The organism is Mesorhizobium waimense (genome assembly GCF_003601975.1).
Taxonomy (GTDB): domain Bacteria; phylum Pseudomonadota; class Alphaproteobacteria; order Rhizobiales; family Rhizobiaceae; genus Mesorhizobium; species Mesorhizobium waimense.
Genome location: NZ_QZWZ01000012.1, coordinates 55,002 through 110,110, shown reverse-complemented (window position 1 = coordinate 110,110; position 55,109 = coordinate 55,002). Strand labels below are relative to the sequence as shown.

At 62.6% G+C, this 55,109-nt stretch carries 63 protein-coding genes and 3 tRNA genes (2 of these 66 cut by a window edge); 7 read left to right on the top strand and 59 right to left on the bottom strand.

All coding sequences use genetic code 11. From position 1 onward, the window contains the following. The 39 genes from D3227_RS17085 to rpsL form a co-directional block, all read right to left on the bottom strand. Window positions 1-1,179 carry the 5' portion of an MFS transporter gene (locus D3227_RS17085; RefSeq protein WP_120015245.1) on the bottom strand. The gene continues 711 nt to the left of window position 1, outside the view, so 1,179 of the gene's 1,890 nt are visible here — the first part of the coding sequence; it begins with the start codon at window positions 1,177-1,179; the stop codon falls past the left edge of the window. 194 nt (window positions 1,180-1,373) lie between these two features. Continuing rightward, window positions 1,374-2,165, bottom strand: coding sequence for an ATP12 family chaperone protein (locus D3227_RS17080; RefSeq protein WP_120015244.1), 792 nt, complete (start codon window positions 2,163-2,165; stop codon window positions 1,374-1,376). 11 nt (window positions 2,166-2,176) lie between these two features. Beyond that, entirely contained in the window at window positions 2,177-3,034 is an 858-nt protein-coding gene (locus D3227_RS17075) for a DMT family transporter (protein WP_245451786.1), read from the bottom strand. Window positions 3,035-3,096: 62 nt separating this feature from the next. Beyond that, window positions 3,097-4,077: an RluA family pseudouridine synthase gene (locus D3227_RS17070; RefSeq protein ID WP_120015242.1), complete on the bottom strand. Its 981-nt coding sequence runs from the start codon at window positions 4,075-4,077 to the stop codon at window positions 3,097-3,099. A gap of 39 nt (window positions 4,078-4,116) precedes the next feature. Continuing rightward, window positions 4,117-4,491 (bottom strand): fluoride efflux transporter CrcB, encoded by a 375-nt coding sequence (gene crcB / locus D3227_RS17065; protein WP_120015241.1) that lies wholly within the window; start codon window positions 4,489-4,491, stop codon window positions 4,117-4,119. Window positions 4,492-4,519: 28 nt separating this feature from the next. Beyond that, entirely contained in the window at window positions 4,520-5,350 is an 831-nt protein-coding gene (locus tag D3227_RS17060) for an aspartyl/asparaginyl beta-hydroxylase domain-containing protein (RefSeq protein ID WP_120015240.1), read from the bottom strand. Window positions 5,351-5,564: 214 nt separating this feature from the next. Then, window positions 5,565-6,875 carry a replication-associated recombination protein A gene (locus D3227_RS17055; protein ID WP_120015239.1) on the bottom strand — a complete coding sequence of 437 codons (1,311 nt, stop codon included), beginning with the start codon at window positions 6,873-6,875 and terminating at the stop codon, window positions 5,565-5,567. A 43-nt stretch (window positions 6,876-6,918) separates the two neighbouring features. Next, on the bottom strand, window positions 6,919-8,412 hold the full coding sequence (locus tag D3227_RS17050; protein WP_120015238.1) for a DegQ family serine endoprotease: 1,494 nt from the start codon (window positions 8,410-8,412) through the stop codon (window positions 6,919-6,921). A gap of 183 nt (window positions 8,413-8,595) precedes the next feature. Beyond that, a complete protein-coding gene (gene rplQ / locus D3227_RS17045; protein WP_023682598.1) occupies window positions 8,596-9,027 on the bottom strand; it encodes a 50S ribosomal protein L17 in 432 nt (143 codons plus the stop codon). 43 nt (window positions 9,028-9,070) lie between these two features. Beyond that, window positions 9,071-10,081, bottom strand: coding sequence for a DNA-directed RNA polymerase subunit alpha (locus D3227_RS17040; protein ID WP_120015349.1), 1,011 nt, complete (start codon window positions 10,079-10,081; stop codon window positions 9,071-9,073). 99 nt (window positions 10,082-10,180) lie between these two features. Beyond that, complete coding sequence (gene rpsK / locus D3227_RS17035; RefSeq protein ID WP_006205444.1) at window positions 10,181-10,570, bottom strand: 30S ribosomal protein S11; 390 nt, start codon at window positions 10,568-10,570, stop codon at window positions 10,181-10,183. 128 nt (window positions 10,571-10,698) lie between these two features. Beyond that, entirely contained in the window at window positions 10,699-11,067 is a 369-nt protein-coding gene (gene rpsM / locus D3227_RS17030; protein WP_006205445.1) for a 30S ribosomal protein S13, read from the bottom strand. A 196-nt stretch (window positions 11,068-11,263) separates the two neighbouring features. Then, the gene (locus D3227_RS17025; protein WP_120015237.1) at window positions 11,264-11,863 is read right to left on the bottom strand and encodes an adenylate kinase; all 600 of its coding nucleotides are present in this window, start codon (window positions 11,861-11,863) and stop codon (window positions 11,264-11,266) included. Further along, a complete protein-coding gene (gene secY, locus D3227_RS17020; protein WP_120015236.1) occupies window positions 11,860-13,200 on the bottom strand; it encodes a preprotein translocase subunit SecY in 1,341 nt (446 codons plus the stop codon). Before secY ends, D3227_RS17025 begins: the two co-directional genes overlap by 4 nt. A 192-nt stretch (window positions 13,201-13,392) precedes the next feature. Beyond that, window positions 13,393-13,866 carry a 50S ribosomal protein L15 gene (gene rplO / locus D3227_RS17015; RefSeq protein ID WP_120015235.1) on the bottom strand — a complete coding sequence of 158 codons (474 nt, stop codon included), beginning with the start codon at window positions 13,864-13,866 and terminating at the stop codon, window positions 13,393-13,395. A gap of 22 nt (window positions 13,867-13,888) precedes the next feature. Then, window positions 13,889-14,086, bottom strand: coding sequence for a 50S ribosomal protein L30 (rpmD, locus tag D3227_RS17010; RefSeq protein WP_006205449.1), 198 nt, complete (start codon window positions 14,084-14,086; stop codon window positions 13,889-13,891). A 25-nt stretch (window positions 14,087-14,111) separates the two neighbouring features. After that, window positions 14,112-14,675 (bottom strand): 30S ribosomal protein S5, encoded by a 564-nt coding sequence (gene rpsE / locus D3227_RS17005; RefSeq protein ID WP_006205450.1) that lies wholly within the window; start codon window positions 14,673-14,675, stop codon window positions 14,112-14,114. 78 nt (window positions 14,676-14,753) lie between these two features. Beyond that, window positions 14,754-15,113, bottom strand: a complete 360-nt coding sequence (rplR, locus tag D3227_RS17000; protein ID WP_006205451.1) for a 50S ribosomal protein L18 — start codon at window positions 15,111-15,113, stop codon at window positions 14,754-14,756. Between the two features lie 88 nt (window positions 15,114-15,201). Then, complete coding sequence (rplF, locus tag D3227_RS16995) at window positions 15,202-15,735, bottom strand: 50S ribosomal protein L6 (RefSeq protein WP_006205452.1); 534 nt, start codon at window positions 15,733-15,735, stop codon at window positions 15,202-15,204. A gap of 89 nt (window positions 15,736-15,824) precedes the next feature. Continuing rightward, a complete protein-coding gene (gene rpsH, locus D3227_RS16990; protein WP_006205453.1) occupies window positions 15,825-16,223 on the bottom strand; it encodes a 30S ribosomal protein S8 in 399 nt (132 codons plus the stop codon). Between the two features lie 12 nt (window positions 16,224-16,235). Continuing rightward, window positions 16,236-16,541, bottom strand: a complete 306-nt coding sequence (gene rpsN / locus D3227_RS16985; protein ID WP_006205454.1) for a 30S ribosomal protein S14 — start codon at window positions 16,539-16,541, stop codon at window positions 16,236-16,238. Between the two features lie 26 nt (window positions 16,542-16,567). Further along, window positions 16,568-17,146 carry a 50S ribosomal protein L5 gene (gene rplE / locus D3227_RS16980; protein WP_120015234.1) on the bottom strand — a complete coding sequence of 193 codons (579 nt, stop codon included), beginning with the start codon at window positions 17,144-17,146 and terminating at the stop codon, window positions 16,568-16,570. Next, entirely contained in the window at window positions 17,139-17,453 is a 315-nt protein-coding gene (gene rplX / locus D3227_RS16975) for a 50S ribosomal protein L24 (protein WP_006205456.1), read from the bottom strand. Before rplX ends, rplE begins: the two co-directional genes overlap by 8 nt. 12 nt (window positions 17,454-17,465) lie before the next feature. Further along, window positions 17,466-17,834 (bottom strand): 50S ribosomal protein L14, encoded by a 369-nt coding sequence (rplN, locus tag D3227_RS16970; RefSeq protein ID WP_006205457.1) that lies wholly within the window; start codon window positions 17,832-17,834, stop codon window positions 17,466-17,468. Window positions 17,835-17,906: 72 nt separating this feature from the next. After that, entirely contained in the window at window positions 17,907-18,146 is a 240-nt protein-coding gene (gene rpsQ, locus D3227_RS16965; RefSeq protein ID WP_010909280.1) for a 30S ribosomal protein S17, read from the bottom strand. 11 nt (window positions 18,147-18,157) lie between these two features. Further along, a complete protein-coding gene (rpmC, locus tag D3227_RS16960; protein ID WP_006205459.1) occupies window positions 18,158-18,358 on the bottom strand; it encodes a 50S ribosomal protein L29 in 201 nt (66 codons plus the stop codon). Window positions 18,359-18,371: 13 nt separating this feature from the next. Next, window positions 18,372-18,785 carry a 50S ribosomal protein L16 gene (gene rplP, locus D3227_RS16955; RefSeq protein WP_006205460.1) on the bottom strand — a complete coding sequence of 138 codons (414 nt, stop codon included), beginning with the start codon at window positions 18,783-18,785 and terminating at the stop codon, window positions 18,372-18,374. 27 nt (window positions 18,786-18,812) lie between these two features. After that, window positions 18,813-19,541, bottom strand: coding sequence for a 30S ribosomal protein S3 (gene rpsC / locus D3227_RS16950; protein ID WP_006205461.1), 729 nt, complete (start codon window positions 19,539-19,541; stop codon window positions 18,813-18,815). Continuing rightward, entirely contained in the window at window positions 19,541-19,930 is a 390-nt protein-coding gene (rplV, locus tag D3227_RS16945) for a 50S ribosomal protein L22 (RefSeq protein ID WP_006205462.1), read from the bottom strand. Before rplV ends, rpsC begins: the two co-directional genes overlap by 1 nt. Before the next feature lie 2 nt (window positions 19,931-19,932). Further along, a complete protein-coding gene (rpsS, locus tag D3227_RS16940; protein WP_006205463.1) occupies window positions 19,933-20,211 on the bottom strand; it encodes a 30S ribosomal protein S19 in 279 nt (92 codons plus the stop codon). 16 nt (window positions 20,212-20,227) lie between these two features. Next, window positions 20,228-21,061: a 50S ribosomal protein L2 gene (gene rplB, locus D3227_RS16935; RefSeq protein WP_120015233.1), complete on the bottom strand. Its 834-nt coding sequence runs from the start codon at window positions 21,059-21,061 to the stop codon at window positions 20,228-20,230. Window positions 21,062-21,083: 22 nt separating this feature from the next. Continuing rightward, window positions 21,084-21,377: a 50S ribosomal protein L23 gene (locus D3227_RS16930; RefSeq protein ID WP_120015232.1), complete on the bottom strand. Its 294-nt coding sequence runs from the start codon at window positions 21,375-21,377 to the stop codon at window positions 21,084-21,086. Then, window positions 21,374-21,994 carry a 50S ribosomal protein L4 gene (gene rplD / locus D3227_RS16925; protein WP_120015231.1) on the bottom strand — a complete coding sequence of 207 codons (621 nt, stop codon included), beginning with the start codon at window positions 21,992-21,994 and terminating at the stop codon, window positions 21,374-21,376. The genes D3227_RS16930 and rplD overlap by 4 nt, the downstream gene beginning before the upstream one ends. Next, the gene (rplC, locus tag D3227_RS16920) at window positions 21,994-22,722 is read right to left on the bottom strand and encodes a 50S ribosomal protein L3 (protein ID WP_120015230.1); all 729 of its coding nucleotides are present in this window, start codon (window positions 22,720-22,722) and stop codon (window positions 21,994-21,996) included. Before rplC ends, rplD begins: the two co-directional genes overlap by 1 nt. Before the next feature lie 61 nt (window positions 22,723-22,783). Further along, entirely contained in the window at window positions 22,784-23,092 is a 309-nt protein-coding gene (gene rpsJ / locus D3227_RS16915) for a 30S ribosomal protein S10 (protein ID WP_006205468.1), read from the bottom strand. Window positions 23,093-23,161: 69 nt separating this feature from the next. Continuing rightward, entirely contained in the window at window positions 23,162-24,337 is a 1,176-nt protein-coding gene (gene tuf / locus D3227_RS16910; RefSeq protein WP_120015218.1) for an elongation factor Tu, read from the bottom strand. 100 nt (window positions 24,338-24,437) lie between these two features. Beyond that, window positions 24,438-26,528, bottom strand: a complete 2,091-nt coding sequence (fusA, locus tag D3227_RS16905) for an elongation factor G (protein WP_120015229.1) — start codon at window positions 26,526-26,528, stop codon at window positions 24,438-24,440. Between the two features lie 29 nt (window positions 26,529-26,557). After that, window positions 26,558-27,028, bottom strand: a complete 471-nt coding sequence (gene rpsG, locus D3227_RS16900; protein WP_006202127.1) for a 30S ribosomal protein S7 — start codon at window positions 27,026-27,028, stop codon at window positions 26,558-26,560. Window positions 27,029-27,090: 62 nt separating this feature from the next. Further along, the gene (gene rpsL / locus D3227_RS16895; RefSeq protein WP_006202128.1) at window positions 27,091-27,462 is read right to left on the bottom strand and encodes a 30S ribosomal protein S12; all 372 of its coding nucleotides are present in this window, start codon (window positions 27,460-27,462) and stop codon (window positions 27,091-27,093) included. Between the two features lie 138 nt (window positions 27,463-27,600). Between rpsL and D3227_RS41135 the strand changes: the two genes are divergently transcribed. The 3 genes from D3227_RS41135 (at window position 27,601) to D3227_RS16885 (ending at window position 29,263) form a co-directional block, all read left to right on the top strand. Further along, on the top strand, window positions 27,601-27,939 hold the full coding sequence (locus D3227_RS41135) for a hypothetical protein (protein WP_147377616.1): 339 nt from the start codon (window positions 27,601-27,603) through the stop codon (window positions 27,937-27,939). Beyond that, the gene (locus D3227_RS16890) at window positions 27,936-28,217 is read left to right on the top strand and encodes a transcriptional regulator (protein WP_120015228.1); all 282 of its coding nucleotides are present in this window, start codon (window positions 27,936-27,938) and stop codon (window positions 28,215-28,217) included. The genes D3227_RS41135 and D3227_RS16890 overlap by 4 nt, the downstream gene beginning before the upstream one ends. A 110-nt stretch (window positions 28,218-28,327) precedes the next feature. Continuing rightward, window positions 28,328-29,263: a Gfo/Idh/MocA family protein gene (locus tag D3227_RS16885; RefSeq protein WP_120015227.1), complete on the top strand. Its 936-nt coding sequence runs from the start codon at window positions 28,328-28,330 to the stop codon at window positions 29,261-29,263. 37 nt (window positions 29,264-29,300) lie between these two features. On the opposite strand, the gene D3227_RS16880 is transcribed toward D3227_RS16885, so the two are convergent. The 14 genes from D3227_RS16880 to tuf (D3227_RS16815) all read right to left on the bottom strand — a co-directional run bounded on the left by D3227_RS16880 (window position 29,301) and on the right by tuf (D3227_RS16815) (window position 46,869). After that, on the bottom strand, window positions 29,301-29,969 hold the full coding sequence (locus tag D3227_RS16880) for an O-methyltransferase (RefSeq protein WP_120015226.1): 669 nt from the start codon (window positions 29,967-29,969) through the stop codon (window positions 29,301-29,303). A gap of 86 nt (window positions 29,970-30,055) precedes the next feature. Next, a complete protein-coding gene (gene rpoC / locus D3227_RS16875) occupies window positions 30,056-34,252 on the bottom strand; it encodes a DNA-directed RNA polymerase subunit beta' (protein WP_120015348.1) in 4,197 nt (1,398 codons plus the stop codon). Window positions 34,253-34,382: 130 nt separating this feature from the next. Then, window positions 34,383-38,519: a DNA-directed RNA polymerase subunit beta gene (rpoB, locus tag D3227_RS16870; protein ID WP_120015225.1), complete on the bottom strand. Its 4,137-nt coding sequence runs from the start codon at window positions 38,517-38,519 to the stop codon at window positions 34,383-34,385. Window positions 38,520-38,771: 252 nt separating this feature from the next. Beyond that, window positions 38,772-39,149 (bottom strand): 50S ribosomal protein L7/L12, encoded by a 378-nt coding sequence (rplL, locus tag D3227_RS16865; RefSeq protein ID WP_015317993.1) that lies wholly within the window; start codon window positions 39,147-39,149, stop codon window positions 38,772-38,774. Window positions 39,150-39,203: 54 nt separating this feature from the next. Continuing rightward, complete coding sequence (rplJ, locus tag D3227_RS16860) at window positions 39,204-39,722, bottom strand: 50S ribosomal protein L10 (protein WP_120015224.1); 519 nt, start codon at window positions 39,720-39,722, stop codon at window positions 39,204-39,206. Between the two features lie 394 nt (window positions 39,723-40,116). Next, a complete protein-coding gene (gene rplA / locus D3227_RS16855; RefSeq protein ID WP_120015223.1) occupies window positions 40,117-40,815 on the bottom strand; it encodes a 50S ribosomal protein L1 in 699 nt (232 codons plus the stop codon). Between the two features lie 4 nt (window positions 40,816-40,819). Then, on the bottom strand, window positions 40,820-41,248 hold the full coding sequence (gene rplK / locus D3227_RS16850; RefSeq protein WP_006202140.1) for a 50S ribosomal protein L11: 429 nt from the start codon (window positions 41,246-41,248) through the stop codon (window positions 40,820-40,822). Between the two features lie 171 nt (window positions 41,249-41,419). Continuing rightward, entirely contained in the window at window positions 41,420-41,947 is a 528-nt protein-coding gene (gene nusG, locus D3227_RS16845; RefSeq protein ID WP_006333333.1) for a transcription termination/antitermination protein NusG, read from the bottom strand. A 27-nt stretch (window positions 41,948-41,974) separates the two neighbouring features. Then, a complete protein-coding gene (gene secE, locus D3227_RS16840) occupies window positions 41,975-42,178 on the bottom strand; it encodes a preprotein translocase subunit SecE (protein ID WP_120015222.1) in 204 nt (67 codons plus the stop codon). Window positions 42,179-42,553: 375 nt separating this feature from the next. Then, window positions 42,554-42,629 (bottom strand) — tRNA-Trp (locus D3227_RS16835). A 35-nt stretch (window positions 42,630-42,664) separates the two neighbouring features. Then, the gene (locus D3227_RS16830; protein WP_342634001.1) at window positions 42,665-43,180 is read right to left on the bottom strand and encodes a metal-dependent hydrolase; all 516 of its coding nucleotides are present in this window, start codon (window positions 43,178-43,180) and stop codon (window positions 42,665-42,667) included. Between the two features lie 98 nt (window positions 43,181-43,278). Beyond that, on the bottom strand, window positions 43,279-43,761 hold the full coding sequence (locus D3227_RS16825) for a group II truncated hemoglobin (protein WP_120015220.1): 483 nt from the start codon (window positions 43,759-43,761) through the stop codon (window positions 43,279-43,281). A gap of 93 nt (window positions 43,762-43,854) precedes the next feature. Further along, the gene (locus D3227_RS16820; RefSeq protein WP_245451780.1) at window positions 43,855-45,396 is read right to left on the bottom strand and encodes a COG3904 family protein; all 1,542 of its coding nucleotides are present in this window, start codon (window positions 45,394-45,396) and stop codon (window positions 43,855-43,857) included. 297 nt (window positions 45,397-45,693) lie between these two features. Further along, window positions 45,694-46,869: an elongation factor Tu gene (tuf, locus tag D3227_RS16815; protein WP_120015218.1), complete on the bottom strand. Its 1,176-nt coding sequence runs from the start codon at window positions 46,867-46,869 to the stop codon at window positions 45,694-45,696. 284 nt (window positions 46,870-47,153) lie between these two features. Here tuf (D3227_RS16815) and D3227_RS16810 point away from each other — a divergent pair, with 284 nt between their 5' ends. Then, a complete protein-coding gene (locus D3227_RS16810) occupies window positions 47,154-48,041 on the top strand; it encodes a DMT family transporter (RefSeq protein ID WP_120015217.1) in 888 nt (295 codons plus the stop codon). A 48-nt stretch (window positions 48,042-48,089) separates the two neighbouring features. On the opposite strand, the gene D3227_RS16805 is transcribed toward D3227_RS16810, so the two are convergent. From D3227_RS16805 to D3227_RS16795, 3 genes are all read right to left on the bottom strand, one after another. Continuing rightward, entirely contained in the window at window positions 48,090-48,914 is an 825-nt protein-coding gene (locus D3227_RS16805) for a sulfotransferase family 2 domain-containing protein (protein WP_167480730.1), read from the bottom strand. Window positions 48,915-49,019: 105 nt separating this feature from the next. Further along, window positions 49,020-49,093 (bottom strand) — tRNA-Gly (locus tag D3227_RS16800). A 27-nt stretch (window positions 49,094-49,120) separates the two neighbouring features. After that, window positions 49,121-49,205 (bottom strand) — tRNA-Tyr (locus D3227_RS16795). 211 nt (window positions 49,206-49,416) lie between these two features. On the opposite strand from D3227_RS16795, the gene D3227_RS16790 reads away from it, so the two are divergent. Further along, window positions 49,417-50,274 carry a TrmH family RNA methyltransferase gene (locus tag D3227_RS16790; protein ID WP_120015215.1) on the top strand — a complete coding sequence of 286 codons (858 nt, stop codon included), beginning with the start codon at window positions 49,417-49,419 and terminating at the stop codon, window positions 50,272-50,274. Further along, complete coding sequence (locus D3227_RS16785; protein WP_147377615.1) at window positions 50,240-50,596, top strand: hypothetical protein; 357 nt, start codon at window positions 50,240-50,242, stop codon at window positions 50,594-50,596. The genes D3227_RS16790 and D3227_RS16785 overlap by 35 nt, the downstream gene beginning before the upstream one ends. A gap of 6 nt (window positions 50,597-50,602) precedes the next feature. Here D3227_RS16785 and D3227_RS16780 read toward each other — a convergent pair whose 3' ends face one another. The 3 genes from D3227_RS16780 to gcl are packed head-to-tail and all read right to left on the bottom strand — an operon-like array spanning window position 50,603 to window position 54,122. Further along, window positions 50,603-51,487 (bottom strand): 2-hydroxy-3-oxopropionate reductase, encoded by an 885-nt coding sequence (locus D3227_RS16780; protein WP_120015213.1) that lies wholly within the window; start codon window positions 51,485-51,487, stop codon window positions 50,603-50,605. 29 nt (window positions 51,488-51,516) lie between these two features. Then, entirely contained in the window at window positions 51,517-52,314 is a 798-nt protein-coding gene (gene hyi, locus D3227_RS16775) for a hydroxypyruvate isomerase (protein WP_120015212.1), read from the bottom strand. Between the two features lie 26 nt (window positions 52,315-52,340). Next, window positions 52,341-54,122 carry a glyoxylate carboligase gene (gene gcl / locus D3227_RS16770; RefSeq protein ID WP_120015211.1) on the bottom strand — a complete coding sequence of 594 codons (1,782 nt, stop codon included), beginning with the start codon at window positions 54,120-54,122 and terminating at the stop codon, window positions 52,341-52,343. 202 nt (window positions 54,123-54,324) lie between these two features. Here gcl and bhcR point away from each other — a divergent pair, with 202 nt between their 5' ends. Next, window positions 54,325-55,109, top strand: the 5' portion of a protein-coding gene (bhcR, locus tag D3227_RS16765) for an HTH-type transcriptional regulator BhcR (protein ID WP_120015346.1). It continues 100 nt past the right edge of the window; 785 of the gene's 885 nt are visible here — the first part of the coding sequence; the start codon lies at window positions 54,325-54,327; its stop codon lies beyond the right edge, outside the window.

Here is a 55,109-nt window from a genome sequence, read left to right as displayed (position 1 = left end):
GTCATAAGGAACCGAGTTCTTGGTCAGGAACGACGTGGCGATATCGCAGGATGTCGTGAACTTCGCCGTGCCGACCGGATTGAACTGGAACCTGCAGTCGCCCGGTGCGGCGGTCACGGTTGCACGCGTGTTCTGCTGCGCGGTGGCGAGCGCCGGGTTGGCCGCCCAGGTCAGCGCCTTGAACAGCGGGAAGGTGCAGACGATGGCCAAAGCGAGACCCGCCATGATGATCGGCTTGCGGCCGATCTTGTCCGACAGCCATCCGAATACGACGAAGAAGATCGAACCCACCGCCAGCGCGATGGCGATCATGATATTGACCGACTGCGCATCGACCTTGAGCACGTTGGTCAGGAAGAACAGCGCGTAGAACTGGCCGTTGTACCAGACCACGGCCTGGCCGGCGGTGAGGCCGAGCAGCGCCAGCAGCGCGATCTTGGCATTCTTCCATTGACCGAAGGCTTCCGTCAGCGGCGCCTTCGAGCCCTTGCCCTCGTCCTTCATGCGCTGGAAGGTCGGCGATTCAGACAATGAAAGCCGGATCCAGATCGAGATGCCGAGCAGCACGAAGGAGACGATGAATGGAATACGCCAGCCCCAGGCAGCATAGTTTTCCTTGGTCAATGAAGCCTGCACGATCAGGATCACGACCAACGACAGGAACAGGCCGAGCGTGGCCGTCGTCTGGATCCACGATGTATAGTAGCCGCGCCGGTCGTCTGGCGCGTGCTCGGCGACATAGGTGGCCGCACCGCCATACTCGCCGCCCAGCGCCAGGCCCTGCAGCATACGCAAGATGATCAGGATCACGGGAGCCGCGATGCCCAAAGTTGCATATCCAGGCAGCAAGCCGACCAGGAAGGTCGACAGACCCATGATCGTCATGGTGACAAGGAAAGTATATTTGCGGCCGACAAGGTCACCTATGCGGCCGAACAGCAGCGCGCCGAACGGGCGCACCAGGAAACCGGCGGCGAAAGCAAGCAGTGCGAAGATATTGCGCGTCGCTTCCGGAATGGTTGGGCTGAAGAAAGTCGAACCAATGAACACTGCCAGCGAACCGTAGAGATAGAAATCGTACCATTCGAAAACGGTGCCGAGCGAGGAAGCGAAGATGACCTTCTTCTCCTCTCGCGTCATGCCGCGGCTGGTTTCGCCGGCGGTCGATGCCATTGCCATTGATATGTCCTCCCGTGAGATCCCGTCTGTCCTCGATGGTGCGGGGGTAATTGTCCGCGTTCTCCTCGAAAACGCGGACTCAGTGCAGCCATCGGCGCAAAAAATGACAGAAAGCACCGCCCAGAGGCAGACCAACCTTGGGATTATGACTTTGGTCTAATGTGCAGTGCAAAAAGGAAGCCGGGAAACGATCGTCAGCCGTTGAGCGCGTCGAGAAGACTGATCGCTGCCAGCATGTCACGCTTGCGGGCCGACCGGCGCGCGACGGCCTCGGCATCCTGGCCCCAATGCTCGACCTGCCAGTCCTCATCGACATGGCCGGCAGCCCAGGCCGCCTCGCCGTCGAGCTCGCCGAAATCGACCGCCAGCGCCAGCAGCGCCGAACCGGTCAGCGACGTCATGACATGGATAGCGGCCAGCCGCACCGGCTCCTTGCGCTGGGCAAGGTGGACGCCCAGCACCGCGATGGTCTCGCGCGGCTGCTCGACATGGATGATGCCTTCGGCAAGGTTGAAGCGAGCGCCAAGCGCGGTCCGCGCCCAGTCGATGACCGGATCCCAACGCTCGTTCTGGCGATCGACCAGCCCTTGCGGCGCGTCGGCGCGATAGCAGAGGAGATCGGACGAGGCGAAGCGCAATATGTCCTCCAGCACCGCCTGCGGGTCGCTGGCGACGCCGTCGATGGCCGTGTTGACGAGACGCATCACCGGCATCGAAACCGGATCGATGGTCTCGCCCTGCGCGTCGAACTCTCCGGCGACCAGCGCCGCCGCCTTCTCGGTCGGCAGCGCGAGCAGCGCCTTGCCGGGCGTGCGCACCGGCCTGCCGTCGAGATGAACGGCAAATCCGTCATCGGCCGGCGCGACCGAGACGTCCTTGTAGAAGCGCTTCGGCAGCGGCGTCTTCATCTGAATCTGGGCGCGGCGCACCGGGTCCGGATCGGACAGCTGCTTTCCCGCTTCGAGGTCGTTGAGGATATCGCGCATGCCAGAACTTCCTATCCGGGGATTTGCTTGCGCACCGGCCGGTTGACGATGATCAGTCCGGCCGCGATCAGGCCGAGTGCCAGAAAGATACGCACGGTCAGCGGCTCGCTCAAGATCACGGCGCCGCACAGCACGCCGAACACCGGCGACAGGAAGGTGAAGCTCGACAGGCCGGATGCCGGGTAGCGCCTGAGCAGCCAGAACCACAGCACATAGGTGAAGGCGACGACGTAAACGGCCTGGAACAGCAGCGCCAATGTCGGCAATGCGGCAAAGTCGCGGATTGATGGGCCGGCGAAAGGCAGCACCAGGACACCGACGACGACGGCACCGGCCAATTGATAGAGCAGCGACTTCTCGGCGCTGGTTTCGGCCAGCTTCGAGCGCTTGATGACGATGCTGGTCAGAGCCCAGAGGATGCCGGCGGCGAGGCTGAGAAGGTCACCTGTCAATGTCGAGCCACCGACGGCACTCATCTTGTCGGAGAAGACCGCGGCCAGTCCGCCAAATGCCAGAAGAAGGCCGACAAGCTTGCGCCCCGTGATGCGCTCGTCGAGCAGAAAGTGACCGCCGACCAGCACCCAGAATGGCATGGTGTTGACCAGAAGCGTGTTGCGGGCAACGGTGGTGTGTTCGAGCCCGACATAGAGGCACAGGAACTCGACGCCAAACAGCGCGCCCACCAAGGCCCCCGAGACAAGGGTTTTGTCCGGCGTAAACAGCGCAATACCGCGCCAGCGGCACCAGCCGAATACGCAGAGGCCGCCGATGATCGAGCGTGCGATCGACAGGAAAACCGGGTCGTAGCCTGCATAGGAGATTTTTGCGGCGACGTAGTTGAGCCCCCAGGAAAACGTCAGCCCGACCATGATGGCCGCCGCCGCCAGGTCGACCGCGTCGCGACGATCCAATGCGGGCGCAATTGCCAATCTCAGTCCTCCGCGCTGGCGTCGTCGAAGCCGATCAGGTTCCAGCTCTGGCGCATATGCGGCGGCATCGGCGCGGTCACATCGATGACGCCCTTGTCCGGGTGCGGAATGACGATGCGCCGCGCATGCAGATGCAGGCGATTTTGAATGCCGCCCGGAAAGTCCCAGTTGGTATCGGCCTCGAAATATTTGGGGTCGCCGATGATCGGGCAGCCGATATGGGCGGCATGAACGCGAAGCTGGTGGGTACGGCCGGTATAGGGCTCCATTTCCAGCCAGGTCATCGTCTGTGCCGCCTGCTCGATGACGCGATAATAGGACACGGCGTGATCGGCGCCCTTTTCACCATGCGCGGCCACGCGCACCCTATCGCCGTCCGCGGTCGGCTCCTTGATCAGCCATGTCGAGATCTTGTCCTCGCGCTTCGGCGGAACGCCCTTGACCAGGGCCCAGTAGGTCTTCTTGGTCTCGCGCGCCCGGAACGCCTCGGAGAGCTTCATCGCAGCAAGCCGCGTGCGGGCAACGACCAGCACGCCTGACGTGTCGCGGTCGAGCCGGTGCACCAGGCGCGGCTTCTCGCCCTTCTGGTTGCGCCAGGCTTCCAGCATGTCGTCGACATTGCGGGTGACGCCCGAGCCGCCCTGGACGGCCAGACCCGCCGGCTTGTTGAAGACGAAGACCTTCGGATCTTCATGGATCAGCATCTTGGCGAGCACGTCGGCATCGCCCTGGTTGCGGATCGAGTGCCCGGTGAGCGGGCTCTCGCCCTTCTTGTCGACTTCGAGCGGTGGCACGCGGACCATCTGGCCGGGCTCGACACGCGTGTCGGCCTTCACCCGGCCGCCATCGACGCGGATCTGGCCGGAGCGCAGCAGCTTCTGCAGATGGCCGAAACCGAGACCCGGGAAATGGGTCTTGAACCAGCGATCGAGCCGCATGCCCGCCTCGCCGGCCTCCACTGTGATCTGCTCTACGCCTGCCATTTTTCTCGCTTTACCGTCTGGGAAGCCGCGGCAATAGCACTATGAAACGGTTCTTGCGAGCCAAAGACCCAGAAACAGGGCAAAGATCGCGCCAATGACGCTGACAAGCGCGTATCCGAACGCCGGCAGCGCCTCGCCCCGCCCCCACAGCGTCGCGAAATCGAGCGAGAAAGCCGAAAAGGTGGTGAAGCCACCCAGGATGCCGGTGGCGATGAACAGCCGAAGCTCGTTCGATCCGCCGCGCCGCGCCATGATCGCAATGAACACGCCCATGGCAAAAGAGCCGACGACGTTGATCGCCATCGTGCCCCAGGGAAAATTCGGGCCGGCAAAGCGCAATGCGGCGAAGTTCAGCAAATGGCGGATACCGGACCCAATGGCCCCGCCCACGGCAACGAGAAGGAGATCAATCATCGCCGGTCTACCGTCCTTGATCGCTATTTCAGTTCGCGCCGACCTTCTTCGGCTTGCTGGAGCCGATCATCTTCCAGTTCTTGTAGAACATGGAATTGATCCGCTCGACGCTGACCGAGACGATGGCAAGCAGCGCCGAAATCAGGCGCGGAAACGGCGACGGACGGATGATGTCCATGAACACGCAGTAGCGGCGCCCGTCATATTCGTTGACCGAGCGGTGCAGCAGCGTGTCGTCGAAAATGTACAGCGGATTGTCGTGCCAATAGTTCTTGACGTTGTTGCACTCGACGAAAACCTCGGCTTTCACCGGGATGAGGTTGTAGAGGATGCGCAGGCTGAGGCGCAGTGGCCCGAAATGCCAGGAGGTCGATTCCTTGCCCCTGAAAACGGATACGGCGATCGTCTTTATATATTTGAAATCCTTGTTGAATTCGGCGACGTTATCGATCTTGTGCCTGCCGTACCACTGGTAGACATACATGCCCCGGCGGCCGGTGCCGAAATTGGCATCGATATCGGCGATGATCTCATCCTTGCGCGACTTGAAGACGTCTAAAACCTCGTTGACCTCGCGCTGATAGTCCGCTGGAAACTGCTCCAGCTTCCACACGCCCGGGTTCCTGTAGCAAAGCAGGTCGACCAGTAGGTTGAAGGGCGACAGCAGCCAGGTGAAGATGCCGTTGCCGAGGAAATAGCCGCGGAACAGCGACAGGTTCTTGTTGGCGTTGCGTAGGACGTCGATCAGGCCGCAGACGATCCAGATCGTGGTCAGGATCGGAATGAAGTAGAAACCGAGCGCAAGCAGCGGCACCGCTATGACCAGCTGGCGAAGGGATTTGCGAAGCGTTTTTGTCATTTTCTGCTCGCGCCGGGCGCGCTTCCTGTTCCGAATGATTATCACCAAGAGACTTGGCAGCGACCACCGCCCAGGTCGTGCGCCTTGATAAGGTTTTTTGTTTCCCGGCACAATGCCATCGCATATCGCCCAAACGGCCGGCGGCCATCGCGAACAGTAATATTTGGAGTACGTCGCTCCACTTCAGATCAGTGGACGGCCGCGCGCGCCAAGCCTACCTTTCCCGCTCGCTGCGCAGCTTCGCCCAATACTCCAGCCGCTTGCGGATATCGCGCTCAAAGCCGCGCTCGGGCGGGTCGTAGAAGGTCCGCCGGCCCATCTTTTCCGGAAAGTAATCCTGACCGGAAAAGGCGTCTGGCTCGTCATGGTCGTAGCGATAGCCGGCGCCGTAATCCTCTTCCTTCATCAATTTCGTCGGCGCGTTGAGGATGTGCTTGGGCGGCAGCAGCGAGCCGTGCTCCTTCGCCGCCTGCGTCGCCGCCTTGAACGCGGTGTAGACGGCATTCGACTTCGGTGCGGTGGCCAGATAGACCGTGGCCTCGGCGAAAGCGAGTTCGCCCTCGGGCGAGCCCAGATAGTCATAGGCATCCTTGGCGGCGTTGGCGACGACCAGCGCCTGCGGGTCGGCCAATCCGATATCCTCCATCGCCATGCGCACCAGCCGGCGCCCGAGATAGAGCGGATCCTCGCCGGCGTCGAACATTCGCGCCAGATAATAGAGCGCCGCATCCGGGTCGGAACCGCGCACCGACTTGTGCAGCGCCGAGATCAAATTGTAGTGGCCGTCCTGGCCCTTGTCATAGATCGGCGCGCGGCGCTGGACGATGCGCTGCAGGCCCTCCGGAGTGAACACCTCGCCGGCCTTGGCTGCCCGCCAGACTTCCTCCGCCAGCGTCAGCGACGCACGGCCGTCGCCATCGCTCATGCGTATGAGCATCGCCCTCGCCTCGTCGTCAAGCGGCAGCTCCCTGCCCTCGGTCTCCTCGGCGCGCACCAGGAGTTTCGCGATGCTCTCTTCGCCCAGCGAATGGAACACCAGCACGCGTGCGCGGGACAGAAGCGCGGCGTTCAACTCGAAGGACGGGTTCTCGGTGGTGGCGCCGACCAGCACGACCGTGCCGTCTTCCATGACCGGGAGGAAACTGTCCTGCTGGGCGCGGTTGAAGCGATGGATCTCGTCGACGAAGAGCAGTGTCTGGCGGCCATTGGCGCGGCGCAGTTTCGCCGCCTCGAACACCTTCTTCAGGTCGGCGACACCGGAAAACACCGCCGATATCTGTTCGAAGGCGAGACTGGTTTCGCCGGCGAGCAATCGCGCGACCGTGGTCTTGCCGGTGCCTGGCGGGCCCCAGAAGATCATCGAGCCGAGCGAGCCGGAACCGATCAGCCTGGTCAGTGCACCATCCGGCCCGGTCAGGTGCTCCTGGCCGACGACCTCGCCAAGGTTTCTCGGGCGCAGCCGGTCGGCCAGCGGCCGGCCGGGCGGCGTCCTTTCTGGTTCATCGACGCTGAACAGATCGGCCATGCTGGTCTTTTGGTTGGAGCCGGACGCCCTTCAGGCGCCGGGCTCAGTAACGCAACACCTGGCGCAGTATCTGCCCGCCGCGCTCGACGGTAAAGCGCCACCAGCGCGTATCCTGCTGGGCTATCTGTGCCAGCGTCGCTGCCGTATCGATGGAAGTACCATTCACTTCACGCACGATGTCGCCCGGCTGGAAGCCGAAATCGGCGGCGGGCGAATCGCGATTGATATCGACCACGGCGATGCCTTTGACGTCCGTGCGCAGGCCAAGCCGCTGCGCAAGCCGGGGCGACAGTTCGGCGACCTTGGCGCCCGAAAACGGACTGCGGCCGTGCAGCGTCACTTCGGAGGCCTTGGCGCCCTCCGGCGCCCGCTCCAGCGCGATGTCCATCGTCGCCTGCTGGCCCTTGCTCAGCACGGCGAAGCTGGCCTTGGTGCCAATCGACAGCGTCGCCATCCGGTAATCCAGCGCCTCGATGCTTTCGACAGACGTGCCGTTGAGCGACAGCACGACATCGCCAGGCTTGAGGCCAGCCTTGCCGGCAGGTCCGGCTACATCGACGGACGAGACCAGCGCGCCGGTCGGCTTCTCCATGGCCAGCGATTCAGCGATCTGCGGCGTCACCGCCTCGAATTCGGCGCCGATATAGGGCCGCTCGAAGAAGTCGAGCCCGGCCTTGGCGGCGTCGGCGAAGGCGCGCACCATGTTCGAAGGGATGGCAAAGCCGATGCCGATCGAGCCGCCACTGCGGCTGTAGATCGCCGTGTTGATGCCAACCAGCTGGCCGCCCATGTTGATCAGGGCGCCGCCGGAATTGCCGGGGTTGATGGCGGCATCGGTCTGGATGAAATAGCCCGAATCCGAAACGCCGATATGGCTGCGCGCAAGTGCGGAAACGATGCCGCTGGTGGTGGTCTGGCCGACACCGAACGGATTGCCGATGGCCAGCAACAGGTCGCCGACCTCGAGCGCGTCGGAATCGCCGATGGCAATCACCGGAAACGGCTTGTCGGAAGCAATCTTGAGCACGGCCAGATCGAGCGTCTCGTCCTTGAGCATGACCTTGCTGGTGAACTCGCGTCCGTCCGCAGTCGCCACCTTGACCTCGTCGGCGCCCTTGATGACGTGGAAATTGGTGACGATCACACCACTTGGATCGACCAGCACGCCGGAGCCCAGCGAGGATTGCGCGCGTGGCTGCGCCCGCCCGAAGAACTCCTCGAAGAACGGATCGCCTTCGAAGGGCGACGTCACCTTGGCCGTCTGCGAGGCATAGACATTGACCACGGCCGGCGCCGTCTGCTTGACAAGCGGCGCAAAGGACAGCTGCACCTCCTCGCGGCCGAACGGCACACGCTTGTCGGGGCCGGAGGTCGCGTTCTCGCCCTCGACGCCATGCAGCAGATCGGTCAGCACGTCGGACAGGCCAGGATCGGCGGTCTTGGGGGCGTCTTCGGCCAGCGCCTGCCTGGCAGCCGGCACGAAGGCCAGCGCCATGAGGGCGCAGATCAGTACAAGGGACAGCCGTTTCATGCGCATTCCGAATCCTCCAAATCGGGCGCCATTGTCCCGACGATTGTGCAAAATGAAAGGCTAATGCACTGAAATCCGATTATTATCGCGGAAAAGCCTGGGCTTGGGCCGCGCAGTCGTCCAGGCGCTGGCTCCAGAATGCAAGAAGGGGCCCGCGGGCCCCTTCGAACATTCTCAGATACCAGAGCCTTATGCGGCTGCGGCTTCCTCGTCGGTGCCTTCGGCCTCGATGCGGGCGCGGTCGCCGGCGCCCTTGGCCGAGGTATCGCGGTCGACGAACTCGATGACCGCCATCGCGGCGTTGTCGCCGTGGCGGAAGCCCGCCTTCATGATGCGCAGATAGCCGCCGTTGCGGGTGGCGTAGCGCGGCGCGATGGTGTCGAACAGACGCTTGACGACGCCTTCATTGCCGATCTGGGCAATCACCTGGCGGCGCGCATGCAGGTCGCCGCGCTTGCCGAGCGTCACCAGCTTCTCGACGATCGGACGCAAGTCCTTCGCCTTCGGCAGGGTGGTGACGATCTGCTCGTGCTCGAGCAGCGACACGGCGAGGTTGGCAAACATAGACTTGCGGTGGCTTATGCTGCGGGCGAACCGGCGGCCTTTAAATCCGTGGCGCATGGCTCTTCTCCTTCATTCCGGGTTCAGGAAGCTCTTTCGAGCCTCAATATTGATCTTCGTAGCGCTTGGCGAGGTCTTCGATGTTTTCCGGCGGCCAGTCCGGCACTTCCATGCCGAGGTGCAGGCCCATCGCCGCCAAGACTTCCTTGATCTCGTTCAGTGACTTGCGGCCGAAGTTCGGGGTGCGCAGCATCTCGGCTTCGGTCTTCTGGATCAGGTCGCCGATATAGACGATGTTGTCGTTCTTCAGGCAGTTGGCCGAACGCACCGAAAGCTCGAGCTCGTCGACCTTCTTGAGCAGTGCCGGGTTGAAGGCGAGCTCGGTGACGGCCTCGGCCGCGACTTCCTTCTGCGGCTCGTCGAAATTGACGAACAGGCCAAGCTGGTCCTGCAGGATGCGGGCGGCGAAAGCCACCGCGTCTTCGCCCGAGATCGAACCGTCGGTCTCGATGGTCATGGTCAGCTTGTCATAGTCGAGGACCTGGCCCTCGCGGGTGTTCTCGACCTTGTAGGACACCTTCTTGACCGGCGAGTACAGGCTGTCGACCGGGATCAGGCCGATCGGCGCGTCCTCGGCGCGGTTGCGATCTGCCGGCACATAGCCCTTGCCGGTGTCGACGGTGAATTCCATGCGGATTTCGGCGCCTTCGTCCAGCGTGCAGATGACGTGGTCGGGGTTGAGGATCTCGACGTCGCCAACCGTCTGGATGTCGCCGGCCAGAACCGCGCCCGGGCCCTGCTTGCGCACGACCATGCGCTTGGGGCCATCGCCTTCCATGCGGATGGCGATTTCCTTGATGTTGAGCACGATGTCGGTCACGTCCTCACGCACGCCGGCGATGGACGAGAATTCATGCAGAACGCCGTCGATCTGCACGGCGGTTACAGCCGCACCGCGCAGCGAAGACAAGAGCACGCGACGCAGGGCATTGCCGAGCGTCAGGCCGAAGCCGCGCTCCAGCGGTTCGGCGACCAGCGTGGTCAGCGTCTTCTTCTTCGCCGAGAACTCGATCTTGTTCGGCTTGATCAGTTCCTGCCAATTTTTCTGGATCATGATGCTTTCCTTCCGTTGCCCCGCCACCATCCAATCGTGGCGGGCGACCTGGAATGCCGCGGAGGAACGCTTTTGGCGTTCGCGCGGCGTTCGGTAATTTTAGACGCGGCGCTTCTTGCGCGGGCGGCAGCCATTGTGCGGGATCGGCGTCACATCACGGATCGAGGTGATGGTGAAGCCGGCCGCCTGCAGGGCGCGCAACGCCGATTCACGACCGGAGCCGGGTCCGCAGACCTCGACCTCGAGCATGCGCATGCCGTGTTCCTGGGCCTTCTTGGCGACGTCTTCGGCAGCCATCTGGGCCGCGAACGGGGTCGACTTGCGCGACCCCTTGAAGCCCTGGGCACCGGCCGACGACCAGGCGATCGAATTGCCCTGCGCGTCGGTGATGGTGATCATCGTGTTGTTGAAGGTCGAATTGACGTGGGCAACGCCCGACGAGATGTTCTTGCGTTCGCGACGGCGAACACGAGCGGCTTCCTTGGCCATGGTATTCCTTTCAGTTGATCTCTACACCGCCGTAGTGCCAGCGGCTCCACCCTTCCCGTTTTTCAGTTGCCGGGAAAACGCAACCGGCAGCCGAGGCTGCCGGGCGAGACGGACAAGCCGTCCGAAACTTACTTCTTCTTGCCGGCGATCGACTTGGCCGGGCCCTTGCGGGTGCGCGCATTGGTATGCGTGCGCTGGCCGCGAACCGGCAGCGAGCGGCGGTGACGCAGGCCGCGGTAGCAGCCGAGGTCCATGAGCCGCTTGATGTTCATCGACACCTCGCGGCGCAGGTCGCCCTCGACCTGGTAGTCGCGGTCGATCGTCTCGCGGATCTGCAGCACTTCCGCATCGGTCAGCTGGTTGACGCGACGCTCGGCCGGGATGCCGACCTTGTCGACGATCTCCTGGGCGAACTTCTTGCCAATGCCGTGAATGTACTGAAGCGCGATGACTACGCGCTTGTTGGTCGGAATGTTGACGCCGGCTATACGAGCCATGTTCTTCTCTTCTCCATATGGGCCGGACGAACCGGCGCTTCAGTTGCCCCGCGTCCGGTGGAGGCCGGCCCATGCGGGAGTTTCCAGTTCAAAGCGGCTGCCTTGCCCTTGCGGACAAGCAAAGCTTATGCCTGATGGAAGACGGGCCGCCATACCCCAGCGGACCGCCGCAGTCAAGCGCAATCGTCTACTTTCTCTATGCCGCCGCCTGGGTGACCGATCTGAGCACCGCTTCGATCTCTCTTGTCACCGTATCGATGTCGGCCATGCCGTCGACGCTCTTCAGCCTGCCCTTGGCATAGTAGTAGCCGATCAGCGGCGAGGTCTTCTTGTAGTATTCCTTCAGGCGCTCCTCGAACACCGTCGGATTGTCGTCTTTGCGCACCGGCTGTCCGGCCGCCTTGGCCTCTTCGGCACGCTTGACGATCCGGCCGACCAGCGCCTTGTCGTCGACGACAAGTTCGACCACCGCGTCGAGATGGAGGCCGCGGTCCGAGAGCATCGATTCAACCGCATCCGCCTGCACCAGGGTGCGCGGGTAACCGTCGAGAATGAAGCCCTTCGCGCAATCGGCCTGATCGATTCGCTCGGCCACGATGGCGTTGACGATGGCGTCGGAAACCAGCTCGCCAGCATCCATCACCGCCTTGGCGCGCTTGCCGACTTCCGTGCCGGCCTGAACGGCAGCGCGCAGCATGTCCCCCGTGGATAGCTGGGGTATGCCATGTTTTTCCACCAGTCTCTGTGCTTGCGTCCCCTTGCCCGCTCCTGGCGGCCCAAGCAATATCAACCTCATCTGGCCTTCTTCCCCCCGCGCAGCTTCGACTTCTTGATCAGGCCTTCATATTGGTGCGCGATCAGGTGGCCCTGAATCTGCGCCACCGTATCGAGCGTGACACTGACCACGATCAGAAGCGATGTGCCACCAAGGTAGAATGGTACGCCAGTCGCTGAAATCAGGAATTCGGGCAGCAGACACACCAGCACCAGATAGATGGCGCCGACGACGGTGATGCGCGTGAGAACATAGTCGATGTAATCGGCGGTGCGCTCGCCCGGACGGTAGCCCGGGATGAAGCCCGAATGCTTCTTGAGCTGGTCGGCGGTGTCCTTCGGGTTGAAGACGATCGCCGTGTAGAAGAAGGCGAAGAACGCGATCATCGCCGCATAGAACGCCATATAGAGCGGCTGGCCATGGCCGAGCGCCGCCAGGATGGTGCTTGCCCAGGCAGGCATGTTGGTGGTCTGCGAGAAACCCGCGATCGTTGCCGGCAGCAGCAGCAGCGAGGAGGCGAAGATCGGCGGGATGACGCCCGACGTGTTGAGCTTCAACGGCAGGTGCGAAGTGTCGCCCTGGAACATGCGGTTGCCGACCTGGCGCTTCGGATACTGGATCAGCAGGCGGCGCTGGGCGCGCTCGAAGAACACAATGAGCGCAATGACGACGACCGCCAGCACGATGATGGCCAGGATGAGGCCGGTCGACAGTGCGCCGGTGCGGCCAAGTTCCAGCGTGCCGGAAATGGCGTGCGGCAGGCCGGCGACGATGCCCGAGAAGATGATCAGCGAAATGCCGTTGCCGATGCCGCGCGCGGTGATCTGTTCGCCGAGCCACATCAGGAACATGGTGCCGCCGACCAGCGTAACGACGGTCGAGATGCGGAAGAACATGCCGGGATCGTTGACGATGCCGTTGCCGCCTTCCAGGCCGACCGAAATGCCGTAGGCCTGGACCAGCGCCAAGAGCACGGTGCCGTAGCGCGTGTACTGGTTGATGATCTTGCGGCCCTGCTCGCCCTCCTTCTTCAGCGCCTCCAGCGACGGGATGACCGAGGTCATCAGCTGCATGATGATGGAGGCGGAGATGTAGGGCATGATGCCCAGCGCAAAGATCGCCATGCGCTGCACGGCGCCGCCGGCGAACATGTTGAACATGCCAAGCACGCCCTTGCTCTGCGAGCTGAAGGCCTGGGCAAAAGCGTCGGGATTGATGCCGGGAAGCGGGATGTAGGTGCCGAGACGGTAGACGAGCAGCGCGCCGATGGTGAACCAGATGCGTTTCTTCAGGTCCTCCGCCTTGGCGAAAGCCGAAAAATTCAGATTCGAGGCTAGTTGTTCAGCAGCCGAAGCCATGCCTGATTCTCCGCTTGGTCACGCTCGATGGCCTGCCGCTCAGGCGGTGCGTGTCACCGAAGCTCACGAGATAAGCTCCGGACCTTGAACATGCAAGCGGCCGCGTTGACGCGGCCGCCTTATTGATCGGATCAAAGCGCGTTTCGAGGCAAAACCGAAGTCCGCACTTGCCGGTCGCGCTTCAAATCGCCGTTACTCGGCGGCTGCCTTTTCCGCCACCTTCACCGAACCGCCAGCCTTCTCGATCTTCTCGATCGCGGCCTTGGAGGCACCGGCGACGTCGAAGGCGAGCTTCGCCTTCAGTTCGCCATCGGACAGCACGCGCACGCCGTCCTTGACGCGGCGGATGACGCCGGCTGCGACGAGGGCCTCGGCCGTCACGGTCGCCTTCGCATCGAGCTTCTTGGCGTCGATCGCGGCCTGGATGCGGGCCAGCGACACGACGGTGAAGCTCTTGGCGAAGATGTTGTTGAAGCCACGCTTCGGCAGGCGCCGATAGAGCGGCATCTGGCCACCCTCGAAGCCGTTGACGGCAACGCCGGAGCGCGCCTTCTGGCCCTTGACGCCGCGACCGGCGGTCTTGCCCGAGCCGGAACCGATGCCGCGGCCGAGACGCTTCTTGGAATGCGTCGCGCCGTCCTTGTCACGCAGATCGTTGAGTTTCATCTTGCTTCTCCTGCGCTCTTGCTCAGCCCTCGTCCACGACGCGGACGAGATGCTGGACGGCAGCGATCATGCCGCGCACTGAGGGCGTATCTTCCAGCGTGCGCTGCTTGTGCATCTTGTTGAGGCCGAGGCCGACCAGCGTCGCGCGCTGCTCCTTCGGCCGGCGGATCGGCGAACCGATCTGCTCGACGGTGATGGTCTTGGTTGCTTTCTTGGCCATGGTCAAAATCCCTGGTCAGCGTCGACTATTCTTCAGTCGCGACGGCGGTGCCGCGGCGAGCCTGAAGGGTCGAATACTTGATGCCGCGCGCGGCAGCCACATCCTTCGGATGCATCTGGCTCTTCAGCGCGTCGAAAGTGGCGCGAACCATGTTGTACGGGTTCGACGAACCCATCGACTTGGCGACCACGTCATGCATGCCGAGCGTCTCGAAGACGGCGCGCATCGGGCCGCCGGCGATGATGCCGGTACCCTGCTTGGCAGCGCGCAAAAGCACGCGTCCGGCGCCCCAGCGTCCCTCGACGTCATGGTGCAGCGTACGACCCGAGCGCAGCGGCACGAAGATCATGTCGCGCTTGGCCGATTCGGTTGCCTTGCGGATCGCCTCCGGCACTTCGCGCGCCTTGCCGTGGCCGAAGCCGACGCGGCCCTTCTGGTCGCCGACGACGACGAGTGCTGCAAAACCGAAGCGACGGCCGCCCTTGACGACCTTGGCGACGCGGTTGATGTGGACGAGCTTGTCCACCATGCCATCGTCGCGCTCTTCGCGATCACGGCCGCGGCCGCCATCCCTACGTTCCTGTGCCATATCCTGTTCCTTGTTTTTTTCCGGAAGCACGGTTGATGATGATATCCGGTGCCTCTTTGGGTCACCGGGGGCGAAAAATTAGAAGCTGAGCCCACCTTCGCGGGCAGCCTCGGCCAGCGCCTTGACGCGGCCGTGATAGATGTATGGGCCACGATCGAAGACGACTTCCTTGACGCCGGCCTTCGAAGCCCGCTCGGCGATCAGTTTGCCGATCGCAGCGGCAGCCGCGGTGTCGGCGCCGGTCTTGAGCGAACCCTTGAGGTCCTTCTCGAGCGTCGAGGCGGCAGCGATGGTGTGGCCCTTGGCGTCGTCGATGACCTGCACGTAGATGTTCTTCGACGTGCGGTGCACCGAGAGCCGCGGACGCTCGCCGGCGACCTTCTTGATCTGGCGGCGGACGCGCTGCGCACGGCGCTGCGTGGATTCCTTGGTACCCATGGTGGTTCTTCCTTGCCTTCAAAAAACGGGGGCCGCCATATGCGGTAGGCAAAAGCGCCTCCCGCGACCGCTCCCCGCGGCGCTACACTTACTTCTTCTTGCCTTCCTTGCGGACGATCTTCTCGCCGGCGTAGCGCACGCCCTTGCCCTTGTAGGGCTCGGGACCGCGATACTCGCGGATCTCCGCGGCAACCTGGCCGACCATCTGCTTGTCGATGCCGGTCACGGTGATTTCCGTCGGCTTCGGCACGGTGATCGTGATGCCCTGCGGCGTCTCGTAGACGACGTCATGGCTGAAGCCCAGTGCGAGCTGCAGGTTCTTGCCCTGCATGGCGGCACGGTAGCCGACGCCGGTGATCTCGAGCTTCTTCTCGAAGCCGTCCTTCACACCCTGCAGGATGTTGACGATCTGCGTGCGCGACATGCCCCACTTGGCGCGGGCGGTCTTGGTCTGGTCGCGCGGCTGGACGGCGATCTCGGTGCCTTCCATCTTGACCAGCACTTCGTCGTTCACCACGAACTTCAGCTCGCCCTTGGGGCCCTTCGCCGTCACGGTCTGGCCGTTGACGGACGCGGTCACGCCCTGCGGCAGCGAAACGGGTTTCTTTCCAATACGAGACATTTTGTTGTCCTCGTCACTTCTCTTGGTTCAGGTTCCAGTTTCCGGGCATTCCCGAAAACCGGATACCGCTTTCGATATCAAGCGCCGGATCAGAAGATCTGGCAGAGGATTTCGCCACCGACATTCTGCTCGCGCGCTTCGTGGTCGGCCATCACGCCCTTCGGTGTCGAAAGGATGGCGATGCCGAGGCCGTTGGCGACATGCGGGATCGACTTGGCCGAAACGTAGACGCGGCGGCCAGGCTTCGAGACGCGGGCGATTTCGCGCACGACCGGAGCACCGTCGAAATACTTCAGCTCGATCTCGATTTCGGACTTGCCGTTATCGAAGTCGGTCTGGCTGTAGTCGCGGATATAGCCTTCCGCCTTCAGCACGTCGAGGACGCGGGTACGCAGGCGCGAGGCCGGTGTCGAAACGCTCGACTTCTTGCGGCCATAGGCGTTGCGGATGCGGGTCAGCATATCGCCGAGAGGATCGCTCAATGACATGTTATGTCCTCCTTACCAGCTCGACTTGACCAGGCCCGGGATCTGGCCGTTATTGCCGAGATCACGAAGCGCGATGCGCGATACCTTGAGCTTGCGATAATAGGCACGCGGACGGCCGGTGACTTCGCAGCGGTTGCGGATGCGGATCTTGGCCGAGTTGCGCGGCAGCGCCGCAAGCTTCAACTGGGCGCGGAAGCGCTCTTCCATCGGCTTGGACTGATCCATGATGATGTCCTTCAGGACCTTGCGCTTGGCGGCGTACTGGTCCGCAAGCTTCCGGCGCCTGTTGTTCTTCTCGACTGAGCTGGTCTTTGCCATGTCAGATTTTTCCTTTTTCGCTGCCGTTACTGGCGGAAGGGGAAGTTGAAAGCCTTGAGCAATGCCCTGGCTTCGTCGTCCGTCTTCGCAGTCGTACAAACGATGACGTCCATGCCCCAGACCTGATCAACCTTGTCGTAGTTGATCTCCGGGAACACGATGTGTTCCTTGATGCCCATGGCGTAGTTGCCACGGCCATCGAAGCTCTTCGGATTGAGTCCGCGGAAGTCGCGGACGCGTGGCAGCGCTATGTTCACGAGGCGGTCGAGGAACTCGTACATGCGTTCCTTGCGCAGCGTGACCTTGGCGCCGATCGGCATCTTCTCGCGGACCTTGAAGCCGGCGATCGAATTGCGAGCGCGGGTGACGACAGCCTTCTGGCCGGCAATCATCGCCAGGTCTTCGGCCGCGATCGAAGGCTTCTTCGAATCGCCGGTCGCTTCGCCGACACCCATGTTCAGCACGATCTTGTCGATGCGCGGAACCTGCATCTCGTTTTCGTAGCCGAACTGCTCCTGCAGCGCCTTGCGGATGGTCTCGTTGTAGACCTGCTTGAGACGCGGCGTGTTCTGGGCAGTCGCCTGCTTGGTTTGAGCCTTAGCCATTGATGACTTCTCCCGAGCGCTTGGCGACGCGCACCTTCTTGCCGTCCTTCTGGAAGATGAAACCGACGCGGGTCGGCTTGCCATCCTTGGGGTCGGCCAGCGCGATGTTCGACAGCTGGATCGGCGCTTCCTTGGTGATGATCCCGCCCTCTTGGGACTGGGACTGCTTCTGGTGACGACGGATCATGTTGACGCCGCGCACCAGCGCGGTGTCGTCCTTCGGCTGCACCGAGAGGACTTCGCCCGAACGGCCCTTGTCCTTGCCGGCCAGCACGACGACCTTGTCGCCTTTTCTAATCTTTTGCATTGGTCCGGCTCCTTACAGCACTTCAGGCGCGAGCGAGATGATCTTCATGTGGTTCTTGGCGCGGAGTTCGCGCGGAACCGGTCCGAAGATACGCGTGCCGATCGGCTCTTTCTTGTTGTCGACGAGAACGGCCGCGTTCTTGTCGAAACGGATCACGCTGCCGTCCGGGCGGCGGATGTCCTTGGCCGTGCGAACCACGACCGCCTTCATCACATCGCCCTTCTTCACGCGGCCGCGCGGAATGGCTTCCTTGATCGACACCACGATGATGTCGCCGACGGAAGCGTATTTCCGCTTCGAGCCGCCCAGCACCTTGATGCACATGACACGACGAGCGCCGGAATTATCCGCGACGTCGAGGTTTGTTTGCATCTGAATCATGACTGGCCGCCTTCTTCTCTTCTTAACGGGACGGGTTCTTCACCCCTCCCCGGTCTGTCCAAAATTCGTTTGTTACGCCTGGTCCGAAGACACGACGATCCAGCGCTTGTCCTTGGAAATCGGCTTCGATTCCTGGATGAACACCTGATCGCCAACCTTGTGGGCGTTGTTCTCGTCGTGCGCCTTGTACTTCTTGGTCATGCGCACGGTCTTCTTCATCACGGGATGCGTGAAGCGCCGTTCGACCTTGACGACAACCGTCTTCTCGTTCTTGTCGCTGACGACGGTGCCCTGCAGAATGCGCTTTGGCATGGTTTTCGTCCTTAAGCCTTCTTGGCCGCGGACTTTTCCGCGGCGATGGTCTTGATACGCGCAATGTCCTTGCGGACCTGCCTCACGCGCGCGGTCTTTTCGAGCTGGCCGGTGGCCTTCTGGAAGCGCAGGTTGAACTGCTCCTTCTTCAGGCTGGCCAAATCGTCGGTCAGCTGGTCCTGGGTCTTGGTCCGGATGTCTTCGGCTTTCATGATCAGCCCGTCCTTATTCTGCGATGCGCTGTACGAAGCGCGTCCTGACCGAGAGCTTGGCCGCGCCGAGACGCAGCGCCTCACGGGCGGTTTCTTCGTTGACGCCGTCGATCTCGAACATGATGCGGCCGGGCTTGACGCGCGCCGCCCAGTAGTCGACCGCGCCCTTGCCCTTGCCCATGCGGACTTCGGTTGGCTTCGAAGTGACCGGCACGTCCGGGAAAATACGGATCCAGACGCGGCCAGCGCGCTTCATCTCGCGGGTGATCGCGCGGCGGGCCGCCTCGATCTCGCGCGCGGTGACGCGGTTCGGCTCAAGCGCCTTCAGCCCGAAACCGCCGAAATCCAGGTTGGTGCCGCCCTTGGCGGTACCATGGATGCGGCCCTTGAACTGCTTGCGGAACTTTGTGCGCTTTGGCTGCAGCATCGTTCTAACTCCAAATTCCTAAATGTCTCAGGCGTTTTCGCGACGGCGACCGCGTTCGCGCTCGCCACCACCACCGCCATGCGAATGATCGCCTTCGGTGGCGCGGCGCTCCGAAGCCATCGGGTCGTGCTCAAGGATCTCGCCCTTGAACACCCAGACCTTGACGCCGCAGATGCCGTAGGCGGTGTTCGCCTCGGCCGTGCCGTAGTCGACGTCGGCGCGCAGCGTATGCAGCGGCACGCGGCCTTCGCGGTACCATTCCATGCGCGCGATTTCGGCGCCGCCCAGACGTCCCGAGCAGTTGATGCGGATGCCTTCGGCACCGAGGCGCATTGCCGACTGCACGGCGCGCTTCATGGCGCGGCGGAACGCGATACGGCGCTCGAGCTGCTGGGCGATCGACTGGGCGACCAGCGTCGCGTCGATCTCGGGCTTGCGCACCTCGACGATGTTGAGGTGCGTCTCGGACTTCGTCATCTCCATCAGCTTCTTGCGAAGCTTCTCGATGTCGGCGCCCTTCTTGCCGATGATCAGGCCCGGACGCGCCGCATGGATGGTGACGCGGCACTTCTTGTGCGGACGCTCGATCACGACCTTCGAGATCGCGGCCTGCTTGAGTTCCTTCTCAAGATACTTGCGGATCTTGATGTCCTCATGCAGCAGCTGGCCGTATTCGCCGGTGTTCGCGAACCAGCGCGAATCCCAGGTACGGTTGATGCCGAGACGCAGCCCGATCGGATTGACTTTCTGGCCCATTATGCGGCCTCCCCTTTTTCCTCGACTTCACGAACGACGATCGTGAGGTGCGAGAACGGCTTCTCGATACGGCTGGCGCGACCACGGCCACGGGCATGGAACCGCTTCATGACGATCGACTTGCCGACATAGGCTTCCGCCACGATCAGCGCATCGACGTCGAGGTCGTGGTTGTTTTCCGCGTTGGCGATCGCCGATTCCAGCGTCTTCTTGACCGTGCCGGAAATCCGCTTGGCCGAGAATTCGAGGTCGGAAAGCGCTGTCGCGACCTTCTTGCCGCGGATCAGCGCGGCAACCAGGTTCAGCTTCTGCGGGCTGATACGGATCGTGCGCAGAACGGCGCGCGCTTCGTTGTCAGCAAGCCTGCGCGGAGCTTTGGCCTTGCCCATGATTATTTCCTCTTCGCCTTCTTATCCGCGCCGTGACCGTAATAGGTCCGGGTCGGAGCGAATTCACCGAACTTGTGACCGACCATGTCCTCGTTCACGGAGACGGGAACATGCTTCTGGCCGTTGTAGACACCGAAGGTGAAGCCGACGAACTGCGGCAGGATGGTGGAGCGGCGGCTCCACATCTTGATCACCTCATTGCGACCACCTTCACGAACCTTGTCCACCTTCTTGAGAAGGTAGCCGTCGATGAAGGGGCCTTTCCAAATAGAACGAGTCACTTGGCGTTACCTCTTCTTAGCTCTTGCGCTGATGGCGCGAGCGCAGGATGAACTTGTCGGTCGCCTTGTTGGACCGCGTCTTCTTGCCCTTGGTCGGCTTGCCCCAGGGCGAAACCGGATGACGGCCACCCGACGTGCGGCCTTCGCCGCCGCCGTGCGGATGGTCGACCGGGTTCATGGTCACGCCGCGATTGTGCGGGCGCTTGCCGCGCCATACGGTGCGGCCTGCCTTGCCGTCATTGATGTTGCCGTGGTCGGGGTTCGACACCGCGCCGACGGTCGCCATGCAGGAGCCGTGCACGACGCGCTGCTCGCCCGAGTTGAGGCGCAGGATCGCCATGCCCTGGTCACGTCCGACGAGCTGGGCGTAGCCGCCAGCCGAACGGGCAACCTGGGCGCCCTTGCCCGGCTTCAGCTCGATGTTGTGGACGATCGTGCCGACCGGCATCGAGGCCAGCGGCATCGCATTGCCCGGCTTCACGTCGACCGCTTCTCCGGACACGATCTTGTCGCCGGCGGCAAGGCGCTGCGGGGCGATGATGTAGGACAGCTCGCCATCGTCGTACTTGATCAGAGCGATGAAGGCGCTGCGGTTCGGATCGTATTCAATGCGCTCGACCGTGCCGACGACGTCGAACTTGCGGCGCTTGAAGTCGATGATGCGGTACGTACGCTTGTGACCGCCGCCGATGAAGCGCGCAGTGATGCGGCCGTGATTGTTGCGGCCGCCCGACTTGGTCAGGCCCTCGGTCAGGCCCTTGACGGGCTTGCCCTTGTAGAGGCCCGAGCGGTCGACGATGACCAGCTGGCGGGTGCTCGGCGTTACCGGGTTGAATTTTTTAAGTGCCATTGTCCTGTCCTCGCGGCCTAGCTCAGAGACCCGTCGCGACGTCGATCGACTGGCCATCGGCCAGCGTCACTACCGCCTTCTTGACGTCGCTCTGGCGGCCGATCGTGCCGCGGAAGCGCTTGATCTTGCCCTTGCGGACAAGCGTGTTCACGGCCATCACCTTGACGCCAAACAGCGCTTCGACAGCGGCCTTGATTTCCGGCTTCGACGCCTTCTTGGCGACGTTGAAGACGACCTGGTTGTTCTCGGAAGCCATGGTCGACTTTTCGGTGATCGCCGGCGAGACGATCACGTCGTAGTGACGAAGGTCGGTCATTTGAAGCGCTCCTCGAGAGCCTCGACGGCGGCCTTCGAAAGGACCAGCGTGCCGCGGCGCAGAATGTCGTAGACGTTGATGCCCTGGATGGGCAGCACGTCGATGTTCGGGATGTTCGTCGCCGCCAGCTTGAAGTTCTGGTCAAGCTCGGCACCGCCGATCACCAAGGCGTTGGTCAGGCCGAGCGTCGCGAAATTCGCGATCAGCGCCTTTGTCTTGGCCTCGGTCAGCTTCAGCTCGTCGATGACGATGATCGACGCGCTCTTGGCCTTGGCCGAGAGAGCATGCTTGAGGCCGAGCGCGCGAACCTTCTTCGGCAGGTCGTGCTCGTGGCTGCGAACGACCGGGCCATGGGCCTTGCCGCCGCCGCGGAACTGCGGAGCGCGTGCCGAATGGTGACGGGCGCGGCCCGTACCCTTCTGCTTGTACATCTTGGCGCCGGTGCGCGCGATCTCGGCGCGGCCCTTGGCCTTGTGCGTGCCCTGCTGCTTCTTGGCCAGTTGCCAGCGCACGACGCGCTGCAGGATGTCCTCGCGCGGATCAAGGCCGAAAATCTCCTCGGAGAGTTTCACCTTGCCGGCGTCTTTGCCGCCCAGCGTTGTGATCTTGACGTCCATTATTCCGCTCCCTCTGTGGCCGGGGCATCGTTCTTGGCGCCACTTTCGGCAGCAACGGCACGGATCGCGGCAGGCTTCGGAGCATTGGCCGGCAGCGCAACCTTGGCGGCGTCGCGGACCAGGATCCAAGCGCCCTTCGACCCGGGAACCGCACCGCGGATCAGGATCAGGCCGCGATCGGCGTCGGTCGAAACGATCTCGACATTCTGCGTGGTGACGCGAGTGTCGCCCATGTGGCCAGCCATATGCTTGCCCTTGAACACCTTGCCCGGGTCCTGGCGCTGGCCGGTCGAGCCGTGCGTACGGTGCGACACCGAGTTACCGTGCGTCGCGCGGCCACCACCCATGTGGTGACGCTTGATGACGCCCTGAAAACCCTTGCCGATCGTCGTGCCCGTCACATCGACCTTCTGGCCGGCGACGAAGTGCTCGACCGTGATCTCGGCGCCGACATCGATCATGTTGTCGGCGGAGACGCGGAACTCGGCGACCTTCGCCTTCGGCTCGACGGAAGCGGTCGCGAAATGGCCGCGCATCGCCTTCGACGTGTTCTTCACCTTGGCAAGGCCAACGCCGAGCTGGACGGCGGTATAGCCGTTCTTCTCCTGCGTGCGCTGCGCCACGACCTGGCAGTTCTCCATCTGGAGAACGGTGACGGGAACATGCTCCCCGGCATCATTATAGATGCGGGTCATTCCCACCTTCTTTGCAATCACACCTGAACGCATCGGTTCAATTCCTTTAGAGTTCCGGGCCAGGGGCACCGCCCCTTACCGCGCTCTCATTCCCTTAGAGCTTGATCTCGACGTCCACACCGGCGGCCAGATCGAGCTTCATCAAAGCATCGACCGTCTGCGGGGTCGGATCGACGATGTCGAGCAGACGCTTGTGCGTGCGCATCTCGAACTGCTCGCGGCTCTTCTTGTCGACGTGAGGCGACCGGTTGACCGTAAACTTTTCGATCCGCGTCGGCAGCGGAATGGGGCCGCGGACGTTGGCGCCGGTGCGCTTAGCCGTCGACACGATTTCCCGTGTCGAGGCGTCGAGCACCCGGTGATCAAACGCCTTCAGGCGGATGCGGATATTCTGTCCGTTCATGCGTCACTTCCTTGTTCTGGCGCGGCGCGGGCAACTCCCGCGCCCGCGACAGATCGGTTTAAGTCCAAATTACTCTTTGATGGTGACGACGATGCCGGCACCGACGGTGCGGCCGCCTTCACGAATGGCGAAGCGCAGCTTCTCTTCCATGGCGATCGGCACGATCAGCTCGACATCGACCGTGATGTTGTCGCCGGGCATCACCATTTCGGTGCCTTCCGGCAGCGACACGATGCCGGTCACGTCCGTCGTGCGGAAGTAGAACTGCGGACGGTAGTTGGTGAAGAACGGCGTGTGACGGCCACCCTCGTCCTTGGTCAGGATGTAGGCTTCGGCCACGAACTTCTTGTGCGGCTTCACCGTGCCCGGCTTGGCCAGGACCTGGCCGCGCTCGACGCCTTCACGATCAACGCCGCGCAGCAGCGCGCCGATGTTGTCGCCAGCCTGGCCCTGGTCGAGCAGCTTGCGGAACATCTCGACGCCCGTGCAGGTCGTCTTGGTGGTCGGACGGATGCCGACGATTTCCAGTTCCTCGCCGACCTTGACCACGCCGCGCTCGACGCGGCCGGTGACGACCGTGCCGCGGCCCGAGATCGAGAACACGTCTTCGATCGGCATCAGGAACGGCTTGTCCAGCGGACGAACCGGCGTCGGGATGTAGGCGTCGACCTGAGCCATCAGCTCGCGGATCGCGTCCTCGCCGATCTTCTTGTCCGAATCCTCCAGAGCAGCCAGCGCCGAACCCTTGACGATCGGAATGTCGTCGCCGGGGAATTCGTTCTTGGTCAAAAGCTCGCGAACCTCGAGCTCGACCAGTTCGAGCAGCTCGGCGTCGTCGACCTGGTCAACCTTGTTCAGGAACACAACGATCGACGGAACGCCGACCTGACGGGCAAGCAGGATGTGCTCGCGGGTCTGCGGCATCGGGCCGTCGGCAGCCGACACGACCAGGATCGCACCGTCCATCTGCGCGGCACCGGTGATCATGTTCTTCACATAGTCGGCGTGGCCGGGGCAATCGACGTGGGCATAGTGGCGGTTGGCCGTCTCGTATTCGACGTGCGCCGTCGAGATGGTGATGCCGCGAGCCTTTTCTTCCGGTGCTGCATCGATCTGGTCATAGCGCTTGTATTCGCCAAAATACTTCGTGATCGCCGCCGTCAGCGACGTCTTGCCATGATCGACGTGGCCGATCGTGCCGATGTTCACATGAGGCTTAGTGCGCTCGAATTTACCTTTTGCCACTGTGGTTCTCCGTCTTACTTTACCCGCTCGGGGAAATTGATATTCGCTCTAACCGTCCCGGAAACGCGCAAGAACTGCGGTTCCGGTGGCACAGGCATTCTTACGCGTACTTTTTCTGGACTTCCTGGGCCACCGCCGTAGGGACCGGCTCGTAGTGATCGAACTGCATCGTGTAGGCGGCGCGGCCCTGGCTCATCGAGCGCAGATTGTCGACGTACTTGAACATGTTGGCCAGCGGCACCATCGCGTTGATAACCACCGCCACGCCACGCGCTTCCTGGCCCTGGATCTGGCCGCGACGGCCGTTCAGGTCGCCAATGACGCTGCCGACGTAGTCTTCCGGCGTCACCACCTCGACCTTCATGATCGGCTCGAGCAACTGCACACCAAGCTTGGGCGCCGCTTCACGGAAGCAGGCACGGCCGGCGATTTCGAAGGCGAGCACCGAGGAATCGACATCGTGGTAAGCGCCGTCGATGAGCGTCGCCTTGACGCCGATCATCGGGAAGCCGGCGAACGGGCCGGACGTCATGACGCTGTTGATGCCCTTTTCGACACCGGGGATGTATTCCTTCGGAACGGCACCGCCGACGATCTTCGATTCGAACTCGAATTCGCTGCTTTCCGGATTCGGCTCGAACAGGAGCTTGACGCGGGCGAACTGGCCGGTACCGCCGGTCTGCTTCTTGTGCGTGTAGTCCTGCTCGTGCTTGCGGGTGATCGTCTCGCGATAGGCCACCTGCGGCGCGCCGACATTGGCCTCGACCTTGAACTCGCGACGCATACGGTCGACGATAATGTCGAGGTGGAGTTCGCCCATGCCAGAAATGATGGTCTGGCCGCTTTCCTCGTCGGTCTTGACGCGGAAGGACGGATCCTCGGCAGCCAGGCGGTGAAGGGCGAGGCCCATCTTTTCCTGGTCGTTCTTGGTCTTCGGCTCGATGGCGATCTGGATGACCGGATCGGGGAATTCCATGCGCTCGAGGATGACCGGGTGCAGCGGGTCGCTCAGCGTATCGCCGGTGGTCGTGTCCTTGAGGCCAGCCAGAGCAACGATGTCGCCAGCAAAAGCCTCTTCGACGTCGGCGCGCGAGTTCGCATGCATCTGCAGCATGCGGCCAATACGCTCCTTCTTGCCCTTTACGGTGTTGTCGAGCGAGACGCCCTTGGTCAGCTTGCCCGAGTAGATGCGGGCAAAGGTCAGCGAACCGACGAACGGGTCATTCATGATCTTGAAGGCGAGCATCGACAGCGGCTCGTTGTCGTCGGCGTGACGCTCGATCTCGGCATCGGTCTTGGCGTCGACGCCCTTGATGGCCGGAACATCGGCCGGCGACGGCAGGTATTCGACGACGGCGTCGAGCAGCGGCTGCACGCCCTTGTTCTTGAAGGCCGAGCCGCAGAACATCGGGTAGAACTTGACCGCGATCGTGCCCTTGCGGATCAGCGAGCGGATCTCGTCATTCGAGGGCATCTTGCCTTCGAGATAATTTTCGAGCGCCGTCTCGTCCATTTCGACGGCGGCTTCGATCATCTTCTCGCGATATTCTTCGGCACGAGCCTTGAGGTCGTCCGGGATCTCGACGACGTCCCAGGCAGCGCCCAGCGTCTCGTCGCGCCAGACCAGCGCGTTCATCTCGACGAGGTCGACCACGCCCTTGAATTCGGTCTCGGCGCCGATCGGCAGCTGCATGACGACAGCCTGCGCACCGAGGCGCGAGCCGATCATCTCGACAGAGCGGTAGAAGTCGGCGCCGATCTTGTCCATCTTGTTGCAGAAGATCATGCGCGGTACGCGGTACTTGTCGGCCTGACGCCAGACAGTCTCCGTCTGCGGCTCGACACCGGCATTGGCGTCGAGCAGCGCAATGGCGCCGTCGAGCACGCGCAGCGAACGCTCGACTTCGATGGTGAAGTCGACGTGGCCGGGGGTGTCGATGATGTTGAAGCGGTGCATCTTGCCGTCACGACCCTTCCAGAAGGTCGTGGTCGCAGCCGACGTGATCGTGATGCCGCGTTCCTGCTCCTGCTCCATCCAGTCCATGGTGGCAGCGCCGTCATGGACTTCGCCGATCTTGTGCGACTTGCCCGTGTAATAGAGGACGCGCTCGGTGGTCGTCGTCTTGCCGGCGTCGATATGCGCCATGATACCGAAATTGCGGTAGTCTTCGATTTTGTATTCGCGGGCCATGGGAGGTGCCTCTCAGTCTCGTTCGCGCTTTACCAGCGATAGTGCGCGAAAGCGCGGTTGGCTTCTGCCATCTTGTGGGTGTCTTCACGCTTCTTGACGGCGGTGCCGCGGTTGTTGGCCGCGTCCATCAGTTCGCCCGAGAGGCGGTCGATCATGGTCGTCTCGTTGCGGTTGCGGGCAGCCGCGATCAGCCAGCGGATAGCCAGAGCCTGACGGCGCTCGGGGCGCACGTCGACCGGAACCTGGTAGGTGGCGCCGCCGACGCGACGCGAACGCACTTCCACATGCGGCGCGACATTGTCGAGCGCCTGATGGAAGACGGTAACCGGCTCCTGCTTGGTCTTCGACTGGACCTGGTCGAGCGCGCCGTAGACGATGGTCTCGGCAACCGACTTCTTGCCGTCATACATGACGGCGTTCATGAACTTGGTGACGATCAGATCGCCGAACTTCGGGTCCGGATTGATCTCACGCTTTTCTGCACTGTGACGACGGGACATGGCTGTTGTCTCTCAATCTCAAGGCACGGCGCAGTCAAAAAAAGCGCCGAAGCCGGAAAACCTTACTTCGGACGCTTGGCACCGTATTTCGAACGGCGCTGCTTGCGGTTCTTCACACCCTGCGTGTCGAGCACGCCGCGAATGATATGATAGCGGACGCCCGGAAGATCCTTCACGCGGCCGCCGCGGATCATGACCACGGAGTGCTCCTGAAGGTTGTGGCCTTCGCCGGGGATGTAGCCGATCACTTCAAAACCATTGGTCAGACGGATCTTGGCCACCTTGCGCAGCGCCGAATTCGGCTTCTTCGGCGTCGTGGTGTAGACGCGCGTGCAGACGCCCCGCTTCTGCGGGTTCTGCTGCATGGCCGGGACCTTGTTGCGCTTCACCGGCGCCAGGCGCGGCTTGCGGATCAGCTGGTTGACGGTAGGCATTAAACCCTCTTGTCTCTCAATTCCGTGTCTTGCCCGGTCAGGGCCGCTCAAAGCGTCGTTTCCATACGCAAATTCGGGCCACAAACCGCGCCTCGCGGTCCTGCCCGAACAAATTGCAGAGGAAGCGGAAACCGCTTCATGCGCGCCGGAAATGTCTTTTCGCTCGTAAAACGAACCCTGTTTGAGGCAAACTCCAAAGCGCGTCGCTTCGGAAGGGAGAGCCTCACATCGGTTCTGACTGGGCGGCTTCTACTCGCAAGCCCGATGGCCGTCAACCCCGCGGCACCAAATATTGCGCCGCAACCAGGGCTTGGCAGCCATGCGAAAAGCGCATGTAATTTTCTTTCGCAATTTTGCATGGGCGAGGAAGAAAGTGACCGGCTTGTGGCTGTTGTCAGCCAAGGCTTCATGCCAAAAGGCGACATGAACAGTCCAAATCCCCTCGCCCGCCCGGTCTCTAGAGGAATCAGCCCGTGAACGACAATGAGGAGCGCCCGGTCACCATCATCACCGGCCGCGTCTGGAAGAAGAAGGGCGGCAAGCCGGAAGGCGTCCATGTGATGCTGGTCGCGCCCGATGACGATTCGGCGGTGCGCCGCGCGCTCGAATCGCTCGCCGCCGAGGGCTATGCCGAGGCCGAGCTCGATCAGATCGGTGACATGGACGGCATTCCCGACGACGAGCCGCATCTGTCGGCCTATCAAGGTGCGCTCGAAGGCGAAGTGTCGATCGTCACCTTCGACGTGGCGATCTGACCGAGAGAATCGCCGGCTCCTTGCCCTCGTCGCCGCGCCCACCTCGCTCGGCTTGCCCGACACTGGTTCTCTGCTAAGAACCAGGCAAAATTCCAATCTGCGGAGTCCCCATGCCTTCGAACAATGGTCCCATCAAGCTCGGCATCGTCGGCGTCGGAAAGATCGTCCGCGACCAGCACCTTCCGGCTCTGGCGAAAGACGCGGATTATCGTCTCGTCGCCGCCGCCAGCCGGCATGGCAAGGTCGACGGCATTCCGAATTTCCATGTCATCGAGGCGATGCTCGACGCCGTGCCGGAACTCGAAGCCGTTTCGCTCTGCATGCCGCCGCAGTTCCGCTACGACGCCGCGCGCACCGCGCTGATGGCGAAGAAGCATGTCTTCCTGGAAAAGCCGCCAGGCGCCACGGTCAGCGAGGTCGAGGATTTGAAGGCGCTGGCGGCGGCTAACGGCGTCTCGCTGTTCGCCAGCTGGCACTCGCGCTATGCGCCGGCGGTCGAAGCCGCGCGTGCTTTCCTGGCATCGGCCAGCATCAAGTCGGCCGCTATCAACTGGAAGGAAGACGTGCGTCGCTGGCACCCGAACCAGGAGTGGATCTGGGCTCCGGGCGGCTTCGGCGTCTTCGATCCCGGCATCAATGCGCTGTCGATCGCGACCCATATCTTGCCGGCAATGTTCATCACGTCTGCCGTCCTCGATTTCCCGGAGAACCGCGCGTCGCCTGTCGCAGCGCATGTCACCTTCCGCACCTCGAACGGATTGCCGGTGACGATGGAACTCGACTGGCTCCAGACCGGCCCGCAGAGCTGGGACATCCTGGCCGAGACCGACCAGGGCAATATGGTGCTTTCCGGCGGCGGCTCGAAGCTCGCCATCGACGGCAAGATCGTTCATGAAGAGCCAGAAGCGGAATACCCGATGCTCTACAAGCGCTTCGCCGAGATCGTGCGTGCCGGCGTCTCCGACGTCGATCTCGCCCCGCTCCAGCATGTCGCCGATGCCTTCATGCTCGGCAGGCGCAATGTGGTGGAAGCGTTTTTCGACTGAGAGCGTCGTCTGCCGTTTTGCGTATCTGGCTCAGTCGTCAATTGACGATCGCGATGGCAAAGCCGTCATAGCCCTTGGCGCCGACCGTCTGGATGGCGGTGCCGTCCAGGCGCTTGTCGCCGCCGATGAACGAGAACGCCGCCCGTGCCCCCTCCACATTAGTGTCGCGGCCGTCCTCATCGAGCACCGCTCCGTCGCGGATCACGTTGTCGCAAACGATGACTGTCCCCGCCCTTGAAAGGCGCATGGCCCAGGATAGATAGTTCGGGTTGTTCGGCTTGTCGGCGTCGATGAAGATGAGATCGAACGGTCCGGCGTTCTCGGCATCCAGCGCCGCAAGGGATTGCAGCGCCGGCCCGACCCGAAGGTCGACCCGGTCCGACACCCCTGCCAGCTCGAAATTCGACCGCGCGACGCTGGCATGGTGCGGATCGAGTTCGAGCGTCACGATCTTGCCATCTGATGGCAGCCCGCGCGCCATCCAGATCGTCGAGTAGCCGCCCAGCGTGCCGATCTCGAGAATTCTCTTCGCCCCTCGCATGCGCGCCAGCAGCGAGAGCAGCTTGCCTTGCGCCGGCGAAACATCGATCGCCGGCAGGCCCTGATCGTAATTGGTCGCCAGAACGGCATCGAGGACGGGGTCTGGTTCAAACAGCGAGGCAAAGATGTAGTCGTCGACGGCCGTCCAGCTCTTCTTGTTACTCATCGTTTCTTCTCCAATCCGGATGTGGAAACCAAAACGCGAAAAAGGGGCCGCTTTGGCCCCTTTTCCGTCTTCTCTTCTTTCCGCGCTTACTGCGCGGCGGTAACCATGTCGGTCAGCATCGGCTCGGCGACCTCGACACCCGAGGCCTTGCGGCGCTCGTCGATGATGAGCTCGTCGCGCGAGGTGGCGATGCGCCGGATCTGGCTCATCGTGCCACCGGTGCCGGCCGGGATCAGCCGACCGACGATGACGTTTTCCTTCAGGCCCTGCAGCATGTCGGTCTTGCCGGCAACCGCCGCTTCGGTGAGCACCCTCGTCGTCTCCTGGAAGGAGGCAGCCGAGATGAAGGACGGCGTCTGCAGCGAGGCCTTGGTGATGCCGAGCAGCACAGGCTGGCCTTCGGCCGGCTTCTTGCCGTCCTCGATCAGCCGCTCGTTGACCTCTTCCAGCTCGATCACGTCGACGTGGTCGCCCGGAATGTAGGTCGAGTCGCCCTGAGTCGTGATCTCGACCTTCTGCAGCATCTGGCGAACGATCACCTCGATGTGCTTGTCGTTGATCGACACGCCCTGCAGGCGGTAGACCTCCTGGATCTCGTTGACGAGGTAAGACGCAAGCGCCTCCACGCCCTTGATCGCCAGGATGTCGTGCGGCGCCGGATTGCCGTCGAGGATGTAGTCGCCCTTCTCGATGACGTCGCCGTCCTGAAGATGGAACGGCTTGCCCTTCGGGATCAGGTACTCGACCGGCTCAAGCGTCGAGTCATGCGGCTCGATGATGATGCGGCGCTTGTTTTTGTAGTCGCGGCCGAAGCGGACCGTACCGTCGATCTCGGCGATGATGGCGTGGTCCTTCGGACGGCGTGCCTCGAACAATTCGGCAACACGCGGCAGACCGCCGGTGATGTCCTTGGTCTTGGCACTTTCCATCGGGATACGCGCCAGCACGTCGCCGGGTCGGACATGCGCGCCCGGCTCGACCGAAAGGATCGCCTCGACCGAGAGCAGGAAGCGGGCGTCGCCGCCCTTCGACAGCTTGCCGACCTTGCCCTTGGCGTCATGCACGACGATCGCCGGCTTGAGGTCGTTGCCGCGTGGCGTCGAGCGCCAGTCGATGACCTCGCGCTTGGTGATGCCGGTCGACTCGTCGGCCGTTTCCTGGACGGAAATGCCGTCGACCAGATCCTCGAACTGCACCTTGCCCTCGATTTCGGTGAGGATCGGGCGGGTATAAGGATCCCACTCGGCGATACGCTGGCCGCGCTTCACCTTGTCGCCATCGTCCACGAAGATGCGCGAACCGTAGGTGACCCGGTGCGTGGCGCGCTCCTTGCCGGCTTCGTCGAGGATCAGCACCGCCATGTTGCGGCCCATGACCATCTGCTGGCCGTCGGAGTTGCGCACCACGTTGCGGTTGCGGATCTCGACCTTGCCCTCATACGAGGCTTCAAGGAACGAGCTATCCACCACCTGCGCGGTACCGCCCATGTGGAAGGTACGCATGGTGAGCTGGGTACCCGGCTCGCCGATCGACTGCGCCGCGATGACGCCGACGGCTTCGCCCTGGTTGACCGGGGTGCCGCGGGCAAGATCGCGTCCGTAGCAGACCGCGCAGACGCCGATCCTGACCTCGCAGGTCAGTGCCGAACGGATGCGGACCGACTGCACGCCGGCCTTTTCGATCTGTTCCACGTCACGCTCGTCCATCAGCGTTCCGGCCTTGACCAGAACCTCGCCCGACACCGGATGGGTGATGTCGTCGAGTGCCGTACGGCCCAGCACGCGCTGGCCGACAGAAGCCACAACCTGGCCGGCATCGACGATCGGCTGCATGGTGAGGCCCTTGTCGGTGCCGCAGTCGACCGAATTGACGATGCAGTCCTGCGCCACGTCGACCAGACGACGGGTGAGGTAACCCGAGTTCGCCGTCTTCAAGGCGGTGTCGGCCAGACCCTTGCGGGCGCCGTGGGTCGAGTTGAAGTACTCGAGCACGGTAAGGCCTTCCTTGAAGTTCGAGATGATCGGCGTCTCGATGATTTCGCCCGACGGCTTGGCCATCAGGCCGCGCATGCCGGCGAGCTGTCGCATCTGCGTGGGCGAACCACGCGCACCCGAATGCGACATCATGTAGATCGAGTTCATCGGCTTCTGACGGCCATTGTCCTCGAACTCGACCGCCTTGATGCGGGCCATCATTTCGTCGGCGACCTTTTCCGAGCACTTGGCCCAAGCGTCGACGACCTTGTTGTACTTCTCGCCCTGCGTGATCAGGCCGTCATTGTACTGCTGTTCGTACTCCTTGGCCAAAGCCTCGGTGTCGGACACCAGCTTGATCTTGGCGTCCGGGATCAGCATGTCGTCCTTGCCGAACGAAATGCCGGCGCGGCAGGCGTGGCTGAAGCCGAGGGCCATGATGCGGTCGCAGAAAATGACCGTCTCCTTCTGACCGCAATGGCGGTAGACGGTGTCGATCATCTTGGAGATGTTCTTCTTGGTCATCTCCTGGTTGGCTGTCTCGTAAGGCACGTTGACGTTCTTCGGCAGAAGCTCGCCGATGATCATGCGGCCAGGCGTGGTGTCGTGGATCTTCGACACGACCTTGCCTTCGGCGTCGACCGTGCGGAAGCGACCCTTGATCTTGGCGTGCAGCGTCACCGCTTTGGTTTCCAGAGCGTGCTGGAGTTCGCCCATGTCGGCAAACACCATGCCCTCGCCCGGCTCGTTCTGGTTCACGATCGAGAGGTAGTAGAGACCGAGAACCATGTCCTGCGACGGCACGATGATCGGCGCGCCGGAAGCCGGGTGCAGGATGTTGTTGGTCGACATCATCAGCACGCGGGCTTCAAGCTGCGCTTCCAGTGACAGCGGCACGTGAACGGCCATCTGGTCGCCGTCGAAGTCGGCGTTGAAGGCCGTGCAGACCAGCGGATGCAGCTGGATCGCCTTGCCTTCGATCAGGATCGGCTCGAACGCCTGGATGCCGAGGCGGTGCAGCGTCGGGGCGCGGTTCAGCAGCACCGGATGCTCGCGGATGACCTCGTCGAGGATATCCCAGACCTCCGGACGCTCCTTCTCGACCAGCTTCTTGGCCTGCTTGACGGTCGAGGAGAAACCCTTGGCGTCAAGGCGGGCGTAGATGAACGGCTTGAACAGTTCGAGCGCCATCTTCTTCGGCAGGCCGCACTGGTGCAGCTTGAGCTCCGGACCGGTCACGATGACCGAGCGGCCCGAATAGTCGACGCGCTTGCCGAGCAGGTTCTGGCGGAACCGGCCCTGCTTGCCCTTCAGCATGTCGGACAGCGACTTCAGCGGCCGCTTGTTGGCGCCGGTGATGACGCGGCCGCGGCGGCCGTTGTCGAACAGCGCGTCGACGGCTTCCTGCAGCATGCGCTTTTCATTGCGCACGATGATGCCGGGCGCACGCAGCTCGATCAGCCGCTTCAGGCGGTTGTTGCGGTTGATGACGCGGCGATAGAGGTCGTTGAGGTCGGACGTGGCGAAGCGTCCGCCGTCCAGCGGGACGAGCGGGCGCAGGTCCGGCGGGATCACCGGAACCACCTTCATGATCATCCATTCCGGACGGTTGCCGGACTCCATGAAGTTCTCGACGACCTTGAGCCGCTTCAGATACTTCTTCTGCTTGAGCTCGGAGGTGGTCGAAGCCAGCTCCGAACGCAGGTCACCGGCGATCTTCTCCAGGTCCATGCCGGCGAGAAGGTCATGAATGGCCTCGGCGCCGATCATGGCGGTGAACGAATCCTCGCCATATTCGTCAACGGCGATCATGTACTCTTCTTCGCTGAGCAGCTGGTGCTCCTTCAGCGCGGTGAGGCCTGGCTCGGTGACGATGTAGTTCTCGAAGTAGAGGACGCGCTCGATGTCCTTCAGGGTCATGTCGAGCAGCGTGCCGATGCGCGACGGCAGCGACTTCAGGAACCAGATATGGGCGACGGGCGCGGCGAGCTCGATATGGCCCATGCGCTCGCGACGAACGCGCGACAGCGTGACTTCGACGCCGCACTTCTCACAGATGACGCCCTTGTACTTCATGCGCTTGTACTTGCCGCACAGGCACTCGTAGTCCTTGATCGGGCCAAAGATGCGCGCGCAGAACAGGCCGTCGCGCTCCGGCTTGAAGGTGCGGTAGTTGATGGTCTCCGGCTTCTTGATCTCGCCGAACGACCAGGACAGAATCTTCTCAGGGCTGGCGAGCGAAATCCGGATGGAATCGAACACCTGCGCCGGCGCCTGGGGATTGAAGAGATTCATGACCTCTTGGTTCATGCCGTTCTCCTTTTCGGGGTCCTCGAAAACCCCTTGCATCTAGCGCGGGCCGAATGCCCGCTGAGTGGTCGGCCCACCGGCCGAAGAATTCGATAGGCGCGCCGCAGGTTTCCGCGGCACGCCATTTGCCTTACTCGGCCGCGTCGGGCAGCCGGACATGGTTGTCGTCGAGCTTGGTGTTTTCCAGCTCGACATTGAGGCCGAGAGACCGCATTTCCTTGACGAGAACGTTGAAGCTCTCGGGAATGCCGGCCTCGAACGTGTCGTCGCCTCTGACGATCGCCTCGTAGACCTTGGTACGGCCGGCGACGTCGTCAGACTTCACCGTCAGCATCTCCTGCAGCGTGTAGGCGGCGCCGTATGCTTCGAGCGCCCAGACCTCCATTTCGCCGAAGCGCTGGCCGCCGAACTGCGCCTTGCCGCCCAGCGGCTGCTGCGTGACGAGCGAGTACGGTCCGATCGAACGCGCGTGGATCTTGTCGTCCACCAGGTGGTGAAGCTTGAGCATGTAGATGTAGCCCATCGTCACCTTGCGATCGAACGGCTCGCCGGTACGTCCGTCATAGAGCTGCGACTGGCCGCTGGTGTGCAGGCCCGCCTGCTCCAGCATGACGTTGATGTCGGCCTCATGCGCGCCATCGAACACCGGCGTCGCGATGGAGACGCCGCGGCGCATCTGCTCGCTGAGGCGAACAACGCTCTCGTCGTCATACTCGCGGACCGGCTCGTTGCGGTCATTGGCCGGCATGAAGCTCTCGAGCGTCTTGCGCAGCGGCTTGATGTCACCGCCCGCCTTGTACGCGTCGATCAGCTCGCCGATCTTCTTGCCCATGCCGGCGCAAGCCCAGCCCAGATGCGTTTCCAGGATCTGGCCGACATTCATGCGGCTCGGCACACCCAGCGGGTTGAGCACGATATCGGCATGCGTGCCGTCCTCGAGGAACGGCATGTCCTCGACCGGAACGATCCGCGACACGACACCCTTGTTGCCGTGCCGGCCGGCCATCTTGTCGCCGGGCTGCATCTTGCGCTTCACGGCCACGAAGACCTTGACCATCTTCATCACGCCCGGAGGCATTTCGTCACCGCGCTGCACCTTCTCGACCTTGTCCATGAAGCGCTGCTCGAGCGCCTTCTTGGAATCGTCGTACTGGCCGCGCAGCGCTTCCAGTTCGCTCTGGAGCTTTTCGTTCTCCACCGCGAACTGCCACCACTGCGAACGCGGATACTCGTCGAGAGTATCCTTCGACAGCTTCGAGCCCTTCTTGAAGCCCTTCGGCCCGGCAATCGCATCCTTGCCGACAAGCATGTCAGACAGGCGCGAATAGACGTTGCGGTCGAGGATCGCCTGCTCGTCGTCGCGGTCCTTGGCCAGGCGCTCGATCTCCTCGCGCTCGATCGCCATGGCGCGTTCGTCCTTCTCCACGCCGTGGCGGTTGAAGACGCGAACTTCGACGACGGTGCCGAACGTGCCCGGAGGCATGCGCATGGAGGTGTCGCGAACGTCCGAGGCCTTCTCGCCGAAGATGGCGCGCAGCAGCTTTTCTTCCGGCGTCATCGGGCTTTCGCCCTTCGGCGTGATCTTGCCGACCAGGATGTCGCCCGGCTGCACTTCCGCGCCGATATAGACGATGCCGGCCTCGTCGAGGTTCTTCAGCGCTTCTTCCGAAACGTTCGGAATGTCGCGCGTGATTTCCTCCGGCCCGAGCTTGGTGTCGCGCGCCATGACCTCGAACTCCTCGATGTGGATCGAGGTGAAGACGTCGTCGGCCACGATGCGCTCGGAGAGCAGGATCGAGTCCTCGTAGTTGTAGCCGTTCCACGGCATGAACGCGACCAGCACGTTGCGGCCGAGCGCCAGATCGCCGAGCTCGGTCGACGGACCGTCGGCGATGATGTCGCCCTTGTTGACGCGGTCGCCCATGCGCACCAGCGGACGCTGGTTGATGCAGGTGTTCTGGTTCGAACGCTGGAACTTCATCAGCCGGTAGATGTCGACGCCGGACTTGCCGGGATCGAGATCTTCCGTGGCGCGGATGACGATACGCGTCGCGTCCACCTGGTCGACGATGCCGCCGCGGCGAGCGCCGATGGCGGCGCCTGAGTCACGGGCAACGATCGGCTCCATGCCGGTGCCGACGAACGGCGCTTCGGCGCGCACCAGCGGCACGGCCTGACGCTGCATGTTCGAGCCCATCAGCGCGCGGTTGGCGTCGTCGTTCTCGAGGAACGGGATCAGGGCCGCGGCCACAGAAACCATCTGCTTCGGCGACACGTCCATCAGGTCGACGTTTTCGCGCGGCGCCATCATCACTTCGCCGGCGTTACGGCAAATGACGAACTCGTCGACGAAACCGCCATTCTTGTCGAGCTCGGCATTAGCCTGCGCGACATGGTGCTTGGCCTCTTCCATCGCCGACAGATAGACGACCTCGTTGGTCAGCTTGCCGCTGACGATCTTGCGGTACGGGCTCTCGATGAAGCCGTACTTGTTGACGCGCGCGAAGGTCGCCAGCGAATTGATCAGACCGATATTCGGGCCTTCCGGCGTCTCGATCGGGCAGATGCGGCCGTAATGCGTCGGGTGCACATCGCGCACCTCGAAGCCGGCGCGCTCGCGGGTCAGACCGCCCGGTCCAAGCGCCGAGAGACGACGCTTGTGGGTGATCTCCGACAGCGGGTTGGTCTGGTCCATGAACTGCGACAGCTGCGAGGAACCGAAGAACTCGCGCACGGCAGCAGCCGCCGGCTTGGCGTTGATCAGGTCCTGCGGCATCACCGTGTCGATTTCGATCGAGGACATGCGTTCCTTGATCGCGCGCTCCATGCGCAGCAGGCCGACGCGGTACTGGTTCTCCATCAGCTCGCCTACCGAGCGCACGCGGCGGTTGCCGAGATTGTCGATGTCGTCGATCTCGCCCTTGCCGTCGCGCAGTTCGACCAGCGTCCTGACCACGGCCAGGATGTCGTCCTTGCGCAGCACGCGCACGGTGTCCTCGGCCTTGAGCTCGAGGCGCATGTTCATCTTGACGCGGCCGACGGCCGACAGGTCGTAGCGCTCGCTGTCGAAGAACAGCGAGTTGAACATTGCTTCGGCGGTCTCGAGCGTCGGCGGCTCGCCCGGGCGCATGACACGGTAGATGTCGAACAGCGCGTCCTGGCGGCTCTCGTTCTTGTCGACGTTGAGCGTGTTGCGGATATAGGCGCCGACATTGACGTGGTCGATGTCGAGAACCTGGATCTCATGCTCGCCGGTGCCGAGCAGCACCTTCAGCGTCTTCTCGTCGATCTCGTCGCCGGCTTCGAGGAAGATCTCGCCGGTGCCGTAGTTGACGATGTCCTCGGCCAGATAATTGCCAAGCAGGTCCTCGTCGGTCGCCTTGATCGCCTTCAGACCCTTTTCGCCGAGCTGGCGGGCCTGGCGGGCGGTGATCTTCTTGCCTTGCTCGACGACGATCTCGCCGGTGTCGGCATCGACCAGGTCGCCGACGGCCTTGAGGCCGCGGAAACGCTCGACGTTGAACGGAATGCGCCAGTGGTCGCCGGCGCGCTTGTAGGTGATCTTGTTGTAGAAGGTCGACAGGATCTCTTCGCCGTCCATGCCGAGCGCCATCAGCAGCGACGTCACCGGGATCTTGCGGCGGCGGTCGATACGGGCGTGCACGACGTCCTTGCTGTCGAACTCGATGTCGAGCCACGAGCCGCGATAGGGGATGACGCGCGCGGCAAACAGAAGCTTGCCCGACGAGTGCGACTTGCCCTTGTCATGGTCGAAGAAGACGCCCGGCGAACGGTGCATCTGCGAGACGATGACGCGCTCGGTGCCGTTTACGATGAAGGTGCCGTTCAAGGTCATGAGCGGCATGTCGCCCATGTAGACGTCCTGCTCCTTGATGTCCTTGATCGACTTCGCGCCGGTATCTTCGTCGATATCGAACACGATGAGGCGCAGCGTCACCTTCAGCGGCGCGGCATAGGTCAGGTCGCGCTGACGGCATTCGTCAACGTCGAATTTCGGTCCTTCGAACTCGTACTTCACGAACTCCAGCATCGAGGAGCCGGAAAAATCGGAAATCGGGAAGACCGACTTGAAAACGGCCTGCAGTCCCTCGTCCGGACGCCCGCCCTTGGGTTCGTCCACCATCAGGAACTGGTCATAGGATGCCTTTTGAACCTCGATCAGGTTCGGCATCTCCGCAACTTCCGGGATCTTTCCGAAGAACTTGCGTACGCGTCTGCGGCCATTGAAAGTCTGGGTCTGGGCCATCGTCGCTCCTTAGCTCTAAACTCGGGACGAGCCTCGCCGCGGCTCGCCTTGCATTCCGGACCGCCTTGGCGGCAGCCCCTGTCTGTTATCCCGCCACCTGTCGGCGGCCGGGCTAGAACGGGAGAAAACCCGTTTCCTGAAGGCCGGTTTCGGCCCTCAGGAAAGAGGTTCTCATACGTCTCGCGTTACGCAGCCTCCCTTCACGCCAAGGGAGTGGCGGACGGCGCGAGGCCGCCCGCCGGTATTCAACGCTTACTTCAGGTCGACCTTGGCGCCGGCTGCTTCCAGCTGGGCCTTGAACTTGTCAGCGTCGGCCTTGGAAACGCCTTCCTTGACCGGCTTCGGAGCCGCCTCGACCAGGTCCTTGGCTTCCTTGAGGCCAAGACCGGTGATGGCGCGGACTTCCTTGATGACGTTGATCTTCTGGGCGCCTGCCTCGGTGAGGACGACGTCGAATTCCGTCTTTTCCTCGACCGGAGCAGCAGCGGCGGCAGCACCGCCGGCAGCGGCAACCGCAACCGGAGCGGCAGCCGAAACGCCCCACTTTTCTTCGAGAAGTTTCGACAGCTCGGCCGCCTCGAGGACGGTCAGCTTCGAAAGGTCGTCTACGATCTTTGCGAGATCAGCCATTTGAATATTCCTTCATAAGGTTCGAACGTGTGTTTGTGATAGCGAGGAACGGCCTCATGCCGCCTCGTCCTTCCGGGCGTAAGCGTCGATGACGCGCGCGACCGAAGCCGCTGGCGCATTGACGATCTGGGCGATCCGGGTTGCCGGCGTGGCGATCATGCCAACCAGCCTGGCGCGCAGCTCGTCGAGCGACGGAAGTGTGGCGAGTGCCTTCACACCGTCGGCGTTGAGCGAGGTGGTGCCCATTGCGCCGCCGAGAATGATCAACTTGTCATTCCCCTTGGCGAAATCGGACGCGACCTTCGGCGCCGCAATCGGATCCTCCGAATAGGCGATCAGCGTCTGTCCCTTGAACAGGTCGATGATCGATGCGGAGTCCGTGCCCTGAAGAGCGATTTTGGCGAGACGGTTCTTCGCGACTTTGACGGTGCCACCGGCAGCGCGCATTTTCGACCGAAGGTCGTTCATTTGCGCGACGGTGATACCGGCGTAGTGGGCCACGACGACTGAACCAGCGCTCGTAAACGCATCATTCAGGCCCGTGACGAGTTCGCGTTTTTCCGCTCTGTCCACTGCCTATCTCCAGTTGACCCCAATCCTGTTAACGGGAACATTCCCATTCACGAGGACAGGCGTCGGGTTGCCTTTTGCCGGCCGGGCCATCCAGTAACGGATCTCCCGAACGACGCTCGAGGATCCTGCCCCCTTTCGCCACACCAACCGGCAAGCCGGGCGATGCGCAGACAAAAGGCAAACACGGTTCGAACCTTTCATTGGAGCAATCGCTCCGTTGTCGGGTCTTCACCCGTCTCATGCAGGCCCACATGAATTAAGGCTTTTGGGCCGCCTGCAATCTCGGACAGGATGTCCGGAAGCCTCTCGACTTCCGGTACCGGGCCACCGACAGGTCGGAGGCCCGGAATTCACTTGCGGATCAGCCGTTTAGCGGCAGATCCAAATGTTCGTATCAGGACGCTGCGAGCGTCGAGACGTCGAGCTTGAGGCCCGGGCCCATCGTCGAGGTGACCGACACCTTCTTGACGTAGTTGCCCTTGGCGCCAGTCGGCTTGGCCTTGGTCACCGCATCGGCGAAGGCCCGCACATTCTCTTCCAGCGCCTTGACGTCGAACGAGACCTTGCCGACGCCGGCCTGGACGATACCGGCCTTCTCGACGCGGAACTCGACCGCGCCACCCTTCGACGCCTTGACGGCGGCGGCGACATCGGTGGTCACGGTGCCGACCTTCGGGTTCGGCATCATGCCGCGCGGGCCGAGCACCTTACCCAGACGACCGACCAGCGGCATCATATCCGGCGTGGCGATGCAGCGATCGAAGTCGATCGTGCCCTTCTGGACGATCTCGACCAGATCCTCGGCGCCAACGATATCGGCGCCGGCGGCCTTGGCTTCCTCGGCCTTGTCGCCACGTGCGAACACGGCGACGCGGACCGAGCGGCCGGTGCCGTTCGGCAAATTGACCACGCCACGGACCATCTGGTCGGCATGGCGCGGATCGACGCCGAGGTTCATCGCGACCTCGATGGTCTCGTCGAACTTGACCGAAGAACGGTCCTTGAGCAGCTTCAGCGCTTCACCCAGGGCGTAGGCCTTGTTGGGGTCGATGCCTTCGCGGGTCTTCGATACACGCTTTGCAATCTTTGCCATGATCTCAGCCCACCACTTCCAGGCCCATCGAACGGGCGGAGCCTTCGACCATGCGCATGGCGGCTTCGACGTCGTTCGCGTTCAGGTCCTTCATCTTCTGCTCGGCGATGGCGCGCACCTTGTCGCGGCCGATCGTGCCGGCCTTGACCTTGCCCGGCTCCTTCGAGCCCGACTTGAGGTTCGCGGCCTTCTTCAGGAAGTAGCTCACCGGCGGCGTCTTCATCACGAAGGTGAACGACTTGTCCTGGTAGTAGGTGATGACCACCGGTATCGGTGATCCCTTTTCCATTTCCTGGGTCTGCGCGTTGAACGCCTTGCAGAACTCCATGATGTTGATGCCGCGCTGACCAAGCGCCGGGCCGATCGGGGGCGACGGCGTAGCCGAGCCCGCGGCAACCTGGAGCTTGAGCTGGCCTGCAACTTTCTTAGCCATCTCTCTTCCTGCCTTTTCTCATGCCGGCCCCACTATCGGGGAACACCGGCGGTTGCAGTCTGGTGGTGCGGTTCCCGCGGCCGGCTAAGCCACATTCGCCTCCCACCCGTTCATGGCCGCGCGAAATTCCGCGCCGCCTCCCCGCCGCCATCAGGCGCCAGGGATTTCGGATCAGCCCTTTTCGACCTGTCCGAATTCCAGATCGACAGGCACGGCGCGCCCGAAGATCGAAACTTCCACCTTGAGCCGCGCCCGCTCCTCGTCCACTTCCTGGACGAAACCGTTGAACGACGCGAACGGACCGTCCGAAACGCGGATCGCTTCGCCGATCTCGAAGGTGACCGACGGCTTCGGCCGCTCAACGCCTTCCTGCACTTGGTTCAGGATGCGCTGCGCCTCGGCCTCGGTGATCGGCACCGGCTTGGAGTCACCGAGGAAACCGGTGACCTTCGGCGTGTTCTTGACCAGCGAAAACACCGCGTCGGTCAAATTGGCCTTCAACAGCACATAGCCCGGAAAGAACTTGCGCTCGGCGTCGACCTTGCGGCCGCGGCGGATCTCGACGACCTTCTCGGTCGGCACCACGATCTGTTCGATATCCGCGGACAGGCCCTTCTGCTTGGCCTTGTTCTCAATGTCCTCGGCGACCTTCTTTTCAAAGTTCGAATAGGCGTGGACGATGTACCACCGCGCAGTCATTTCACGACTTCTCCGTAATCGCCGGACTTAACGTCCAAGCCCCAGAATCCACTCGATCGCGTAGCCCATGGCCACATCGGCGGTGAAGAAAAAGATCATCGCGATGACCGCGAACACCAGCACCATCACCGTCGAGATCATCGTCTCCCGCCGCGACGGCCAAGTCACCTTGGCGGTCTCGGCGCGAACCTGCTGGAGAAAGACGAAAGGATTTGTGGTTTTCGAAGCCATATGCCGCTCTGTCTTCAAGACCCGTTGGCCGGGTCTCCTGGATGATCCCGCAGGCCGGGACGTGCCGCCTGGGCTTCATGTCGGCGCCGAATCAGCGCAACCATTTCGCCCATGCAAATCGGACGCGTAAAGCCGGCTTCCCAGCTCCACGCGTCGCGTGTCTGTTTCGTCTACATAAAACCGATTCTTGATCCACGCAAGTGGCAAGTGTCCGCTTTATGGCCAAACGCCGCATCGGAACCATCCAGTCGTTCCGTCCCGGCTATGAGCGCCTTATGCCCCAATCGCGCTAATATGGCAAGCCTGTCGCCGGTTTTCAAATGCGAGGCGTGCCAAGACATCAAACAAGACATCGAATTTGGCCATTTCGGGAAATGGCACGGGCAGCAGGGCTCGAACCTACGACCTGCGGTTTTGGAGACCGCCGCTCTACCAACTGAGCTATGCCCGTATCGCGGGCTGCTATTTCACAAAGCGGATGAGAACTCAAGTGCCCTTTTGAGACGCGCCGACCCGAGGCGACGATCGCACCGACGCCAGGCATAAGGCCCACGCGCAAATGAGAAGTTCGAGCGCGAAAGTCAAGACGAAGCTCACGACCCAGTTGCCATACGCGGCCACGGTCACGAGTTCGAATGCGTGGCAATCAAATGGCATCAGCCACCGGATCGGCGACGCCACTGTGTCGAGGACCATGTGCAACATGGTGCCTGCAAAGAAGACGCCGATGAGTGGCAGATACGGCCAACCAAGCCATCTGGCCAGTGACAGGCTGAATATCCCGGTCGCTGCCCAGAACAATGGCCAATGCGTAATGTAGGCGTGGTGGTGCGTCCGTCTGCCATCGACGAGGTGGAAGTACAGCATGTCGATGTCGGGGATGACGCTGCCGATCATCGCGGCAATCATGATACCCGACGTCATACGCCAGCGTCGTTGCGCGAAGCGTCCCAGAATGTAACCAGACGGCAGATGGGCAAACAGCATCAAAGAGGTCGTCAACAGTTGCGGACGCCATGAACATCCCACCTCTTTGCGGCGTCACTTCTGCGGAAATTTGCAGGAATTCCGCACCTTCCGGGGCGGATCCGGTTTCCCGCTTAGTTTCCGGCCGGCGGCTTGTACGGCCCGCCGGGCACGCCCCAGCCCCAGGCAGGCATCGGCTCGGTCGCGGGATCGCAGGTCTCGCCGAGGTTGGAATTCATCTTCGCCAGCCGCGACCCCCATTCGACATAGCCCATGAAGGCTGACCGGAACTCAGGATCGTCCGGCAGGCCGACCTCGTCGGCGGCGTCGGCCAGCAGATTGATCCAGCGGCGGCGCTGCTCTTCGCTCAGATGCTTGCCAAGATGATGCATCACCATCTCGCGATGGCCGCCATGCTGTTCGCTGTAGGTCTTCGGGCCGCCGAAAACCTCGCCGATGAAGGCCGCGACATGGGCTGGATGGTCCGGCGACATGTGCTTGAACACCGGACCGACCACCGGATCCAACGCCACTTTGTCGTAGAAAGTCTGCGTCAGCCGGTTCAGCGCCTCAGCGCCGCCGGCCCATTCGAACAATGTCGGGATGTCCTTGCTCATATCGATCCTCGCCTCTCGATTGCTACGGTGACGATAGCGGCAATATCGAGCATGGCTCAACCTGCCTCGATGGCCAGTCCGGACACCGTCGCGCTACAGGCGGGTGGGTGCGTCGGCTTGTGCGTTGGGCGACGGCACCATGCGGCAGTTGTCAGGTTTCGGCGACGATTTGCAGACCGTGGCACCGGTTAGCGCGTCCACCGATTGGGGCTCAGTCGTCAGCCCGACCTTCAGCATCATCTCGGGTTCGAGCTGCCTGTGGCTTGAATGCAAAACGGACTGCATCGTCGAGAACAGACCGGAGCCGATCGCCATATCCTCAAGGTAGCCCTTGACCTTCTGCTCCAGCCCCAACGAATGCACGCTGAGCCGCGCCTGGGAACCGACAAGCCGTCTGACGCCACCGGCAAGCATGATCGCGCAGGCCGAATTGCACTCGCCTCCGGCGTCAATGGTCAGCCCGGCATGGACGCCGTCTTCGGCCGCACAATCCGCCTCTCCCGGTTCGCAGCCAACGAATTCGGTACGGGCAACGGCGACGTCGAGCTTTCGGTCGCGGATCAGCCGTCCTGCCGCCAGCGCGCCGAGCACGTCGCCTCCGGGCGAGCTGATCACCACGGGCAATCGCCGGTCGCCAAGCGTGTCGAGCAACTGGCGCAGCCTCTCCGACGTCCGGGCCGTAATCGTGCCTTCGGCCGAAATCCATTCCGGGCAGTCAGGGTCGCAAAGCAGATTGCTGCCACGAACCACGACAAAGCGCATATCCTCTTCGCGCTGCGCGATCTCGGGTTGGGCAGGCTCTGACTCGGCCGTCGGGGCTTCGACAGTCGGCATCGCGGGTTTGTTCGGTATCTCCCGGCAGTTCGCGGGCAGCGGATTCGCGCGGCATATGGGCCCGGCGGTGAACAGGTCGACGGAATCCAGGCTGGTGACGAGGTTCATCCGCAGCATATTTTCTGGGACCAACTGGTGGATGCCGCTGGTGGGCGTGTTCTTCATCGTCGTGAGCACGCCCTGGCCGACGCCCATCTCCTTAAGATAGGCCGCCAGCCTCTTCTCGACCGCCTTGCTCATCTCGTAGGTCTTGTAGCTGCCGGCGTTCTTTCGGCTGACGACCTTGGTGTTGATGACCTTGGTGTTGATGACCTTCTTCTTACCCTTCACCACGCGATAGGTGGTCCGGTAGAGCAATTTCGTCTTGACGTAGGTGGTCGTGATCTGGTGGACGCCGAGAAAGGCCCATTGCCCGACCACACGGCGGACCCCGCCGGAAAACATCAGCGGACAGGCGGAATTGCAAATGGAGCCGTCGGCATAGGCGGTGCCGAAATAGCGGGCGCCCTTGCCGTCATTGTCGGTGCAGTCCTTCTCATCCGGCAGGCAGCCCTCGAACCGGGTCTTGCCGACGGCGATATCGAGCTTGTTCTTGCGGATCAGCCGGCCAAGCGCCAGCGCCGCATCGACATTGCCGCCGGGAGAATCGACGATAACGGGCAGCTTGCGGCCGCCAAGCTTCTTAAGCGCGCGCTTGAGTAGCGCCGGCGTGCCGGCTTCGATCGTGCCTTCCGCCGAGATCCACTCGGGACAGGTCGGCTCGCAACCCGGCGCATTGCTGCGCGCGACAACAAACCGCATCGGCGGGCCAAGATCGGATTCTCTCGCATCCGCCGCTAACGCGGCATGCCCCATGACAAACAGAGACACCAGGCAAACCAGCCCCAGCGACCACCACGCCTGATTGTTCAAACGATGCCCTGGAACCACTGTGTCGGCAAGCTTCCCCAATGCAACCTATACTAGTTGCGGCAGCGGCGCTTGCAACAGCTTTGAAACAACACGGATAATCGGCGACCGGCCGGCGACACGTCGGTACAAAAAAGGGCGGCCCGAGGACCGCCCTTTCCTTGTCGATCCGGCTAGGGCCGGCGTCGATTATTCCTTGATGGTGACGACGATGCCGGCACCGACGGTGCGGCCGCCTTCACGGATGGCGAAGCGCAGCTTCTCTTCCATGGCGATCGGCACGATCAGCTCGACATCGACCGTGATGTTGTCGCCGGGCATCACCATTTCGGTGCCTTCCGGCAGCGACACGATGCCGGTCACGTCCGTCGTGCGGAAGTAGAACTGCGGACGGTAGTTGGTGAAGAACGGCGTGTGACGGCCACCCTCGTCCTTGGTCAGGATGTAGGCTTCGGCCACGAACTTCTTGTGCGGCTTCACCGTGCCCGGCTTGGCCAGGACCTGGCCGCGCTCGACGCCTTCACGATCAACGCCGCGCAGCAGCGCGCCGATGTTGTCGCCAGCCTGGCCCTGGTCGAGCAGCTTGCGGAACATCTCGACGCCCGTGCAGGTCGTCTTGGTGGTCGGACGGATGCCGACGATTTCCAGTTCCTCGCCGACCTTGACCACGCCGCGCTCGACGCGGCCGGTGACGACCGTGCCGCGGCCCGAGATCGAGAACACGTCTTCGATCGGCATCAGGAACGGCTTGTCCAGCGGACGAACCGGCGTCGGGATGTAGGCGTCGACCTGAGCCATCAGCTCGCGGATCGCGTCCTCGCCGATCTTCTTGTCCGAATCCTCCAGAGCAGCCAGCGCCGAACCCTTGACGATCGGAATGTCGTCGCCGGGGAATTCGTTCTTGGTCAAAAGCTCGCGAACCTCGAGCTCGACCAGTTCGAGCAGCTCGGCGTCGTCGACCTGGTCAACCTTGTTCAGGAACACAACGATCGACGGAACGCCGACCTGACGGGCAAGCAGGATGTGCTCGCGGGTCTGCGGCATCGGGCCGTCGGCAGCCGACACGACCAGGATCGCACCGTCCATCTGCGCGGCACCGGTGATCATGTTCTTCACATAGTCGGCGTGGCCGGGGCAATCGACGTGGGCATAGTGGCGGTTGGCCGTCTCGTATTCGACGTGCGCCGTCGAGATGGTGATGCCGCGAGCCTTTTCTTCCGGTGCTGCATCGATCTGGTCATAGCGCTTGTATTCGCCAAAATACTTCGTGATCGCCGCCGTCAGCGACGTCTTGCCATGATCGACGTGGCCGATCGTGCCGATGTTCACATGAGGCTTAGTGCGCTCGAATTTACCTTTTGCCATAGTCTCTTTCCTTGGACGGCCTGGACCTTCAGTTCAGTCGAATGCGGGGCGATTAGCGACTACGGCTGCAAAACACAAGTGCCTTGTGGCTGAGCGCTCTCTCACTCGGTCCGAACCTGCGATCCGATTTTCGGGGGATGTGGCGCGGATATAGGAACGCCAGCCGGGAAATGAAATAGGCAGGAGCCGAGCCCGCCAGCGGCGCAATCCCCCCTGCTCTTGCCGGATCTGCAGCGCCAGCCTGGCCCATTGCCGCCGCTGCATCGGTCTGATTTGGTCGATCGATGCAGTTCATACCCACAAACATCCGCGGCCCGCTGTTCATGGTCGTTTCGACCGGGTTCTACCTGGTCAATGACACGATGATGAAGCTCGCGACCTCAGGGCTGCCGTCCTACGAGGTGCTGCTTCTGCGCGGCGTCGCCGCTAGCCTGTGGGGAATGCCCCTGTTGCTGCTGCTTGGCTATGGCAAGCAGGTGCCGCTGATCCTCGACAGACGAGTGCTGCGCAGAAACCTTCTCGAACTGGCCGCGATCCTTTGCTACGTGGTGGCGCTGGCCAACATGCAGATCGCCGATTCCACCGCGCTCGGGCAGATCACCCCGCTGCTGATGCTGGTCGGCTCTTCGATCCTGTTCGGCGAACGGATCGGCGGCGCGCGCATGGCGCTGATCGGGCTCGGCTTCATCGGCGCGGTCATGGTGGCGCAGCCGACGATGCAGGGGATATCGGTCTACGCCTTGCTGGCGCTCGGCAATGCGGCACTGTCGGCCGCGCGCGATCTCGCCGGCCGCAAGATCGGGGCCGACGTGCCGGGGATGATCGTCGCCATGTCCGCGGTCCTTGTGGTGCTGGTCGGCGCCGGCGCAGCACATCTGGTTTCCGAGCCATGGGTGATGCCCGAAGCCCGTCACCTGACGCTGATCGCGGGGGCGGGTTTCTTCCTGATCTTCGGCCATTTCTTCATCTTCATGGCCTATCGCGTCGGGCCGACGAGCGCGGTCGCGCCGTTCTACTATTGCTTCACCGTCTGGGCGGTAATCTCCGGCCTGCTGGTCTTCGGGCAGTTTCCCAATGCTCTTGCCGTCAGCGGCATCCTGCTGGTGGTGGCAAGCGGTCTCGCCATCGTGTCGCTCGACGAGCGCAAGCGCCGGCTGACCGTCGTCGCCTGACGCACTACACCCACGGGCATACCCTCGGGCCTGACCCGCAGGTTCGCTTCAAAGATCCTGGAAACCCGCGACCGCATCCCGTTCGACCAGCGGGCGCTTGGACATGAAGTGCAAGAAGTTCCGCGGCGTCCTGGGGACAATGAGGCGACCGTCGCGCCAGACCGCCGGATCGCCGAAAACATGCAGCGTCGACGGCTCGCCGGCATCGCCTTCGGGAATGCCTCCCCATTTCCGTGCATCGTAATAATCGACCAGAAAGCCATAGTCGTAGCGACAGAACCGCATTGCCTTGGCGAGCGCCTCAGGCGACATGTCCGATGGCCCGAGCTTCGTGGCAGCCGCCTGCAGCCGGGGCAGATCCAGGGCCCGCCCGCCGAGCGAGGATAGAAACGCCCCGACCTCGTCCATGCGCTCGAACCGGAAGACCCGCTCGAACTGGAACAGGCTGCCGCCGGTGAAATAGCGCAACGATGCCACGTGGAAGCGGACCTCCCACGAAGACGCGCAGTATTTTTCGACGTTGAGGATGAAGGTATCGAGATCCGGATCGACCGGGATGCCGAAGCGTTCGAGCTTGTCTTTCTGCGCCGACGGTCTGGCCATCACCCGGGCATCGCGGATCCTGTTGGAATAGGCCGAAAGGAGCCGCTCCAGCGGATCGCGCACGATGGTGAACCGGCGCTTATGTGCGTCGCGAAGCGGGCGGAAGGGATCGACATGATTTGTCGGCAGATGGCTGTGAACTTCGTTATCCGGGTCGGGAAAATCGGTGTCCTTCCCGCCCAGCGCCATCAGCGCATATTTGACGCTGCTGCTGCCGCTTTTCGGGATGGGATAGTAGGTGACCGCAAGCTCTTTTGATTCAATCGCCATAGCCGTCCCTTGCATCTGGTTGCATCCAGCGCCCGACCCGAGGCCTGCAACAATACCGCCGCGGCGTGCAGCGCTTCGGTGTTCATGATCATGCCGTTGGAAATCTGGAGCGGGTAGCGGGAATCGAACCCGCATATTCAGCTTGGAAGGCTGCTGCTCTACCACTGAGCTATACCCGCATCGTCTCAAGGCTTACGGGCTGGCAGTGGTGGAGAGGGTTGGATTCGAACCAACGTAGGCTAAGCCAACGGATTTACAGTCCGTCCCCTTTAACCACTCGGGCACCTCTCCAGCCTGCCGTCGAAGCCTTGCAACGAGGCATTCTCGCCGATCAGGGTCGAAACCAAAGTTTGTCCGAAATCAGCGAAGCGCCTTATGGCGGCAAGGCCTTTGGGTGTCAACCGCAACCTCTCGGCAAAATGCGCTGAATTTGACAGCCTGCCTGGCAAGCCGGCTTTCTGCCAGTATCCATGGCCCGGCGACACGGCTATAGAAGCCGGCCATGAGCAACGATAACAAGCCCAAGACCCCGAAAGACACCCATTACGCCAAGCTGCGTCGCGCCCACCGCGACGAGAAGGCAGGCGGCGCTCCAGCTTTCCGGCCGCGCCAGCCGGTACCGCCCGGCGAGAACGCGACCGACGGGCTGGTCAGGCTCTACGGCCTGCACACGGTGCGGGCGGCCCTCGACAATCCGCGCCGGCGGATCAGAAAGATGCTGGTGACGCGCAATGCCGCCGAGCGGCTGGCGATCGCCGATCTCGCCGCTTTGCCGTTCAAGGCCGAACTGGTCGAACCGAAGGAGATCGACAGGGTCACAGGTTCCGACGCCGTGCATCAGGGCGTGCTGATCGAAGCCGAACCGCTGAAGCCGAAGCGCCTCGACGCGCTTGGCGAGACCAGCCTAGTGCTGGTGCTCGACCAGGTCACCGACCCCCACAATGTCGGCGCGATCCTGCGCTCGGCGGTCGCCTTCGGCGCCGGCGCGCTGATCACCACGGCCCGCCACAGCCCGCAGGAATCCGGCGTGCTGGCGAAATCGGCCTCCGGCGCGCTTGAGCATATCGACCAGATCGAAGTGAAGAACCTGGCCGACGCGCTGGGACAACTGCACGAAGCCGGCTTCCAGACCATCGGCCTCGATTCCGACGGGCCAGCGGAACTTGAAACCAGCTTTGCCGGCGACAAGATCGCGCTGGTGCTGGGCGCCGAAGGCAAGGGCCTGCGCCAGAAGACGCGCGAGACGGTGACGACGCTGGCCCGCCTCGACATGCCCGGCGCGATCAGATCGCTCAACGTGTCGAATGCCGCTGCGGTGAGCCTTTATGCGGCGCAACGGTGGTTCGCGCACGGCAAATAGGGCGCAAGGCATGTCATTGGATTTTGCTGTTCTTGATTCAAATGGGCATATCGATCGATATGTATCGATAGGTCCCTCTGCGCACCATGAAATCGTGTCAATCGCGAGCCAAAACGCGTTTGAATTCGTTCTGCAATTCGAAGATTTCTATGAGGACGCGACGCTTCAAATCGAATCCTTCCCTTCCTTGACCAAGCAAGTTGAGGCGCTTGGGCGAGTTGAAGGAATTTCGGAGGAATCCAAAAATTTTCTGAAGCGCCTTGCCGATCTCATTCGCTATGCTGTCGAACGAGGTCGGCCTATCGAAGCCTTTGCCGACTAATTCACCTCACCCAACCTCATGCCTCGCCATCCGCTCCAGCGCGCGAACCAGCGCCGAGTGATCCTCTTTCGCCCCGCCATTGGCTGCGCAAGAGTTGAACAATTGCTGCGTGGTCGAGGTGTTGGGCAGCGCCACACCGAGCGCCTTGGCGCCTTCCAGCGCCAGGTTCAGATCCTTCTGGTGCAGCTCAATTCGAAAACCCGGCGCGAAGGTGCGCTTGACCATGCGCTCGCCATGCACTTCGAGAATGCGCGAGGCCGCCAGCCCGCCCATCAGCGCCTGCCTGACCTTGGCCGGATCAGCACCAGCTTTTGATGCAAAAACAAGCGCTTCGGCGACGGCTTCAATGGTCAATGCGACAACAATCTGGTTGGCGACCTTGGTGGTCTGTCCCACTCCGTTCGGTCCGACCAAAGTGATGTTCTTGCCCATCTTTTCGAACACGGGCCTGGCGCGCTCGAAGGCCTTGTCCTCGCCACCGACCATGATAGTCAGCGACGCCGCCTTGGCACCGACCTCGCCGCCCGACACCGGCGCGTCGAGATAGTCGCAGCCGAGATCGTTGATCTTCTTCGCGAACTCCTTGGTCGCGATCGGCGAGATCGAACTCATGTCGATGACCAGCTTGCCCTTGCTTAGACCGGACGCGACACCGCTCTCGCCGAACAGCACGTCAGCCACCTGCGGTGTGTCGGGAACCATCAGGATGACGATGTCGGCCGCTTTCGCGACGGCGTCATGGCCGGTGACGATTTTCAGTCCTTTCGCGGCCAGATCGGCTGGTGGTTTCGAGCGATGATCGCTGGCGACGACCTTGTAGCCGGCATCCAAGAGGTGCCCCGCCATCGGTGCGCCCATGATGCCGAGGCCGATGAAGCCAATGGTTTCCATTGTTGTTCTCCTCGTTTACACCCTGGCAGCTACGCCGCCGCGCTCCCCTGCCCGGCCAGCTCCCTGAACCACCCCAATCCAGCCTCCGTCCCGGCCTTCGGCTTGTATTCGGCGCCGATCCAGCCGGAATAGCCGATGCGGTCGATATGCTCGTAGAGGAAGGGATAGTTGATCTCGCCCGTCCCCGGCTCGTGTCGGCCGGGATTGTCCGCAAGCTGGATATGCGCGATGCGGCCAAGGTTTGCCTCGATGGTACGGGCGAGATCCCCCTCCATGATCTGCATGTGATAGATGTCGTATTGCAGGAACAGGTTTTTTGAGCCGATGCGGTCGATCAGCGCCAGCGCCTGGTCGGAATTGGTGAGGAAAAAGCCGGGAATATCGCGCGTGTTGATCGGCTCGATCAGCAGCCGGATGCCGGCCTGCTCCAGCTTCTCGGCCGCGAAGGCCAGGTTCTCGGCAATGACGTTCTCCAGCACGGAGCGATCCGCACCTTGCGGCGCGATGCCGGCGAGGCAGTTGATCTGCTCGCAGCCGAGCGCATGCGCATAGCTGATCGCCTTGGCGACGCCCTGCCGGAATTCCGGCACCCGATCCGGCAGCACGGCGATGCCGCGCTCACCCTTGCCCCAGTCGCCGGCCGGCAGGTTGAACAGCACCTGGCTGAGGCCGTTCTTCTTCAGCCGCGCGGCAACCACCTCGGGCGCATGGTCATAGGGCCCGATATATTCGACCCCCTTGAAGCCGGCGCGGGCGGCCGCATCGAAGCGGTCGAGGAAATCATGCTCGCCAAAGAGCATCGACAGATTGGCTGAAAAACGCGGCATTCTTTTTCTCCTTGTTCCCGCCCGGCCTAATCAAGCATCACGATGGCCGTCGGCGCATCCTCATGGCTTTCGGCAAGCTCCTCGAATTCGGTGATCTTGTCGATTTCCGTGCCCATGGAAATGTTGGTGACGCGCTCGAGGATGAATTCGAGTACGACCGGAACCTGGTGCTCCTTCATCAGCCGCTGCGCCTGCTTGAAGGCGCCGGCGAACTCCTCCGGCTTCCTCACCCTAACCGCCTTGCAGCCCATCGCCTCGGCGACGGCAACGTGGTCGACACCGTAACCGGCTTCCGGATCGCCGGCACGGTTGACGTTCTCGAAGGCGAGGCTGACCTCGAAATCCATCGCGAAGCCGCGCTGCGCCTGGCGGATCAGGCCGAGATAGGCATTGTTCACCACGACATGGATGTAGGGCAGCTTGTGCTGCGCGCCGACCGCCAGTTCTTCGATCATGAACTGGAAGTCGTAGTCGCCGGACAGCGCCACGATGGTGCGGTCGGGATCGGCGGCGCGCACGCCGAGTGCTGCCGGCAGCGTCCAGCCGAGCGGTCCGGCCTGGCCGCAATTGATCCAGTTGCGCGGCTTGTAGACATGCAGGAACTGCGCGCCGGCGATCTGCGACAGGCCAATCGTGGTGACATAGGTCGTGTCGCGGCCAAAGGCCTTGTTCATCTCCTCGTAGACGCGCTGCGGCTTCAGCGGCACCTGCTCGAAATGCGTCTTGCGCTTCATCGTCTTCTTGCGCTGCTGGCATTCTTTCGCCCAGCCCGACCAGTCGCGCAGCTTGCCGGCCGTGCGCCATTCGGTGGCGACGTCGAGCAGCATCTTCAGCGCGGCACCCGCATCCGAGACGACGCCGAGGTCCGGCGCGAAGACACGGCCTATCTGGGTAGGCTCGATATCGACATGGATGAACTTCTTGCCCTTGGTGTAGACGTCGACCGAACCGGTATGGCGATTGGCCCAGCGGTTGCCGATGCCGAAGACGAAGTCGGCCTCCAGCATGGTCGCATTGCCGTAGCGATGCGACGTCTGCAGCCCGCACATGCCGGCCATCAGCCGGTGGTCGTCGGGGATCGTGCCCCAGCCCATCAGCGTCGGGATGACCGGCACGCCGGTGATCTCGGCGAATTCGATCAAGAGATCGGAGGCATCGGCATTGATGATGCCGCCGCCGGCGACGATCAGCGGCTTTTCCGCCGCATTGAGCATCGCCAGCGCCTTTTCGGCCTGGGCGCGCGTCATTGCCGGCTTGAACGCGGCAAGCGGCTCGTAGGCGTCGATGTCGAACTCGATCTCTGCCAGTTGCACGTCGACCGGAAGGTCGATCAGCACCGGCCCCGGCCGCGACGAGCGCATCAGATGAAACGCTTTCTGCAGCGCCATCGGCACAAGATAGGGCTCCATGACGGTGACCGCCCATTTGGCGACGGGCGCTGCGATCGCGGCGATGTCGACCGCCTGGAAATCCTCCTTGTTAAGCCGTGCGCGTGGCGCCTGGCCGGTGATGCACAGGATCGGGATGGAGTCGGCCGCCGCCGAATAGAGCCCGGTGATCATGTCGGTTCCGGCCGGGCCCGAAGTGCCGATGCACAGGCCGATATTGCCGGCCTTGGTCCGTGTATAGCCTTCGGCCATGTGCGAGGCTGCCTCGACATGGCGTGCCAGGATATGGCGGACGGTGCCCCTCGCCTTCAACGCCGAATAGAACGGGTTGATCGCCGCGCCCGGCACGCCGAAGGCACAAGAAATGCCTTCCTTTTCGAGAACGAGAACCGCTGCATCGACAGCGCGCATCCTGGCCATGTCCAGCCTCCGCAAATGTGTTGATGGCCAAGGATGGCAGCGTTCCCACCATTTTTCAATTTTTTCAGAATATTTTTTCATTTCTAGAAAACGACGACTGTAAACTGATTTCATTGAGTTTTCGGTTTTCCAGAATTCAACCATACAAACGAATGAAAAACTTTTTCATTGCTTGTTTGGCGAAATCGGCGAGAATGGCGCCATGGAAACGACCGAAAAACGCCAGCGCGGCCGTCCCCGCGCCTTCAACGGCCCCGCCGAGGCCGCTTCGGTGCAGTCGCTCGACCGGGCGCTGCGCATCCTGGCCATCGTTGCCGAGGGCAGCGGCCTGTCACTGAGCGAGATCGCCGCCAGTTCCGGCCTAGCGGCTTCCACCACCTACCGCATGCTGACGACGCTGCAGAACCACGGCATGGTCGAGTTCGAGAGCACTGACCAGTTGTGGTCGATCGGCGTCGAGACCTATCGCATGGGCGCGGCGTTCCTGCGTCGGCGCAAGCTGGTCGACCGCGCCCGCATCGTCATGCAGGAATTGATGGAAAAGACAGGCGAAACCGCCAATCTCGGCGTCGCCGAGGACGATTGCGTCGTCTTCGTCAGCCAGGTCGAGACGCATCAGGCGATCCGCGCCTTCTTCCGGCCGGGCACGCGCAGCTCCTTTCATGCCTCGGGCATCGGCAAGGCGGTACTGGCGCATCTGGAACCCGAGCGTGTCGGCGCCATCCTGCGCAAGGCGGGGCTGGAGCGTTTTACCGAAAACACGCTGTCCGACATCTCGGCGCTGGCCCACGATTTGGTGAGGATCAAGCTGCGCGGCTGGTCGGTCGATGACGAGGAGCGTCATCCCGGCATGCGCTGCGTCGCCGCCGCCATCTTCAACGAGTTCGGCGAGCCGATCGGCGGCGTTTCGGTGTCGGGGCCGACGGTGCGAGTAACGCAGGAGCGGCTGGCCGAAATCGGGCCGTTGGTGCGCGAGGCCGCGACGGA

Coding starts and splice junctions, on each gene's coding strand:
- rplK (WP_006202140.1), bottom strand. CDS start 41,248: ATGGCTAAGAAAGTTGCAGGCCAGCTCAAGCTCCAGGTTGCCGCGGGC.
- D3227_RS17080 (WP_120015244.1), bottom strand. CDS start 2,165: ATGCGCGATATCCTCAACGACCTCGAAGCGGGAAAGCAGCTGTCCGAT.
- D3227_RS16785 (WP_147377615.1), top strand. CDS start 50,240: ATGCGGCGCAACGGTGGTTCGCGCACGGCAAATAGGGCGCAAGGCATG.
- rpsQ (WP_010909280.1), bottom strand. CDS start 18,146: ATGCCAAAGCGCATTCTGCAGGGCACCGTCGTCAGCGACAAGAACGAG.
- D3227_RS16780 (WP_120015213.1), bottom strand. CDS start 51,487: ATGGAAACCATTGGCTTCATCGGCCTCGGCATCATGGGCGCACCGATG.
- gcl (WP_120015211.1), bottom strand. CDS start 54,122: ATGGCCAGGATGCGCGCTGTCGATGCAGCGGTTCTCGTTCTCGAAAAG.
- D3227_RS16880 (WP_120015226.1), bottom strand. CDS start 29,969: ATGAGTAACAAGAAGAGCTGGACGGCCGTCGACGACTACATCTTTGCC.
- rpsK (WP_006205444.1), bottom strand. CDS start 10,570: ATGGCCAAGGAAGCCGCTCGTGTTCGCCGTCGCGAACGCAAGAACATC.
- rpsE (WP_006205450.1), bottom strand. CDS start 14,675: ATGGCACAGGAACGTAGGGATGGCGGCCGCGGCCGTGATCGCGAAGAG.
- rplV (WP_006205462.1), bottom strand. CDS start 19,930: ATGGGCAAGGCCAAAGCTCCGCGCAGGCTTGCTGACAACGAAGCGCGC.
- rplQ (WP_023682598.1), bottom strand. CDS start 9,027: ATGCGCCACGGATTTAAAGGCCGCCGGTTCGCCCGCAGCATAAGCCAC.
- D3227_RS17040 (WP_120015349.1), bottom strand. CDS start 10,081: ATGATCCAGAAAAATTGGCAGGAACTGATCAAGCCGAACAAGATCGAG.
- rplX (WP_006205456.1), bottom strand. CDS start 17,453: ATGCAAAAGATTAGAAAAGGCGACAAGGTCGTCGTGCTGGCCGGCAAG.
- rpmC (WP_006205459.1), bottom strand. CDS start 18,358: ATGAAAGCCGAAGACATCCGGACCAAGACCCAGGACCAGCTGACCGAC.
- D3227_RS16790 (WP_120015215.1), top strand. CDS start 49,417: ATGAGCAACGATAACAAGCCCAAGACCCCGAAAGACACCCATTACGCC.
- nusG (WP_006333333.1), bottom strand. CDS start 41,947: ATGACTGCGCGGTGGTACATCGTCCACGCCTATTCGAACTTTGAAAAG.
- secE (WP_120015222.1), bottom strand. CDS start 42,178: ATGGCTTCGAAAACCACAAATCCTTTCGTCTTTCTCCAGCAGGTTCGC.
- rpsC (WP_006205461.1), bottom strand. CDS start 19,541: ATGGGCCAGAAAGTCAATCCGATCGGGCTGCGTCTCGGCATCAACCGT.
- crcB (WP_120015241.1), bottom strand. CDS start 4,491: ATGATTGATCTCCTTCTCGTTGCCGTGGGCGGGGCCATTGGGTCCGGT.
- rplL (WP_015317993.1), bottom strand. CDS start 39,149: ATGGCTGATCTCGCAAAGATCGTAGACGACCTTTCGAAGCTGACCGTC.
- D3227_RS16825 (WP_120015220.1), bottom strand. CDS start 43,761: ATGAGCAAGGACATCCCGACATTGTTCGAATGGGCCGGCGGCGCTGAG.
- D3227_RS17055 (WP_120015239.1), bottom strand. CDS start 6,875: ATGGCCGATCTGTTCAGCGTCGATGAACCAGAAAGGACGCCGCCCGGC.
- D3227_RS17025 (WP_120015237.1), bottom strand. CDS start 11,863: ATGAGGTTGATATTGCTTGGGCCGCCAGGAGCGGGCAAGGGGACGCAA.
- rplE (WP_120015234.1), bottom strand. CDS start 17,146: ATGGCTAAGGCTCAAACCAAGCAGGCGACTGCCCAGAACACGCCGCGT.
- fusA (WP_120015229.1), bottom strand. CDS start 26,528: ATGGCCCGCGAATACAAAATCGAAGACTACCGCAATTTCGGTATCATG.
- rpsM (WP_006205445.1), bottom strand. CDS start 11,067: ATGGCTCGTATAGCCGGCGTCAACATTCCGACCAACAAGCGCGTAGTC.
- rplD (WP_120015231.1), bottom strand. CDS start 21,994: ATGGACGTCAAGATCACAACGCTGGGCGGCAAAGACGCCGGCAAGGTG.
- secY (WP_120015236.1), bottom strand. CDS start 13,200: ATGGCTTCGGCTGCTGAACAACTAGCCTCGAATCTGAATTTTTCGGCT.
- D3227_RS16820 (WP_245451780.1), bottom strand. CDS start 45,396: ATGCGGTTTGTTGTCGCGCGCAGCAATGCGCCGGGTTGCGAGCCGACC.
- D3227_RS41135 (WP_147377616.1), top strand. CDS start 27,601: ATGCGCGCCGGAAATGTCTTTTCGCTCGTAAAACGAACCCTGTTTGAG.
- D3227_RS16885 (WP_120015227.1), top strand. CDS start 28,328: ATGCCTTCGAACAATGGTCCCATCAAGCTCGGCATCGTCGGCGTCGGA.
- rpmD (WP_006205449.1), bottom strand. CDS start 14,086: ATGGCCAAGAAAGCAACCAAGACCATCACCGTCGAGCAGATCGGTTCG.
- rpsL (WP_006202128.1), bottom strand. CDS start 27,462: ATGCCTACCGTCAACCAGCTGATCCGCAAGCCGCGCCTGGCGCCGGTG.
- rplA (WP_120015223.1), bottom strand. CDS start 40,815: ATGGCAAAGATTGCAAAGCGTGTATCGAAGACCCGCGAAGGCATCGAC.
- rplF (WP_006205452.1), bottom strand. CDS start 15,735: ATGTCTCGTATTGGAAAGAAACCCGTTTCGCTGCCGCAGGGCGTGACC.
- rplB (WP_120015233.1), bottom strand. CDS start 21,061: ATGGCACTTAAAAAATTCAACCCGGTAACGCCGAGCACCCGCCAGCTG.
- rplC (WP_120015230.1), bottom strand. CDS start 22,722: ATGCGTTCAGGTGTGATTGCAAAGAAGGTGGGAATGACCCGCATCTAT.
- rplR (WP_006205451.1), bottom strand. CDS start 15,113: ATGGGTACCAAGGAATCCACGCAGCGCCGTGCGCAGCGCGTCCGCCGC.
- D3227_RS17060 (WP_120015240.1), bottom strand. CDS start 5,350: ATGACAAAAACGCTTCGCAAATCCCTTCGCCAGCTGGTCATAGCGGTG.
- D3227_RS17050 (WP_120015238.1), bottom strand. CDS start 8,412: ATGCGCATGAAACGGCTGTCCCTTGTACTGATCTGCGCCCTCATGGCG.
- tuf (WP_120015218.1), bottom strand. CDS start 46,869: ATGGCAAAAGGTAAATTCGAGCGCACTAAGCCTCATGTGAACATCGGC.
- rplN (WP_006205457.1), bottom strand. CDS start 17,834: ATGATTCAGATGCAAACAAACCTCGACGTCGCGGATAATTCCGGCGCT.
- rpsH (WP_006205453.1), bottom strand. CDS start 16,223: ATGTCATTGAGCGATCCTCTCGGCGATATGCTGACCCGCATCCGCAAC.
- D3227_RS16810 (WP_120015217.1), top strand. CDS start 47,154: ATGCAGTTCATACCCACAAACATCCGCGGCCCGCTGTTCATGGTCGTT.
- rplO (WP_120015235.1), bottom strand. CDS start 13,866: ATGAAACTCAACGATCTGCGTGACAAGGACGGCGCGACGCATTCCAAG.
- D3227_RS17070 (WP_120015242.1), bottom strand. CDS start 4,077: ATGGCAGGCGTAGAGCAGATCACAGTGGAGGCCGGCGAGGCGGGCATG.
- rpsJ (WP_006205468.1), bottom strand. CDS start 23,092: ATGAACGGACAGAATATCCGCATCCGCCTGAAGGCGTTTGATCACCGG.
- D3227_RS16930 (WP_120015232.1), bottom strand. CDS start 21,377: ATGACCGACCTTCGTCACTACGACGTGATCGTCTCGCCGGCGATCACC.
- D3227_RS16805 (WP_167480730.1), bottom strand. CDS start 48,914: ATGGCGATTGAATCAAAAGAGCTTGCGGTCACCTACTATCCCATCCCG.
- rpsN (WP_006205454.1), bottom strand. CDS start 16,541: ATGGCAAAGACCAGCTCAGTCGAGAAGAACAACAGGCGCCGGAAGCTT.
- rpoC (WP_120015348.1), bottom strand. CDS start 34,252: ATGAACCAAGAGGTCATGAATCTCTTCAATCCCCAGGCGCCGGCGCAG.
- D3227_RS17075 (WP_245451786.1), bottom strand. CDS start 3,034: ATGGTCGGGCTGACGTTTTCCTGGGGGCTCAACTACGTCGCCGCAAAA.
- rpsG (WP_006202127.1), bottom strand. CDS start 27,028: ATGTCCCGTCGTCACAGTGCAGAAAAGCGTGAGATCAATCCGGACCCG.
- rpoB (WP_120015225.1), bottom strand. CDS start 38,519: ATGGCCCAGACCCAGACTTTCAATGGCCGCAGACGCGTACGCAAGTTC.
- rplP (WP_006205460.1), bottom strand. CDS start 18,785: ATGCTGCAGCCAAAGCGCACAAAGTTCCGCAAGCAGTTCAAGGGCCGC.
- hyi (WP_120015212.1), bottom strand. CDS start 52,314: ATGCCGCGTTTTTCAGCCAATCTGTCGATGCTCTTTGGCGAGCATGAT.